This is a genomic window from Variovorax sp. P1_H2, assembly GCF_056405295.1.
Genome location: NZ_JBFUCJ010000051.1, coordinates 1 through 44,139 on the forward strand (window position 1 = coordinate 1; position 44,139 = coordinate 44,139).

Consider the following 44,139-nt stretch of genomic DNA (forward strand, 5'->3'; position numbering starts at 1 on the left):
ACGTTGTTGTTCAACGTGCCGACGGCCGTTTCTTCGGCGGGATCGTGCTTCACGTAGGCCAGCGCCGTCGGGTTCTTGCCGATCGCGACCGAGCCCTTGAGCGCGATGTCGGTCGGAACCGCCGAGCCGTTGGACGCGTAGTTGCCGAGGCTGTAGATCTGCAGGCTGCCGTCTTCGGTCGCGATCCAGGCACGCTGCGTCGAGTACAGGCTTGCCTTCACCGCGGTCGGATGCTTGCCGAGATCGACCGTCTTGATGACAGTCGGCTTCTGTTGCGGCGCCTGGTCGAAGGTGAACGGCCACTGGGTGGCGGCCTGGCCCACCGTGGTGGTCTTGGCGTAATCGGCATCGGTTCCGAAGTACATCGACTGGTAATAGTCGAACAAGGGCTTCAGGTTGACGAACGAGACCTTCTGCTCCGACTTCGACACCACCACCGCGACACCCCCGTGGGCCAGACTGCCGTAGTTGCAGCCGCCGGCCATGAAGGTGGCGCGATTGGCCGCCACGTTAAGCGGCAATTGCTCGTGCGTGACGAAGTTGCTGCCGCAGCTCCCCGGCAGGTAGACGCGCTGCAGGGTCTCGTTCTCCAGACCGGTGGTGACCGAGATCTCGGTCGGCGCGATCATGTCCGGCAGATCCACGTAGCCGATGACCTTCATGAACGCGATGTTGTTCAGGTTCGGCAGGCCCGGCACGATCGAGGTCCAATCCCCCCAGTAGCGGCCGTCGCTGCATGACTGGCAGCCGCCAGCAAGYGCGACCAAGGCGATCTGGCCCTTGAGGTTCACGGTATCCCAGACGGTGATGAGGGCGAATTCGCCGCCGTTGGTGACCGCCACTGCGGTCGGCACCTTGCCRGCGTCGAGCTGTGCGGTGGAGTGGTTGCTGGCCGTGTTGCTGCCGGTGGTRCCGATCAGGCCGCTCTGGAAGGCCATGACCGATTGCACGCACCAGGTCAGGCGGGCGTAGCAGCGGCCCATGGCCACCGGGGTCGTCTGGACACCCGCCGGGATCATCGACTTGTAGTAGGTGTTGGTGTTCCGATCCTGGCTGTCGCCGCCATACACCCAGCTGGCCTGAGGGGCCTCCGAGAAGGTGTTGCTGCGCTGCGCCAGGAACTCGAGCGTCGACACGCCCAGATACTTGCTTGGATCGTCCGGCACCCAGGCCACCTGTCCCATGGTCGTCGAGTAGTCGCCCTCGTTGGCGTTGTAGGCACCCAACTGCCATGTCATGTTGATGAAGCGCGCGTCGGCGGGGTACGCGTTGTTCGTCGCTGCCGGGTAGGTCGTCGATGCTCCGGCCGTCGCCGTCCCCTTGCCGTAGCGGTACTCGATGCCCGCGGCGCTGTTCAGCTGGCCCGCCATCGTGCGGTAGTCCGGAACCGATACCTTGCCCGAAGCGTCGACCACATCGCCAACGACCGCAGGCGCCGTCGTGGTGCTGGCGGACATGCTGCCCGAGGGCGTCGTCGCCTGGCTGACCGTGGCGCTTCCCGCGGAGGTCCCATCGGCCGCTGTGCCCAGGCCGGCCAGGCTGCTCCCTCCTCCTCCGCCGCCACCACCGCAGGCGGACAAGGCGCTCGCGGCAACAAGCAGAAGAACCGAGCATTTATATGAAACATTCAACAAAAAACACCTCCAAAATAACAAGTTGTGGGTTTTTACGTGGGAGAGCTCCTACGGGGCAACCCTTCTTGCAAATCCTTTCTTCATGTTTTTTGTCTCCCTTTGGTTGAACTTACAAAGGTATTGAATAGTGACGTTATGACCGCAAATCATCAAGCCTCTCGTCGGTTAGCTCTTTCTACTTATATAGGTGCCGACGGCATCGCCATCATTCCGACCTCGCCGGAGCGCCAGCGCAACCGCGACAGCGACTTCCTGTACCGGCACGACAGCTACTTCTATTACCTGACCGGGTTCACCGAGCCGAACGCCTGGCTGGTGCTGTCCGGGGACGGCCGTTCCACGCTCTTCTGCGCGCCCAAGGACCTGGAGCGCGAGATCTGGGACGGCTTTCGGCTGGGCCCGGAAGCAGCCCCGGCGTCGCTCGGGGTGGACGAGGCCCATTCGATCGACGAGCTCGATGCCCGGCTGCCGCGCCTGCTGGAGAACAAGCGCGTGGTCTGGTATCCGTTCGCGACCCACAAAGGGCTGGAGACGCGGATCGACGGCTGGCTGTCGGCGGTCCGGGCGCGGGTGCGCTACGGTGCCCTGTGCCCCGAGGAACAGCGCGACCTCTGCGGCCCGCTCGATGAGATGCGGCTGGTGAAGGACGCCCATGAACAGGACGTGATGCGCCGCGCGGCCCGGATCAGCGCCAAGGCCCACATACGCGCGATGCAGATGTCGGCCCGCATGCTGCGCGAGGGCCGGGAGGTGCGCGAGTACCACCTCGATGCCGAGCTGCTGCACGAGTTCCGCCTCGGCGGCTCGCAGTACCCGGCCTACGGTTCGATCGTCGCCGCGGGCGCCAACGCCTGCGTGCTGCACTATCGCGCGGACGCCGCGCCGGTGCGCGACGGCGATCTGGTGCTGATCGATGCCGGCTGCGAGCTCGACGGCTATGCCAGCGACATCACCCGCACTTTCCCGGCCAACGGCAAATTCAGCGGACCGCAGCGCGCCCTCTACGACCTCGTCCTGGCCAGCCAGGACGCCGCCGTGGCCGTCACACGCGCCGGACAGCGCTTCACCGACCCCCACGACGCCACCGTGCGGGTGTTGTCGCAAGGCATGCTCGATCTCGGCCTGTTGAACGCCGACAAGGTCGGCAGCGTCGACGACGTGATCGAGAAGCGCGCCTATTTCCCTTTCTACATGCACCGGACCGGGCACTGGCTGGGCATGGACGTGCACGACTGCGGCAGCTACATCGAACCGACGCAGGTCGGCGAAGTGAGCGAGCGCAGGGACCCGCTGTCCAACGAACTCATCCAGAACCGGCCCAGCCGCATCCTGCATCCGGGAATGGTGCTGACGATCGAGCCCGGCCTCTACGTACGGCCGGCGGAGGGCGTGCCGGAACAGTTCCACAACATCGGCATCCGGATCGAGGATGACGCGATCGTCACAGAGAGCGGATGCGAACTGATTTCGCGCGGGGTGCCGGTCGATGCGGACGAAATCGAAGCATTGATGCGCGCTTAGCGCCGGCCGCATGGGGCCCGCCGCGCGAAAGACCGGGAACCAACACTTACATTTGTTCCCTTAGGAAGTCCTATTTGGGTCCCATGCGAAAACGTTTCTGGATTCCCCTCGTCCTGGTTCTGCTGGCATGGTCCTATGTCGCGCGCCCGGTCTACGACTTCGCCTGGATCGCGGCGGGCCGACTCTGGGACATGGCCGGCACGCGCATCGGGGCACCGACCCTGCGGCCGTCGCGCGATGCCGTGGTCGGCCGGAGCCTGGGGCAGGGGGAAGAGATTGCGGGCTATCTTCGCGCCCTGCGCAGCGCGGCACCCGACGCGCTGGCGGTCGCCGCCGCACCCGAAGCCTCGCGCGCGCGCCTGCGCCAGAGCCTTCACTATCCGCCGCCAGGCTTCGAGACGCCGGGCACCGAAGCCGTGGTTGAAGCCGTCATCGGCGAAGACGCGTTCGCAAGCTACCGCGAACTGAAGATTCCGGTCCTGCCCGGCGTCTACGCGACCGGCCTGTACCTGCGGCCCAAGAGCGCGGACGCACAGCAGAAGCTGCCGCTGGTCATCTCCGCGCATGGCCGCGGCGGGATGCCCTCCGAAACCGCGGATGGCAAGTTGCCGGGCCTGGTGAAGTCGCGCCGCGATCTCGCCTGGGACGCCTTGAAGCACGGCTACGCGGTCTGGCTGCCGGTCTACGTCCACTACGACAAGAACGGCAGCGACTTCCGGGACCGGCTTACGGCCAGGGCCTGGGAGGCCGGCACTTCAGTGCCGGCCATCGAGATCGCGAAGACGGTCAAGGTCCTTGACGTGCTGCTGAAGCGTCCCGACATCGATGCCGGACGCGTTGCCATGATGGGCCATTCCTATGGCGGCTTCTACACCCTCTATACGGCCGCACTCGACCCGCGCATCCGCGTCGCGGTCGTTGCCGCCTATTTCAATGACCGCGAAGCGGTGCTGGACTCGTCCGAACCGACCGGCTTCCTCGACTGGCGATTCCCCGACTCGCTGACGCTGTGGCGCGACCCGTCGGTCGCGGCACTGGTGGCGCCGAGGCCGCTGCTGATCGAGGCCGGCAACCAGGACCAGCTGTTCCCGATCGCAGGTGCGCGCCGGGCAGCGCCGGAGGTCGGTCGCGTCTATGAGCGCCTGGGCGTCGCCGACCGCTTCGAGTTCAGGGAGTTCGTCGGCCGGCACGACTTCGATGGCGAGGCGGCGATGAACTTCATCGACCGCCATCTCAAACCGTCTTCCCCGCCAGGTGCCCGCGAGTGAAGGCCTCCTCGAAGRTCGAATAGCCGGACCAGTCGCCGTGCGCGAAGGCCAGGCGCCCGGCAGCCACCCGATCCTTCGCCCCCAGCGTCGCCAGCAGGCCGGGGGCCGGGATCGCCATCGCATGGCCGTGGCGCGTGATGTCGATCCGCGTCGCGAGTTCGCCGAGCTCGGGGTGGGCTTGCGACAACTCGGCCAGCAACTCGTCTCGCCAACCGGCCCACGACCTCTCCAGCAACTGGCGGCGGCCGTCCGGCCCGTCCCAGCCGCTGGGGCCGAGCGGTCGATACCAGGTCAGCACCGTGGCGCGCGGCGTCGGGTCCAGGGACTGGTGCCGCGCATCGACATAGCCCAGGCCGCGGCTGCCGTGGATCACGTTGTCCCACGACGGCGCCGCGCCCGGCCGGTCGGCCAGCGCGGCGCTCAGATGCACGTTGGCGACCAGCCAGGGGGCATAGCGCAGCGATGCGGCGGCCAGGCGCAGCCGTTCGGGCGGGCCCTCCACCACGCGGACGGCAATGAAGACCGGCAGCGCGACGATGCACCGCTCTGCCTGCCAGCGCAGCCGCGATCCGCTGGCGACATCGACCGCGTCGACCTCGACGCCGCTGCGCGTCTGCGCGATGCGCGTCACGGCGTGGCCGGTCCGGAGCCGATCGCCGAGCGGCTGTGCGAGCCGCCGGGTCAGCCAGGCGTTGCCTTCCGGCCAGGTCAGTACCGCCTCGCGCTCGCCGTCGTCCTCGCCGGGCGCGTGGAAGCCGTGCCGACTGGCGAAATAGTGGATGCCGGCCCAGGCGGAGACATGGGCCAGGCCGGCGCCGTAGTCGTCGCGGCAGCAGTAGTCCAGATACCAGCGCAGATGCGGATCGCTGAAGCCCTCGCGCCCAAGCCAGGCTTCGAAGGGCAGCGCATCCAGTTCCAGCAGGGCCGGCGCCGGCACGGTGCGCAGCGTCGGAATCGAGAACCGCGCCTGGCGCCGCAGATCGTCCACGCGCCGCGAAAAGCGCCGGTACTGGGCCAGCGTGCCGGCCCCCACGCCCTGCACCGGCAGCAAGCCCTCCTGCCAGCTTCCTTGAAAGAACAGGCGCTCCTGCGGGCTGTGGCAGAGATGCCGCTCGTCGTACTGCCATCGGCCGGCCACCCGACGGCGCAGGCCCAGTTCCTCGAGCAGGTCCTGCACCTCGTGCGCGGCGTCGCCAGGCAGCGGCAGGTAGTGCGCGCCGAGCGGACAGGCAATGCCCTGCACGGCGCCGCCGCGGCTGTTGCCGCCGGCCTGGTCCTCGAGTTCGAGCAGGACGAAATCGTCGACGCCGGACAGGCGCAGCGCCCGCGCCGCCGCCAGGCCGGCCACGCCGCCGCCGGCGATCACGACGCGGGTGCGCCGCGCGGCGTCGGGGGCGGCGCCGGCCGACAGCGTGCCATCGCGCCATGCATGGCCTCGTGCCACGTCGATCCCCGTGAAGCCGCCTTCGATATCGCGCCGCGCTTCGCAACCCGCCAGGGCCGCAGCGGCGGCGGCCGGCATGCCCAGGAACGCACGCCGCTTCATCGCCCCCACTCGTGCTCGTAGGTGCTCACCAGCGTCTGGTTCGACAGCCGGTTCACCTCGGCCGGCACCCGCGCCATGTCGCGCGGGAAGTCGAACAGCAGCGGCAGCGTCGGCACCGACAGGAAGCGCAATCCTTCCGGCAGTGCCTCGGGCAGGCGGAACGGCCGGCGGCTGGCGATGATGTAGCCCCACTCGCCGAAGCTCGGCACGTGCGCGTGATAGGGCATGGCCGTGAGCCCGACCGATTCGATGGTCGTCGCCACGGTCCAGAAGCTCTTGCGCGCCACCAGCGGCGAGGTGGTCTGGATGACCGCGTAGCCGCTCGCCGCCAGCCGCTGGTCGAGCAGCGCATAGAACGAACTGGTGTAGAGCTTGCCGATCGCGAAGTTGGTCGGATCGGGAAAGTCGACCACGATGACATCGAAAACCTCGCCCGGTTGCTGCAGCCACTGGAAGGCGTCGGTGTTGACGATCGTCAGCTTCGGAGAACTCAGCGAATGGTCGTTCAGGGCGGCCAGCGTCTGGTGCTCGCGGAACAGCCGGGTCATGTTCGGATCGAGTTCGACCAGCGTCACGTGCTCGACCGACGGGTACTTGAGGATCTCGCGCACCGCCATGCCGTCGCCGCCGCCCAGCACCGCCACCTTGCGCGGTGCGCCGTGGGCCGCCATCACGGGATGCACCAGCGCCTCGTGGTAGCGGTACTCGTCGCGCTCGGCGAACTGCAGGTTGCCGTTGAGGAACAGCCGGTGCCCGGCGGCGCCGCGCGTGACCACGATGCGCTGGTAGGGCGAACTGGCGCTGAAGACGATCCGGTCCTGGTAGAACTTGTCCTCGGCCAGGGTCGTGATGCGATCGGCGAGGACGAAGGCCGCCAGCAACGCGCCCAGCGCCAGCACGCAAGCCAGTGCATGCGCGCCGACACGGCGCAGTTCGTGCCGGAACAGCCACAGCGCCCAGACCGCCACCACCGCGTTCATGAAGCCGAACAGCAGACCGGTGCGGATCATCCCCAGTTGCGGCACCAGCAGCAGCGGAAAGGCGATCGACACCGCCAGGGCCCCGAGGTAGTCGAAGGTCAGCACCTGCGACACCAGGTCCTTCAGGGCGACGTTGCGCCGCAGGATCCGCATGACCAGCGGGATCTCGAGCCCGACCAGCGTGCCGACCACCAGCACCAGGCCGTAGAGCAGCAGCCGGAAGGCGCCGGGGACGTAGGCGTTGGCGATGAACAGCAACGCCGGCAGCGCGCCGCCGACCAGCGCCACCATGAGCTCGATGCGCAGGAAGTGCGCCGGCAGCTGGCGCTCGAAGTAGCGCGACAGCCAGGAACCCACGCCCATCGCGAACAGGTAGGTGCCGATGATGGTGCTGAACTGCAGCACCGAGTCGCCCAGCAGGTACGAGCTCAGGGCCGCCGCGCTGAGCTCGTACACCAGCCCGCAGGCCGCGACCACGAAGACGCTGGCGAGCAGCGCGATCTCGACCGGCTGCGGGCCGCTGCGCAGGGCGGGAAGCGCGGACAAGGCCGCCCCCTTCAATGAATGGCCGCGGCGATGATGATGCAGATGCCGAGGCTCATCGCGGCAACCACGAGCCCCAATGCCACGTTCTGCTTCTCGACGATCTCCTGCCACAGGTCATAGGGCGTGAGCTTGTCGACGATCAGGAAGGCCAGCCAGAAGACCGCCAGGCCGATCACCGCGTAGATCAGCGATCCGAGGATCACGGCCGGCTTCAACCATTCAATTCCCATGATGAGAACCTCCGAAAAAAAACGTCACTTGTGGCTGCCGCCACTCGAATAGCCGCCGTACGAACCGCCCGCGCTGCGCGAGCCGCCGGAGCCGCTCCCGCCGCTGCAGGTGCTCAGGATGATCAGCAGCACGATGATCACCACCACGATCAGCACGATGGTGCCGCAGCCGAGGCGGGAGGCCGCGCTCACCGGCAGCGCGTCGCTGCGCTTGAACATGTCCTTCCGGCGATCGAGCTTGAAGGCCGCCGCGACCGCGGCGCTGTCGATCCGGCTGCCGGACGACCAGGTCAGCTCGTTCGCCGAGCGCTCCATCGACAGCAGCGCGCTGCCGCTGGCGAAGTCCCGGTTGAAGGTCTTCTGGCCGCGCTCGACCTGCCAGTAGAACTCGCCCGCGACATAGCTGGTCTCGGCGTTGTAGGCGTACTGCTGCTGGTAGACCTTGCCGAGGTAGGTGGCCCGGGCGCCGCTCTCCGCCATCCGGGGCGCACCGGTGGTCGGCTTGACCAGGCTCCAGCCGTCCTCGGCATCGACCAGGAAGCTGAAGCCGCGCTTCTTGTTGTAGAGCAGGTATTCGCTCCAGCCGAAGTGCTCGTCGTCGCCGGTCGCCACGCCCATGCGGTGCTGGAATCCGACCAGCTGCCAGTCCGCGCCCTGCAATTGGCCGATGCTGCCGAGCGGGATCAGCGGCTGCACCGGCTCGTGCTGGGCCGCATGCCGAAGCTCGCCGCCGATGCCCTGTGACAGGTCGATGATGCTGTTGCACGACGCACAGGTGATGCTCTTGCTCTCGGCCAGGTTGACCGTCACCGGCGAGCCGCAGTTCGGACAGTTGAAGCTGCGGCCCTTTTCCTCCCTGGCCGACTCGTTGCGCAGGCCGGTGAGCTGCAGGTCCTCGAGCTGTACCGAGCGGCCCAGGTAGCTGCCCGGCGGATCGGTGTCGTACTCGAGGCTCAGCACCTGGCCCTGCTCGTTGCGCAGTTCGACCACCGCGAACGGACGGCCGAGCTCGGGCAGCCGCGGCAGTTCGCCCTGGGCCGAGACCAGCGCCACCTGCTCGTTCGAAGCCACGGTGTAGTTCTGGCCGTTGAAGGCGGTGCTGCCGCCCACGCGCAGCTCGACCGCCGGCGGTGCCGCGCGCTGCAGCTCGAGGGGCGAGGCGAAGACGAAGGCGCCGTTGTCCTCGCTCAGGATGCCGCTGCGCTCGCCGTCGAAGGCGGCGATCCATTCGGTCCAGTGGCCGCCGGCATAGCGGTACTGGAGCCTGCCGACCAGCGTGAGCGGCTGGCCCTCGACGCGGCCGGCGGCGAACAACTGCAGCGGGCTGAAGTCGTCGAACAGCTCCGCCATCTTGCCGGTGCGCGCCAGCGTCTCGCCCTGGCGCACCACGGTGCTCTGGCAGTAGGGGCAGACCGCGTGCGTCGACTGCGCCGATCGGAACTCGACCGGCGCGCCGCAACCGGGGCAGGGCGCGCGGTAGAAGCGCTGGCTGCCGCTGTCCGTCACACGAGCTTTTTGAGCAGCTCCGCCTTCTTGGCGTCGAATTCTTCCTGCGTGAGGATGCCCTTGGCCTTGAGCTCACCGAGCTTCTCGAGCGTGGTCATCACGTCGGCCGGATTGACCCCCGCGGCCGCCGGTTCGGCCTGCGCCGCCGCGGGCTGCGCCTGCAAGCCCTGCGCCAGGTTCTGCGCCAGCACCTGGCCCAGCGCAACGCCGGCCCCGAGGCCCATCGCGTCGCCGGCGATGCCGCCGCCGCCGCCCGCGCCCTCGGCGAACTTGGGGATCGCCTGCGCGGTCTGGTACTGCATGAACTTGCCCATGTCGTTGCCGACCATGCCCATGCCGATCTTCTGATCGAGGACCTTCTGCAGTTCTTCCGGCAGCGAGACGTTCTGGACCGTGATGTTCTCGAGCTGGATCCCGATCTTGGCGAACTCGGGCGTCAACTGCTTCGCCAGCGCTTCGGCGAACTGGATCTGGTTGGCCGCGAGGTCGAGGAAGGGCACGCCGCTGGCGGCAATCGCATTGCTGATGTTCTGCAGCAGCAGGCCGCGCAGCTGGCCGTCGAGGTCGGCCACCGTGTAGAGCTCGCGCGTGCCCGAGATCTGGGTATGGAACAGCCTGGCATCGCCGATGCGGAAGCTGAAGTTGCCGAAGGCGCGCAGCCGCACCGCGCCGAAGTCCTTGTCGCGCACCGTGATCGGCTGCGGCGTGCCCCATTTCTGGTCGACCTGCTGGCGGGTGCTGAAGAAGTAGACGTCGCTCTTGAAAGGCGACTCGAAGAGCTTGTCCCAGTTCTTGAGGTAGGTCAGGACCGGCAGCGTCTGCGTCGTCAGCTTGTACATGCCCGGGCCGAAGACGTCGGCCACCTGGCCCTCGTTGACGAACACCGCGACCTGCGACTCGCGCACCGTGAGCGACGCGCCGTTCTGAATTTCCATCTCCGCCATCGGGAAGCGCCAGGCCAGCGTGCCGTCGCCGGTCTCGGTCCACTGAATGATGTCGATGAACTGCTTCTTGATGAAATCCATCAGCGCCATGGTCGCTCCTCGTTCACGGGGGTTTTCCGTGGCGGTGATATTGCCACAGCGCCCGAAGGACAACCCTGGGGACAGTTCCGGCACAACACGCCACTTGTCCACAGGCAGGCGGCCTCGTCCGAAGTTGTTCGCCTCGCCGCGACAGCAGCGAAGCGCGCCTGCACACAGCCGCCGGGCTGCGGCAAACCCTTGTCGCAAAAGGAGAAATGAGCCCTGTCCACAGAACAGGACGGCCCTTACTACTACTACTAATCTAAATAAGAAGACTAAGAAGAAAAGATAGGAACAGCCACTTTCCACCCAGCCATCCGGGTCGGCGCCTCGCGCCCCACGGGCGGTCGGATCGAGGTCTACAATCGGCGCCCTTTACAAGAAGCGTCCTAGGAGGCACGGCCCCATGTCCGATTCGACTTCGCAGATCCCCACGCCCGAAGACAAGCGCGCCGAGCTGCGCCGCGCCGCGCTCGAGTACCACGAACATCCGGTGCCGGGCAAGATCTCGATCGCGGCCACCAAGCAGATGGTCAACCAGCGCGACCTCGCCCTGGCCTACTCGCCCGGCGTGGCGGCGCCCTGCGAAGAGATCGTCAAGGACCCGGTCAACGCCTTCAAGTACACGGCGCGCGGCAACCTGGTCGGCGTCATCACCAACGGCACCGCGGTGCTGGGCCTGGGCGACATCGGGCCGCTGGCTTCCAAGCCGGTGATGGAAGGCAAGGGCGTGCTGTTCAAGAAGTTCGCCGGCGTCGACGTCTTCGACATCGAGATCGACGAGAAGGACCCGGCCAGGCTGGTCGAAGTGATCGCCGCGCTGGAGCCGACCTTCGGCGCCATCAACCTCGAGGACATCAAGGCCCCCGACTGCTTCTACGTCGAACGCGAGCTGCGCAAGCGCATGAAGATCCCGGTCTTCCACGACGACCAGCACGGCACCGCGATCACCGTGGCGGCCGCGATGCTCAACGGCCTGAAGGTGGTCGGCAAGGACATCGGCCAGGTCAAGCTCGTGACCTCCGGCGCCGGCGCCGCGGCGCTGGCCTGCCTGAACCTGCTGCTCAAGGTCGGCCTGAAGCGCGAGAACGTCTACGTGACCGACCTCGCCGGCGTGGTCTACGAAGGCCGCACCGAGCTGATGGACGACGACAAGCGCCAGTACATGCAGAAGACCGACGCGCGCACCCTGAACGACATCATCGAGCGCGCCGACGTGTTCCTCGGCCTGTCGGCCGGCGGCGTGCTGAAGCCCGCGATGGTCGCCAAGATGGCGGCCAAGCCGGTGATCTTCGCGCTGGCCAACCCGAGCCCCGAGATCTCGCCGGAAGACGCGCATGCGGTGCGCGACGACGTCGTCATGGCGACCGGCCGCACCGACTACCCGAACCAGGTCAACAACGTCCTGTGCTTCCCCTACATCTTCCGCGGCGCGCTCGATTGCGGCGCGACGACCATCACCGACGAAATGGAAGTGGCGGCGGTGCACGCGATCGCCGACTTGGCGCAGGCGGAACAGAGCGAGCGCGTGGCGGCCGCCTACGTCGGGGAGAAGCTGAGCTTCGGCCCCGAGTACCTGATCCCGAAGCCCTTCGACCCCCGGCTCATGATGAAGATCGCGCCCGCGGTCGCCAAGGCCGCGGCCGAGAGCGGCGTCGCGCTGCGCCCGATCACCGATCTCGACGCCTACCGCGACAAGCTGCAGACCTTCGTCTACACCTCGGGCACGATGATGAAGCCGATCTTCGACGCCGCCAAGCGGGCGCCGAAGAAGCGCGTGGCCTACAGCGAAGGCGAGGAAGAACGCGTGCTGCGTGCGGCCCAGATCGTGGTCGACGAAGGCATCGCGCGGCCGACCCTGATCGGGCGACCGGCGATCATCGCGCAGCGGATCGAGAAGTTCGGCCTGCGCCTCAAGGAAGAACTCGACTACGACATCGTCAACGTCGAGCAGGACCACCGCTACCGCGATTTCTGGCAGACCTACCACCGCATGACCGAGCGCAAGGGCACCACGGTGCAGACCGCCAAGATCGAAATGCGGCGGCGCCTGACCCTGATCGGCGCCATGCTGTTGCACAAGGGCGACGTCGACGGCCTGATCTGCGGCACCTGGGGCACCACTGCATTGCACCTGCACTACATCGACCAGGTGATCGGGCGGCGCCCGGGCGGCTGCCCCAGCACGCCGCAGGATGTGCCGATCTACGCCTGCATGAACGGCCTGCTGCTGCCGGATCGCCAGGTGTTCCTGGTCGACACGCATGTCAACTATGACCCGACGCCCGAAGAACTGACCGAGATCACGACCATGGCGGCCGAGGAGATGATGCGCTTCGGCCTCAAGCCCAAGGCCGCGCTGCTGTCGCATTCGAACTTCGGCAGCAGCAACCAGCCGAGCGCGGTCAAGATGCGCCAGACGCTGGACCTGCTGCGGGTCCAGGCGCCCTGGCTCGAGGTCGACGGCGAGATGCACGGCGACATGGCGCTCGACAGCAAGCAGCGGGCGGCCGTGATGCCGCACAGCGCGCTGGCCGGCAATGCCAACCTGCTGGTGTTTCCCAACATCGACGCGGCCAACATCTCGTACAACCTGCTGAAGACGGCGGCCGGCGGGAACATCGCGATCGGGCCGGTGCTGCTCGGTGCAGCCAAACCTGTGCATATTCTCACGCCCAGTGCGACCGTTCGCCGCATCGTGAATATGACAGCACTGACCGTCGCGGATGCCAATGCCGAACGATAAGCGGAACATCGACAGCGAACGCTAACTTCAACAGCGTCGCTTCTCCCTTCTACCTGCTCAAAGATTGAGCAGGTGCTTGCTATTTGCGCGTCCCTGGTGCACACTTGCGGGCTTGAATTTGCGGGTTAACCCCAAGGTTGATCCCCCGGTTCGGTTCTCGCTCTTTTCCTTCTGGTGCCCCATGGCGGCTTACGCCTCGATCTCGTCCCCGGTTTCCAAGTTGGCGCTCACTGGCATGCTGCTGGTGGCCCTGACGACGGGAGTCCAGGCTCGCGAATGGTTCGGCGCCCGTGACGGCACCCCGGCACAGGAAACGGTCGCGCTGGCCGAACTGCCGGTGCAAGGCCAGCGTACCTATGAGGCCATTTTGAACGGTGGTCCTTTCCGGCACGAGAAAGACGGCACGGTGTTCGGCAACCGAGAACGACTGCTGCCGCCGGAACGGCGAGGCCACTATCGAGAATACACGGTCGATACGCCCGGTTCGCGTGACCGGGGCGCCCGGCGCATCGTCTGTGGAGGCGAGCGCACGACGCCATCGGGCTGCTGGTATACGGCAGACCACTACGCGAGCTTCCGGCGGATCGTGCCATGAGCGAGCAACTGAATTGGAGCGGCGCCGAAAGGTGTCCCGAAGAAATGACGACGACGACAACCATGGAAAGACCAGCGGAGATGACCTTATCCCTTCGTGCAGTGCGACCCAACATCGTGCAGTCGATTCGCGCCTTCCGCGTGAACGACCTGCAGGAAGCGGCGCATGCGGCCGGTCAGCATTTCCTGTACGCCAACCTGGGCAACGCCCAGACGAAGCAGGACGTGCTTGACCTGATTGCCCAGCAATTCACCTTCCCGCAGCACTTCGGCAAGAACTTCGACGCGTTGTACGACTGCATGACCGATCCCTTGCACAAATCGGGCCCGCAGCCGGGTTTCGTCATCGTGCTCGAGCAGATCCCGGCCAATGCCAAGTTCGACAAGGAAGCACGTGAGCAGCTGCTCGACATCTTCCGCGACGCCTCCGACTACTGGGGAGACCGGAAGATACCGTTCAGGTGCTTCTATTCTTTTCTGTAGCCCGTTCTGCACACACCAGCCAAGCAGAACGGGCGAACGAGGCTTCCCCGGACAATGCCGCCGCTCCGGCGACCGGCATCGATCTTCAAAATGCCGACCCAGCGGCGGAAAAGATGCCGACCGACAAACTGGTCGACGTCTCGCCACTGGCGTTGCGCATGAGCAGCCCCTTCAATGCGGGCTATTGGCTGGCAGCGGCGTAGCTGTTGCTCGCCCCCAGGTTGCCCGGCACTTCGTGTCCGGGCGCCCACCCCCTGCCGGGGGCAACACCCGCGGCCCGGCAAAGCCGGTTCCGCGGTGTTTCACCAACAAAGCCCAGCCTTCGGCGGGCTTTTTTTATGGGCGGACGGATTGGGCCAGGGCGACGTATTCGGCGACCGGTACTTCCTCGGCACGGCGCTGGACGTCGAAGGCGCCGGCGAAGGCATGTGCTTCGAGCCATTTGCCGAGCGTATGGCGCAGCAGCTTGCGGCGCTGGCTGAAGGCGACCTGGACGATCTCGCCGAGGCGGGCGGCATCGACGGCAGGCGGCTCGGCCAGGGGCACCATGCGGACCACGGCGCTGTCGACTCGTGGCGGCGGATCGAAGCTCTCCGGGGGCACGAACAGGATGTTGTCCATCGCGTAGCGCCATTGCAGCATGACGCTCAGGCGGCTGTAGTCTGAAGTCGCCGGCCGGGCGACCATGCGGTCGACGACTTCCTTCTGCAGCATGAAGTGCTGGTCGGCAACCCGATGGGCGAAGCCCAGCAGATGGAACAGGATCGGGGTCGAGATGTTGTAGGGCAGGTTGCCCACGACGCGCAGCGGCGCCGGCGAGAACTTGTCGGCCAGCGCGGCGAAATCCACCTTGAGCACGTCAGACTCGATCACGTCCAATTGGCCGTGCCCGCGAAGCCGCTGCGCCAGGTCGCGGTCCAGTTCGATCACCGTGAGCCGTCCCAGCCGCTCCACCAGCGGCTGCGTCAAGGCCGCCAGCCCCGGCCCGATCTCGACCATCGCATCCCCGGCCTTCGGCGCGATCTCGCGCACGATGGCGTCGATGATTCCCCCGTCGGTCAGAAAGTGCTGCCCAAAGCGCTTGCGCGCGATGTGCTTCACGAACGGGCCCTTCCCGGCCGCGGCCAACGGCCGCTGGCCCCTTCGTGAAACACCGCGGAACCGGCTTCGCCGGGCCGCTGGTGTTGCCCCCGGCAGGGGGTGGGCGCCCGACACGAAGTGCGGGCAACCTGGGGGCGAGTCATGTTTGCGGCGCTTCGCGGTACTCGACGTAGGCGCGGGCGCGCACTTCCTGGGCCCAGGTGTCGGTGGCCTGTTCGACCCTCTTCTGGCGCATCACGGCGCGCACGGCCTCGCGCTGCTCGGCCTGGCTCAGCTTGGCTTCGCGCCGGCCCTGGACCTGGATCAGGTGGACCCCGAAACGCGTGACCACCGGGTCGCTGGTCTCTCCGGGCGCCAGGCGGTTCACCACTTCCTCGAACTCGGGCACGAACATGCCCGGCCGCGACCAGCCCAGGTCGCCGCCTTGCTTGGCGCTGCCGTCCTGGGAATTGTCGCGTGCCAGGCCGGCGAAGTCGGCCGAGCCGGCCTGCAGCCGCTTCTTGAACTCGGCCAGCTGTGCGACCGCCTCGGCCGTGCTGCGCTTCGGATCGTTGCGCAGCAGGATGTGGCGCACCTGAGTCTGCGTGACGACCGCATCGCTGGCGCCGGGTTGCGACTTCGACAGCAGCTTGAGCACATGGAAGCCGGCGCTGGAGCGGATCGGCCCGGCAATGCCGCCGACCGGCGTCGACTGCGTGGCCTCGACGAAGATCCCCGGATAGCGGTCTGCGCTGCGCATGCCCAGGGCACCGCCGCCGGCGCGGTCAGGCGCATCGGAGTTGTCCTGCACCAGCTTGGTGAAGTCCTCGCCGGCGCGGGCGCGCTGCGCCAGGGCCTGGGCGCGCTGCTGCAGCTTGGCCACGTCGGCCTCGCTGGCGTTTTCGGGCACCAGGACGATCAGCTGGGCGATGTTGATGTTCGGCGGGAAAGCGGCATTGGCGCCGGCGCGCTGTTCCTTGATGAACTGGTCGACTTCGATATCGCTGATCTTGACCTTGGCTTCGATTTCGCGATCGCGCAGGCGCGTCAGGATCAGCTGGTCACGCAGGTCGCGGCGGAACTGGTCCTTCGAGAGGCCCTGGGCCGCCACGCGGCGGCGCAGTTCGTCCACGCTGATCTGGTTCTGCCGGGCGACGGTCTGCTCGGCCTGGTCGACCGCGAGATCGTCGACCTTGACGCCGTATTCCTTGCCCATCTGGAGCTGCGCCCGCTCGTTGATGAGCCGATCGAGCACCAGCCTCGCCAGATCGGCCCGGGGAAGGCGTTCGGCGTCGGGATTCTCTCGCAGCACTTGTTCCATGCGGGACTGCACCTCGGTGTTGGTCACCGGCTCTGAGTTGACCAGCGCGACGATGTATTCGGCCGAGCGCCGGGTGGCGAGCGCCGGCGGGCGCGGTTGGCTCGGCATCGGAGCCGGCCCGACGCGCGGGCCGCTGCGCATGATGTCGGTGATGCCCTGGGCGCCGGCTGCGGCGGTCAGCGCCGCGAGGCAGGCCAGGGTGAGGATGGATCGGATGGGTTTCATGGCGAAGCTCGATCTCAGTCGTAATTGGTGAAGCGGCTCGGGCCGAGGCTCGGTTGGCGAAGCGGGGTGTAGCGCTGGATGTTCTGCGTCAGTGTTCGTCTCGGGCTCGAGCCGACGCTGGCGAACCCGACCAGCTCGAGCTGGAACATGATTCGCGTGTTGGCTGTGACTTGGCCGGTGGTAACGCGTTCCACCACCACGCGCCCGATCCAGCAACAACCGTCGTATTCGAAGCCGAGCACGCCGTCGGTTAGTTTGCTGGACTCCAGACTGTAGTTCAAACGGCCTACCGCGTACCAGCGCCCGCCGCCTTGACCCCTTCCGGCACCCAGGTCCTGGCCCTTGTCGCCCCAGAGGTCGTTGATCGGCCACTGCCAGCTGACATCGAGCGACCGGTTGCCGTCATTCGAGGTCGGGGTGGTGTCGGCCTGATAGCGGTAGGCGGCACTCACCGTGCGGTAGGGCCCGGGGTTGTAGCGCGCGCTGAGTGCGGTGCGGGCCGAGTTTTGCGTGTCGGGGTTGTACTGGACGGTGCCGTCCACGCTCCATTTCGGCGTCCAGTTGATCTGGGCGCCCAGCAGCAGGTTGCTGACCCGGTCGGTGACCGGCAAGCCGCCCGGCATGGTGACCAGCTGGTCCGCGAAGCGCAGCTGCTGGGCGACGCCGAAGCGCGCGGCCTCGGCTCCGGTGTCGGGGTCGATCAGCCGGGTGGTCGCGCCCAGCGTCAGCAGGTTGCTGTCGGAGATGCGGTCATTGCCCGAAAAGGCGTTTTCGGTGTAAACGGTGGCGAAGTTGAAGTCGTTCTGCGCCGTGTCGTAGACCGGCAGGTAGTTCTGGTTCCGGAAGGGCGTGTAGACATAGAAGGCGCGCGGCTCCAGCGTCTGGCGGAAGGCGCGGCCGAAGTAGTTGGCGTCGCGCTCGAAGATCAGGCCACTGTCCAGGCTGAAGGTCGGCACCACGCGGTCCGCCGAGGTCGCGCCGTTGGTCAGCAGCGGCGCATCGAACTGGTAGGCGGTCGCGTTCAGCATCACCTTCGGAACCACGAAGGTCCCCGGTGTCAGGAAGGGCCGGCTCAGCGAGGCCATCGAGAAGACCCGCTCGCCGTTGGGCTGGCCCTGCACGAGCGGATTCTTGGCCTCGAAGCGCGTGTAGTCGTTGTTGAGCGAGAAGTCGAAGCCGTTCCAGTCGTACTTGTTGTAGTTCGCCGTGATCTGCGGCATCCGGTCGTAGGGCGGCACGATCGGTGCCGGCGCGTACTGCAAGGTCTGGTAGCTCAGCGCGCGCGCGGTGCCGCTCCAGTCGCCCTTCATCCAGTTGAGCGAACCGTCGTTGGCCAGCAGGCGCTGCGTCAGCGAGGGCGTCCGGGTGAAGTCGCGCCAGTAGTCGTTGTCGCTCACGCGGTTGATGTTGAGCGTGCCGACCAGCGAGTCGAGCCCGAAGTACCGGGCGTCGAAAGTCTGGGCGTGATGGGTCCAGATGCCCCAGCGGTCGCGGTCGCGCAGCTGGTCGTACGGCATGTAGTCGGCCCGGATCTCGCCGCTGTACTTCTCTTCCAGGTAGCGGAACTCGGTGCCCAGGTTGATGCCGCGCTTGCTCATCAGCGTCGGATACAGCGTGGCGTCGCGGTTGGGCGCGATGTTCCAGTAGTACGGCGTCGTGATGTCGAGGCCGTTGACATTGTCGAGGCCGATGACCGGCGGCAGCATGCCGCTCTTGCGGTCGTTGCTGAGCGGGAAGCTCAGCGACGGGAAGGGCGGTGTGCTGACACCCATGAAGGTCAGCCGCGCGTTGGTCGCGACACCGACGTTCTCCTCGGTGTCGGTGGTCAGGGTGGCGGCGCTCAGCAGCCAGGCCGGCATCCAGCCCGGGTAATCCTCGGGCCGGCAGGTGGTGTAGGTGGCCATGCGCGCCACCGAAACGTTGCTGTCGACGAAATCGATGCGCTTGGCGTCGCCCCGGCCGCCGGTGGCGAGGAATCGGTAGCGGACGTTGTTGAAGAAGCCCTCGAAAGTCTCGAGCTTGAGCTCGAGTTCGGGCCCCTCGTACACGTTGCCGGCCTGGTTGATGCGGACATTGCCGGTGGCGCGGGCGCGGTCGTCCGGCTGGTAGTACTCGAGCCGGTCGGCCCTGAGCGACAGATCACCGCGGCGCAGGGTCGCGTTGCCTTCGACCACGGTCTCGAGGTCGGGCCGGCCGGAGATCCGGTCGCCATCCACGAAGGTCGGCAGCTGGCTGCGCGAGGTCGGCGGGATGGTTTCCACGAGTTGCGGCGTGCGCTTGAGCACGAGCGGCGCGCCCAGGTCCGCGTCCTGTGCCCACGCGCCCTGCGCATGCAGCAGCGCCAGCGACAGCAGCGCCAGGGGCAAGGGCGGGCGGCACCGGCGCCAGGCGGCTCGGTTCAGGTCAGGCATCGGTACGGGACAAATTTCGGTCTGCGGGAGGGGGAAGATGGCGCCGTGGGCCATCGGGTTGCGAAGCTCCGCGCCAGGCGGATTTGTAGAATCGATTATCCATGACAGCCTCCCAGCCCCCGTCCGGCGCCGCCGCCCCCTCTCCCGAAGCACCGGCCTGGGGCGACCCGGCCCGCGCCAGGTCGTTCCAGCATTGGATGGAGCGGGTTTCCGAACGCCATCATCTGCGGCCCGAGAGCGTGCGCATGGCCTCGGCCGATGCCAGCTTCCGGCGCTATTTCCGCGTCGATGCCAGCGCCGGCGCCCCGACCCGGATCATCATGGACGCGCCGCCTGCGCAGGAGAACAGCGCGCCCTTCGTGCAGGTCGCCAAGCTGATGGCCGAAGCCGGCGTGAGCGCGCCGCAGGTGCTCGAGTGGGAGCCCTCCGAGGGCTTCCTGCTGCTCGACGACCTGGGCCGGCAGACCATGCTGGACGTCATCGACCCGGCGAAGCCGCAGGCGGCACGGCCTTTGTACGACCATGCGGTCGATGCCCTGGTCCGCTGGCAGTTGGCGTCCAGGCCCGGTGTCCTGCCGCCCTACGACCGCGCGCTGCTGGAACGCGAACTGGCCCTGTTCCCCGACTGGTACATCGCGCGGCACCGCGGCATGGCGGTCGAAGGGAGGCTCAAGGAGCGGCTCGAACGAAGTTTCAAGGCCATCGTCGAGAACAATCTCGCAGCCGCGCCGGTCTACGTGCACCGCGATTTCATGCCGCGGAACCTGATGGTCGGCGATGGCGATGCGCTCGGCGTGCTGGACTTCCAGGATGCGGTCTATGGGCCCGTCACCTACGACATCGCAAGCCTGATGCGCGACGCCTTCCTGAGCTGGGACGAGGAGTTCGTGCTCGACGTCACGGTGCGCTACTGGGAGCGGGCCCGCAAGGCCGGCCTGCCGGTCGACGATGACTTCGGCGCCTTCTATCGGGCGGTCGAATGGATGGGTCTGCAGCGCCACCTGAAGGTGGCGGGTATCTTTGCCCGGCTGACGCTGCGCGACGGCAAGCCGAAGTACCTGGCCGACACGCCGCGCTTCATCGCCTACATCCGGGCCACTGCTGCTCGCTATAGCGAACTGACGCCGCTGCTGCGGGTCGTCGACGAGGTCGAAGGCACGCAGGCATTGAGCGGCTTCGCCTACGGACGCGTGTGACAGCGCGTTTCCACTGCGCGGTTGCGCTGGCCGCCGACGGCCCCCTGGTGCTGCCGGCCGGCGCGGCGCGCCACGTGCAGGTGCTGCGGATGCAGCCCGGCGATGCGCTGACGCTGTTCGACGGCCTGGGCGGCGAGTACGCGGCCACGGTCGAGCGCATGGGCCGCAGCGAGGTCGCGGTGCAGGTCGGCGCCCACACGGCGGTCGAACGCGAGGCGCCGCGTGCCGTCCACCTGGCGGTCGGCATGCCGGCCAACGAGCGCATGGACTGGCTGGTCGAGAAGGCCACGGAGCTCGGCGTGGCCAGCATCCAGCCCCTGATGACCGCCCACGGCGTGCTGAGGCTCAACGCCGAGCGGGCAGAGAAGAAGCGGACCCACTGGGAAGCGATCGCGATCGCGGCCTGCGAGCAATGCGGACGCAACCGCGTGCCGCGGATCCATCCGGTGCTGGCCCTCGTTCCCTGGCTGGAGTCGCAGCAGGGAGATGTCGAGCGTTTCGTGCTGAGCCTGGCGCCCGGCACCCGGAGGGTGGCCGACGTCCTCGGCGCCGTGCAAGGCGCGGGCCCCGATGCCTGGGTGCTGAGCGGCCCCGAGGGCGGCCTCAGTGCAGCCGAGGAGCAGGCTGCGATCGCGCAGGGTTTTGCGCCGCTGACGCTCGGTCCGCGCGTGCTGCGGGCCGAAACGGCCGCGCTGGCGGCACTGGCCTGGCTGGCCGGCGGCTGATTCATGCGCTCTCGCCACCTGGGCCGCCGGAGCGCGGCGCCACTGCTCCTCGCCGCACTCGCCGCCGGCCTCGCCCATGCCCAGAACGCCGCGGTGGCGCCCACGCCCACCCATGTGCGACCGGCGGTCGACCAGGCCTACACGCAACTGCTCGCTGCGCCCTCGATGCGCAAATTGCTCGATGCGGTGGAGGCCGATCACGCGCGGTCGGTCGAGGACCTGCGCATGCTGACCGAGATCGAGGCGCCGCCATTCAAGGAGCAGAAGCGCGCGGAGGCCTTCCTGGCCCGCATGAAGGCGCTGGGCCTGTCCAATGCCAGGATCGACGCCGAAGGCAATGTGATCGGACTGCGCAAGGGCAGCGGCAACGGCCCGAGGCTCCTGGTCTCGGCGCATCTCGACACCGTCTTTCCGGCCGGCACCGACGTTCGCGTGAAGGAACGCGACGGCCGGCTCTACGCACCTGGCATCTCGGACGACACGCGCGGGCTGTCGGTGCTGCTGTCCTGGCTCAAGGTTCTGAACGACCAGCAGGTGCAAACCGTGGGCGACCTGCTGTTCGTCGGCAACGTCGGCGAGGAGGAACTGGGCAACCTGCGTGGCATGAAGGCCATCTTCCGCGACCACCCCGACATCGACGGCATGGTCGGGTTGGAGCCGGCGGCCGACGGCACGGTGCTGGTGCTCGGTACCGCCAGTCATCGCTACGAAGTGAACTTCAAGGGGCCCGGCGGCCACAGCTACGGCGCCTTCGGCAAGGTACCGAGCGCGATCCACGGCATGGGCCGCGCGATCGCCCGGATCGCCGACATCGAGACGCCGGCATCGCCGCGCACCACCTTCACGATCGGCACCGTCGGCGGCGGCACCTCGGTCAACACCATCGCCCCGGATGCGCGCATGACGGTCGATATCCGTTCCGACGAGATGGGCGCACTGCTGGAGACCGAGAAGAAGGTGCTGGCCGCGATCGACGAGGCCGTGGCGGCGGAGAACAAGCGCTGGAACGTCTCGACGCTGGTCGCCACCACGAAACTGATCGGCGACCGGCCCGGCGGGCGCACGGTGGCCGATTCGGTGATCGTCGAGGCGGCGGTGCGCTCCAACGCCGCCTTCGGCCACAGGACCCTGCTGACCGGCGCCAGCACCGATGCGAACGTGCCGATGTCGCTCGGCATTCCGGCCATCATCATCGGCAGCGGTGGCCAGACCGGCGGCTTTCATGCACTGTCCGAATGGATCGACGTGACAGACGCCTGGCAGGGCGCGCAGAATGCCCTGCTGACGGTGCTCGGGCTGGTTGGCGTGCAGGGCGTGAGCGAACCCCTGCTCGCCAGGCGGGCGCTGCACGCCAGATAGCGGCCATTCCTTCCCCTTCACTCATGTCAGGACCCATCATGGGATTGCTCGATTCGGTACTCGGTCAAGTGCTCGGCGGCGCGCAGCAGCAGCCTCAAGGCGGCGGCCTGGGTGAACTCGGTGCGCTTTTCGGCGGCGCGGGCGGCTCGGCGGGCGATCTCGGCGGCCTGGCCGGCGCGCTCGGCGGCCTGCTCGCCAACAACGGCGAAGTCGGTGGTCTCGGTGGGTTGGTCTCCAAGTTCGAGCAGGCCGGGATGGGCGATGTCATTGGCTCCTGGGTCGGCAAGGGCGAGAACGCGCCGATTTCCGGTGGTCAGCTGCAGGAGGTACTGGGAAGCGATGCCATCGCGGGCATCGCGCAGAAGCTCGGCATCAACAGCGCGACGCTGCTGCCGATGCTGGCCGCGCTGTTGCCGACGCTCATCGATCACCTCACGCCCAAGGGCCAGATGCCGGCCGAAGGGCTGGCCACGCAGGACGATCTGCTGTCTTCGCTGAGCGGGCTGCTGCAAAAGAGCTAGGAGCCCCACGCTCCCTGTCTGTGGGTCGCGGCCCCCAAAGGGGGCCGCAGGCAGGCCGCCTTGGGGCGGCCCGGCGCCGGCCTGGCGGCGAAGCCGTCCTTCCGCCGTGATAGAACGGGCGTCCCTTTCAGCCTCCAGCCCCATGAACCGCAATCTCTGGCTGCTCGCCATCTGCCAWGGCCTGTTCCTCACGAACAACGTCACCTTCATCGCCATCAACGGCCTGGTCGGGTTCTCGCTGGCGCCGCGCGGCTGGATGGCGACCTTGCCGGTGATGGGCTATGTGGTCGGCGGCGCGCTCGCCACCGGCCTCGTGGCGCGCACCCAGCAGCGCTTCGGCCGGCGGCGCTCGTTCCAGATCGGAATCGCCGTGGCGCTCGTCTCTGCGCTGCTGTGCGCCCAGGCCGCGCTCTGGCAGAACTTCTGGCTGCTCTGCGCGGCCACCGTGGTGGCAGGCTACTACAACGCCAACGCCAGCCTCTATCGTTTCGCCGCCGCCGAACTCGCGGCGCCCGAATGGCGCGAAAAAGCCGTCTCGCTGGTGATGGCGGGCGGACTGCTCGGCGCGGTGGCCGGCCCGAACCTCGCCGCCGCGACGCGCGACTGGTTCGCCGTGCCTTTCGCCGGTGCCTATCTGACGCTGGCGGCGGTCGCGCTGCTGTCGTTGGCGATGATGCAGTTCATCGATTTTCCGGCGCCACCGGCCCGATCGGCAGCCAAGGGCGGGCGCACCCTGGGCGAGATCGCGCGCCAGCCGATGTTCATCGTCGCTGCGGTCTCGGGCGCTCTCGGCTTCGGCGTGATGAACCTGCTGATGGCGGCGACGCCGATTGCGATGCAGGTTTGCAGCCTGCCCTTCGAGAACATCGCCCTGGTGCTCGAGTGGCACGTGATCGGCATGTTCGCACCGGGCTTCTTCACCGGTCACCTGATCCGCCGGATCGGCGTGCTGCCGGTGATGGGCATGGGCCTGGCGCTCAACCTGGGCTGCATCATGGTCGCGCTGTCGGGCGTGGACCTGCACCAGTTCCTGCTCGCGCTGTTCATGCTTGGCGTCGGCTGGAACTTCCTCTTCACCGGCAGCACCACGCTCTCGCTCGCGGCCTACACACCCGAGGAGCGGGACCGCGCCCAGGGCGCACTCAACTTCTGCGTCTTCGCGACGCTGGCGCTGAGCTCTTTCGCATCGGGCGTGCTGGTCACGACACAGGGCTGGCGGCTGCTCAACCTCGGCTCGCTGGTGCCGGTGCTGCTGACCGGCGCCGCGCTGCTGTGGCTCGTGCGACGTCAGCGCACCGCGGCCGCGGCTGCAGCGGCTTAGGGCCTGTTCACCCTATTTCCGGGATCGCGTTGCCGGGCGAAGGGGCTGGATGCAAGGCGCCTGTGCGCAGCAAGGCTTTCGCCTTGCAAGCGCGGGCAACGCCGCAGACGGCCCCTTCGCCCAGCAACCCGAAGGGAAGGCCTGCCAGGACGAGCCACTCGACGTTGCACTCCTTGCATGTGCCAACGCACATGCCGCGTCGCGCGCCTTGATTGGCCCGTCCTGGCAGGCCTTCGCGACCCCGGAAATAGGGTGAACAGGCCCTAAGCGCCGGGGAAGCGGGCGTCGAGCCAGTGGCGCAGCGTCCCGAACACCGGCTCGGCGTCGCGCTCGTTGAAGATCTCGTGGTAGAGCGTCGGGAAGCAGATGGTGCTGACGACCGAAGCCGGCGCGGCGTCGGCGAAGGCCCGGCTGCCGGCCGGCTTCACCAGCCGATCGTCACCTGCATAGATCAGCAAGGTCGGCACCTGCCAGGCCGGCGCCGCCGCCTGCACCGCGGTGCCCTCGTTGGCCAGGAAGCCTGCCAGGCGGGCGCCGATGCGGTCGTGGCACAGCGGGTCGGCGCGGTAGGCCTCGGCCACGGCCCGCTCGTGCGAGAGGAAGTCGACGTCGAGCCCGTTGCCTACGCGCAGCTTCGGTGCCAGGCGCGACAGCGTGGCGACCAGCAGCTTCTGGAAGCCGCCGAGCCCGGCATCGAGCGCCGGTGACGACAGCACCAGCGCGTCGACCTCCCGCACCCCGCGCGCCACGGCGCTGGCCGCCACCAGCCCGCCCAGGCTGTGGCCCAACAGCACCAGCGGCAATCCGGGAAAGGCCCGACGCGTGTCGTCAACCACCAGCGCCAGGTCGTCGACCAGTCGGGCCGGGGTCGGCAGGCCGCCCCGTGCGCCGCTCGATGCGCCGTGGCCATGGTGGTCGGCGGCGCGCACCGCGAAGCCCCAGCCGTTGAGACGCGCGGCGACCGTGGCATAGCGTCCGGCGTGCTCCCCCAGACCGTGCACCAGCAGCACGACGGCCCGGGCCGGGCCGGTCTCGATCGGCCAGTCGCGCAACGCCAGCGTTTCGCCGTCGGGTGTACGCAGCGTCGTCAAGCGGCGGCGGCGCGGGCGGCCGGCAGCGCGGCGATGACTTCGGCCACCGCCGCCGTCAGCTTCTTCGCGTACGGCACGTGCAGGAACTCGTTCGGTCCGTGTGCGTTGCTCTTCGGGCCCAGCACACCGCAGACCATCATTTGCGCCTTCGGGAATCCCTGGCTCAGCATGTTCATGAGCGGGATGGTGCCGCCCTGCCCGATGTAGCCGCAATCGGCGCCGAAATGGGCTTGCGAGGCGGCGTTCAGCGCGCGTTCGAACCAGGAAGCGGTGTCGGGCGCATTCCAGCCGGTGGCGCCGCCGCCGCTCTCGAAGGTCACCCTGGCCTGGTAGGGCGCGTTGTCCTCCAGCAGCTGCTTGAGCTGCTGCACCGCCTGGTCGGCATCGACCAGCGGGGGCAGCCGCAGCGAGAGCTTGAAGGCGGTGTAGGGGCGCAGCACGTTGCCGGCGTCCTTCAGGGCCGGGAAGCCTTCGGCGCCGGTGACCGACAGCGTCGGCTTCCAGGTGCGGTTGAGCAGGGCCTCGAGCGGATCGGTGGTGGTCGGCAGCGCGAAGGTGGTCGAGCCGCCGCAGTCGTAGTGGGCCCACGGAAAACGCTTGTAGACCTCCTCGCCGAGGATGGCCGCCGTGGCGCGGGCCTGCGCCAGCCGTTCGGCCGGTACTTCGCAGTGGAAGCTCTCCGGCAGCAGGCGGCCGGTCTTGCTGTCCTCGAGGCGGTCGAGCACCTGTCGCATGATGCGAAAGCTCGACGGCACCAGGCCGGAGGCGTCGCCGGAGTGGATGCCCTCGGTCAGGATCTCGACCTTCAGCGTGCCGCTGGCCATGCCGCGCAGCGAGTTCGTGAGCCACAGCTGGTCGTAGTTGCCGGCGCCCGAGTCGAGGCAGATGACCAGCGAGACCTCGCCCAGGCGCGCCCGCAGCACATCGACATACGGCAGCAGGTCGTAGGAGCCGGATTCCTCGCAGGTCTCTATCAGGCCGACGATCCGCGGATGGGCCGCGCCCTGCGCCTTGAGCGCCTGCAGCGCAGCAATGCTGGCATACACCGCGTAGCCGTCGTCGGCGCCGCCGCGGCCGTAGAGCAGGCCGTTCTCGTACTTCGGCGTCCAGGGGCCCAGGTCGTTGCGCCAGCCGGTGAATTCGGGCTGCTTGTCGAGATGGCCGTACATCAGCACGGTCTCCGTCATGCCGGTCCCGGTGGCGGGCACTTCGAAGAACAGCACCGGCGTACGGCCTTCGAGGCGCACGATCTCGAGCTTCAGGCCCTCGACCTTCTGCGCCTCGACCCAGCTGGCGGCGTTGCGCAGCACGGTGTCGAGATAGCCGTTCTGCGACCAGTCCTTGTCGAAGCCCGGCGACTTGGCGGGGATGGCGATGTAGTCGGTGAGCTGTCCGACGATGTCCTGGTCCCATTGAGCGGAGACGTCGGACAGCACGCGGCCGGCGTCGAGCAGGCCGGCGGGCATTTCACGGTGGAGGGGGGCGTTCATATCGGGGGCTCCGCGGAGTGGGGAAACGATGTTAGTGCCTCTTGGCGCTTCCTGCGCGAAACGCCGCCATCCGGCCCGGGGATGCGATAAAAAGGCGAGCTTCACGACACCGACCGAAGGGAAGCCATGACAGCGCGCACCCCAGGAGAAGCCGCTTCGACGAAACTGCGCATCCGCATCCGCGTCGGCGTGGGTGGCTGGACCTACGAGCCCTGGCGGGACAACTTCTACCCCGCCAAGCTCCCCCATGCCCAGGAGCTGAGCTATGCGAGCCGGCAACTCACGGCGATCGAGGTCAACGGCACCTACTACAGCACCATGAAGCCGGCCAGCTTCAGGAAATGGAGCGACGAGACGCCCGGCGGCTTCGTGTTCGCGCTCAAGGCCTCGCGCTTCGCCACCAACCGCAAGCTGCTCGCGACCGCCGGCGAATCGATTGGGCGCTTCATCGACAGCGGCATCGAGGAGCTCGGCCCCAAGCTGGGCCCGATCGTGTGGCAGTTCATGCCGACCAAGGCCTTCGATCCGGAGGACTTCGCAGGCTTCCTCGCGCTGTTGCCGGCGAAGGCGGGTAGCCTCGCGCTGCGCCACGTGATGGACGTGCGGCACGAGAGCTTCAAGTCGCCGGCGTACCTGGCACTCGCCCGCCAGCACAAGGTGGCGACCGTGTTCACCGATTCCGGCAAGTTCCCGTCCTTCGCCGACCTGACCGGCGACTTCGCGTATGCGCGGCTCATGAACAGCGAGGCGACGCGCGAGACCGGCTACGCGCCCGAGGCGCTCGACGCCTGGGCCGAGAACGCACGCACCTGGGCCGCGGGCAAGACGCCGGCCGCGCTGCCGCACGTCGAGCAGGACGGCCCGTCGAAGGCCGGCAAGGCGCGTGATGTCTTCGTCTTCTTCATCAACGGCGCCAAGGAAAGAGCACCCGCGGCTGCAAGTGCCTTGATCGAGCGGTTGGCCTGATCAGGCCTCCCTCGCAAGATAAAAGCCCGCCGCAAGGCAGGCTTTCGTTGGTGGAACACCGCGGAACCGGCTTCGCCGGTCCGTTGGTGTTGCCCCCGGCAGGGGGTGGGCGGCTACACGCAGTGAGCCAACCTGGGGGCGAGCGATGGTCAGGCTGCGGCTTGCAGGGCGGCCGCCGGCTTGGCGGCGCTGCTCGACGGCGCGGATGCGCCGAAGCTGATCTCGCCGGACAGCTGGCCGCCTTCCTCGACGACGATCTTGCCGTAGCGGATCTTGCCGGTGACTTTGCCGGTCGAATGAATGACGAGCTTCTCGCGCACCGTCAGGTTGCCATCGAACAGGCCGCGAATCTCGGCAATGTCGATTTCGGCCGAGCCCTTGAAGGCACCTTGTTCGGCAATCTGCATGACGCGCGAATCCATCGTCGCTTCCACCAGGCCTTCGACCACCAGCGTGTCGCAGTCTGTGATCTCGACGCCCTTGAGCTTGATGTTGGGACCGACGGTCAGCTTGCTGCCGCCTTCCTTGGCAACGCTCGCCGCGGCGTTGGCGGCCTGGGTGCTGAGCGTCGACGGGTTGACGGGCGTACCCGACAGATTGGTGCTCGAACCCATCAGCGGCGCGGGACGGGAGGTGAGATTTTCGGCTTCGCGATCACGTTTGCCGAAGAAGGGGGACTGTGTGGCCAATGGGTAGCTCCTCAAAACGTCTATCGTAAGAAGCACATTTCGCCTCGCGGCACTTCATTGCGCAAGAGGCGTAACTGAATAAATCCAGATGCGACAAGATTTGCGAACTTTTGCTCTCTTCTTGGTGCGCGTTCCGCCCCACAGGCTCAGGCTTGCAGCCAGGCGACGCGCCCTTGCGCCGCATCGCCGACGCGCGCAATGAAGTCGTCCGCCACCGGCTCGGGCAGGCTGAAGTCGAAATGCACCATGCTTTCGTGGCGCACGCCGTCGAGTGCGGCACCGACTGCGGCGATCTCGCGCCGCAGCAGTCCCTCGAGCGCATAAGGCACCGCGCAGTGCAGCACGCGCTGGCGCACCAGCGGCAGCAGCGGGGCATCGATCAGCGTCTGCGCGATGCTGTCGGTGTAGGCCCGCACGAGGCCGCCGGCCCCCAGCTTGACGCCGCCGAAATAGCGCACAACCGTCGCCAGCACGCCGTCGAGATCGTGGTGCCGCAGCACTTCGAGCATCGGCCGGCCGGCGGTGCCGCCAGGCTCGCCATCGTCGTTGGCCGCCGATTGGCCACCCGCCATCAGTGCCCAGCAGACATGCGCTGCCGCCGGGTGTTCGCGGCGCAACGCGTCGACCACCGCCTGTGCCCCGGCGCGGTCGGCGACCGGCTGGACACAGCCGATGAAGCGGCTCTTCTTGATGATGAGTTCGCTGTGGCGCGCGGCTGCGAGAGTGAATGGCATGGCCTCGGACCTGGGGCGAGCGTCAACTGCGTTCGAACTTGAAGACAGCGGTGCTGGCGCGCGCGTTCGGCAGCCAGCGCACTTCGCGTCCGTCCTGCAGGCCGAAGGCGTCGAGCACGCGGAGGCGATTCTTGTGTGCCAGCGCCTCGAAATCCTTGAAGGTTCCGACGCGGATATTGGGCGTGTCGTACCACTGGTAGGGCAGGCGGCGCGTGACCGGCATGCGGCCGCGCGCGATGCTGATGCGGTTCGGCCAATGGGCAAAGTTGGGAAAGGCGACGATGCCGATGCGGCCCACGCGCGCGGTCTCGCGCAGCATCACCTCGGCGTTGCGCAGGTGCTGCAGCGTGTCGATCTGGAGCACCACGTCGAAGGAGGCGTCGTCGAACATCGCCAGCCCCTCGTCGAGGTTGAGCTGGATCACGTCGACGCCGCGCCGCACGCACTGCAGCACGTTGCCGTCGGCGATCTCGACACCGTAGCCGCTGCAGCCCCGCTCGCGTTGCAGCAGGTCGAGCAGCGCGCCGTCGCCGCAGCCGAGGTCGAGCACGCGCGCGCCTTGGGGCACCAGGCGGGCGATCAGGTTCTGCGTGTGGCTGTCGCTCATGGGAGAACCTTCGTGCTTCGCACTGCGGTGCCTTCGAAACTGGCGGCGATGCGCTCGAAGTAGGAGCGGACCACGCTCATGTAGCGCACATCGTCGAGCAGGAAGGCGTCATGGCCGTGCGGCGCGTCGATCTCGGCGTAGCTCACGTTGCGACGGTTGTCGAGCAGGGCCTTCACGATCTCGCGGCTGCGTGAGGGCGAGAAGCGCCAGTCGGTGCTGAAGCTCACCAGCAGGAACTTGGCGCTGGCCTGGGCCAGTGCCGCGCGGAGGTCGCCGCCGAAGTCGCGGGCCGGATCGAAATAGTCGAGCGCGCGCGTGATCAACAGGTAGGTATTGGCATCGAAGTACTCGCTGAACTTGTCGCCGTTGTAGCGCAGGTAGCTTTCGATCTGGAACTCGACCTCCTGTGTCGAATAGAGGAACTCGGTGTTCGCGGCGCTGCCCTCGACGGCGCTGCGCAGGGCGCGGCCGAACTTCTCGTTCATCACGTCGTCGCTCTGGTAGGTGATGTGGCCGATCATGCGGGCGATGCGCAGGCCGCGCCGCGGGATCACGCCATGGGCGTAGAAATGGCCGCCATGGAAGTCGGGGTCGGTGACGATGGCGCGCCGCGCCACTTCGTTGAAGGCGATGTTCTGCGCCGTCAGGCTCGGCGCGCTGGCGACCACCACCGCATGCTGCACGCGGTTCGGATACTGCAGCGTCCACGACAGCGCCTGCATGCCGCCCAGGCTGCCGCCCATCACGGCCGCGAGGCGCTCGATGCCGAGCGCGTCGAGCAGCGCGGCCTGCGCCGCGACCCAATCCTCGACCGTCACGACCGGGAAGTCCGCACCGTAGGCGCGCCCGGTCTCGGGGTTGTCGTGCATCGGGCCGGTGGAGCCGAAACAGGAGCCGAGGTTGTTGATGCCGATGACGAAGAAGCGGTCGGTGTCGACCGGCTTGCCGGGACCGATCATGTTGTCCCACCAGCCTTCCGACTTCGGCTGGTCGGCATAGACGCCGGCGACGTGATGGGACGCGTTGAGCGCATGGCACACCAGCACCGCATTGCTGCGCTCGGCGTTGAGCCGGCCATAGGTTTCGTAGGCCAGGGTGTAGCGGCTGATCGACGCGCCGCTGCGCAGTGCCAGCGGACCCGCGAACTGCATCGATTGCGGAGTGACGACGAAGGACATGAATGAAAAAGACCCGGCCTCGCCAAAAACGAGCCGGGTCCGGCATCCGTCTTTAGCTGCATTTGTAAAGCGCCCGCAAGCTGGAGCAAATCGGCGCGTGGCGGAAGTATATGCCGCTCAACCCCAGCCGATCAACGCGACGACGCCCAGCACCAGGAAGATGGCGGCGGAGATGCCGTGCACGAGCTTGATCGGCACGCGCTTGACGATGCGCTCGCCCAGCCAGACCACCGGCGCGTTGGCGAGCATCATGCCCAGCGTGGTTCCCATGACGACCCACACATAGGCATCGACGTAGCGCGCCGCGAGCATCACGGTGGCGATCTGCGTCTTGTCGCCCATCTCGGCGAGGAAGAAGGCCAGCACGGTGGTCCCGAAGACGCCGAAGTGCGAGGACTTGGGAACGTCGCCGTCGTCGATCTTGTCCGGGATCAGCATCCAAAGCGCCATCGCGATGAAGGAGCCGCCGAGGATCCACCGAAGAATGTCGGGGCCGAGAACATGGGTGACCCAGTTGCCGACCGCGCCGGCCAGTGCGTGGTTCAGGATCGTCGCGGCAAGGATGCCGGCCACGATCGGCCACGGCTTGCGGAATCGCGCCGCCAGGATGAGGGCGAGAAGCTGGGTCTTGTCACCCATCTCGGCAAGCGCGACCACGCCGGTTGCGACGAAGAAAGCTTCCATGGGAAAAGGGACTCCTACGGCCGAAGGACACAATTGACCGCGCAACACCTTCGGCCGAATCCCGAAGTTGCGCGGTCAAAGGTCTCGCCAGGCTGCTGCTGTTTGCGCCATGTGCTGCACGGGTGCAGTACAAGTCTGTTGACGCAAACCCTTCTCGCGATGGAAGGCGGCTAATCCCCAATGACCGGGCGATTGTAGCGTGCCCGGGAGTCCATATGTAAGCAAGTACTGACTCCAGAATAAATTTGCCCAGCCATCGACTGGGTGCAAATTCCTACTTGCATTTCATCCGTTTCACCCATAATGCACGAGCCTCCCTCCAAAATTCGGGGGGCGAATCGGTGATCGGTCAGTTTCGCGCAACCCGGCGGATGTTTCGCCGGATTGCTGCTCTCGGGACTCCATCGCTTTTCTTGATGTGTTTATAGGAGTCCCTTGATGGGCAACAAACTGTACGTCGGTAACCTGCCTTACTCGGTGCGCGACGGTGATCTCGAGCAAGCCTTCGGCCAATTCGGCGCCGTGACGAGCGCCAAAGTCATGATGGAACGCGATACCGGTCGTTCCAAGGGCTTCGGTTTCGTCGAAATGGGCAGCGATGCGGAGGCACAAGCAGCCATCAATGGCATGAACGGCCAACCCCTCGGTGGCCGCAGCGTGGTCGTCAACGAAGCCCGTCCGATGGAAGCCCGTCCGCCGCGCAGCGGTGGTGGTGGCTACGGCGGTGGCGGCGGCGGTTATGGTGGCGGCGGTGGCGGCTATGGCGGTGGTGGTGGCGGTTATGGCGGCGGTGGCGGTGGCGGTCGCAGCGGCGGTGGCGGCTACGGCGRCGGTGGTGGTGGCCGCAGCGGCGGTGGCGGCGGCGACGGCGGCTTCCGCAGTCCCTACGGCGCCGGCCCCCGTGGCGGCGGTGGTGGCCGCGGCGGCTACGGCGGCGGCAACGGCGGCAACAGCGGCTATTGATCGCGCCGAACGCGAAACGCCACCATCAAGAAGGCTCCCGAGGGGGCCTTTTTTCATGGACGCAACGGATCCGGGTCCCGGCCGGCGCAGCCAGGCCCGTTGGTGAAACACCGCGGAACCGGCTTCGCCGGGCCGCCGGTGTTGCCCCCGGTAGGGGGTGGGCGGCTACACGCAGTGAGCCAACCTGGGGGCGAGCTATTCCTCCCGCCGCTTGCGGCCGCGGCCTTGGAAGATTCGATCGAACAGCGGATTCGGCAGCAACCGCATCAGCTTGGCGACCACCCCCATCTGCCACGGAATCACGCGGTAGCTGGTGCCGGCCCGGATCGCGCGGAAGGCGCGATCGGCGAACGCTTCCGGCTGCAGCAGGAAGGGCATGCCGTAGCGGTTGCCCTGCGTCAGCGCAGTGTCCACATAGCCGGGACACAGCGTGACGACCTTGACGCCGCTGGCCCGCATTTCGCCGCGCAGGCTTTCGCAGTAGGCCACCACGCCCGCCTTGCTGGCGCAGTAGGCGCCGTGGCCGGGCAGGCCGCGGATGGCGGCGACGCTGCCGATCCCCACCAGGCGGCCGCTGCCGCGCGCCGCCATGGCGGCGACGAAGGGATGAAAGGTCGCCGCCAGGCCGAGGTTGTTGGTCGCGAAGATGCGCGCCATCACATCGAGGTCGCCGCGTTCGGCGGTGTCCATGCCGATGCTGATGCCGGCGTTGGCGATGACCACGTCGGGCAGGCCTTGTTGTTCGATGCAGGCGTCGCCTGCCGCAACGATGCTGTCGAGCTTGGCCACGTCGGCGCCGTAGATCCGCCAGCGGGCCGGGTCCAGTTGCCGGGCGACTGTCCAGGCCTCGACCTCGGCCGTGCGCCGCGCCACCAGCGCCAGGTCGTAGCCGGCGTCGTAGAAGCGCGCCGCCAGCGCCTGTCCGATGCCGCTCGAGGCCCCGGTGACGAAGAGCAGCGGATGTCTCATGCGATCAGGGTTTCGGGCCGGGCGCCGCAGGCATCAGCAAGCCGCGCACGCGGCCCTTGAGGTTGGCGACCCCGCTGAGGTTGTCGTAATCCATGGAGTCGGCCGTGAACCGGTCGCCGTCGCGGATCAGCGTGACCGGCCGGTCCGACTTCACCCGCTCGGTATCGAGGAAGGCATGCAGGAACTCGCCGCGGAACTCGAGCCGCGGCAGCGGCGCGCCCTTGCTCGACTTGGCGGCGTCGCGGATCACGACCGCATTGCCGAACAGCTGGATCTCGCTGCCGTCGCCATTCGACACGCCGCGATCGGCGTAGCCGTGCGTGACCAGTCCCTCGACCGAGATGGAGCGCCAGCGCACCTGGTCGACCTCGAGCGTGTCGGTGTCCGGATAGTGCCGGCCCTCCTTGCCGAAGACCTCGGTGCGGAGGTCGCCGTTGGGCTGGAAGTTCTTCATCGAGAAGTCGCGCATGAAGTAGTCGGGCTCGTGCGTCGGCGCTTCCTTGGGCAAGGGCGCGAGCATTTCCGGGGCGTTGCGCACCAACCAGTAGGTGCCCAGCGCGAGCACCGCGGTCAGGATGATCGGCAGGTAGATCGTCAGCCGGTCGAAGGCATCGCGCAGGACGCGCCAGGCGGACTTCATTCGGCCAGGCCCCGCGCCTGGTCCAGCAGCCGACGGTAGTGCCCGCCGGCGGTCAGCAGCAGGTCGCAGAATTCGCGCGCCGCACCCTCGCCGCCCCGGGCGGCGGTGACGTGGTGCGCGATGGCACGCACTTCGACGTGGGCGTTGGCCGGCGCCGCCGCGAAAGCGACGCGCGACAGCACCGGCAGGTCGGGCCAGTCGTCGCCGATCGCGGCCGCCTGCGACCAGTCGAATCCCAGTTGCGCCAGCATCGCCTCGGCGGCCGGCAGCTTGTCCTCGGTGCCATAGCGCACGTGGGCGATGCCCAGCGCCTCGAGCCGCACGCGCAGGGGCTTCGAGTCGCGGCCGGTGATCACGGCCGGCGTGATGCCGGCCGTGCGCAGCAGCTTGAGGCCGTAGCCGTCGAGGATGCTGAAGCGCTTGAGCGTCTCGCCGTGCTCGGTGAAATAGACGCCGCCATCGGTCAGCACGCCGTCGATGTCGAAGAAGGCGATGCGGATGTCCTGGGCGGCCAGCAGTGTCTCGGGCTTGAATTCAATGCCCATCAGATGACCTTCGCGCGCATCAGGTCGTTGATGCTGAGCGCGCCGATGAGGAGGCCGGCCGCATCGACCACCAGCACGCTGGTGATGCGATGCTGTTCCATGAGATCGGCCGCTTCGGCGGCCAGCGCGTCGGCACGCAGCGTGCGCGGGCCGGCATGCATCACCTCGGCGGCCCGGAGGGCACGCAGGTCGGCGCCGGTCTCCACCTTGCGGCGCAGGTCACCATCCGTGAAGATGCCGATCGCGCGGCCGTCGGGGCCGACCACGGCGGTGGCACCGAGCCCCTTGGAACTCATCTCGCGCATGATCTCGCTCAGGCTGGCGTCGGGGCCGACGCGCGGCACTTCATCGCCCGAGCGCATGACATCGCTGACGTGGGTCAGCAGCTTGCGGCCCAGCGCGCCACCGGGGTGCGAACGGGCGAAATCCTCCGTGCCGAAACCGCGGGCATCGAGCAGCGCCACCGCGAGCGCGTCGCCCATCGCCATCTGTGCGGTGGTGCTGGCGGTCGGCGCGAGGTTCAACGGACAGGCCTCCTTCTCGACGCCGCTGTCGAGGACGATGTCGGCATGGCGTGCGAGCGTCGAGTCGATGCGGCCGGTCAGCGCGATCAGCGGCACGCCCTGGCGCTTGACCACCGGCAGGATGGTGGTGAGTTCCTCGACCTCGCCGCTGTTGGAGATTGCCAGCACGAGGTCGACCGCCTTGATCATGCCGAGGTCACCATGGCTGGCCTCGGCCGGGTGCACGAACATCGCGGGCGTGCCGGTCGAGGCGAGGGTGGCCGCGATCTTGCGGCCGACATGGCCGCTCTTGCCCATGCCCATCACGACCACGCGGCCGCGAACATCGAGGATCTTCTGCACTGCGGCGGGAAAGGCGGGACCCAGGCGGTCCTTGAGGCCGAGCACCGCCGCCGCCTCGATGTCGAAGGTCGTGCGGGCGCGCGCCAGCAGCGCGTCGGGATCGATCGTGGGGATCACGGGAGGGCGGGAGCTCATCGGCGGATTTTATCGGTCGGCCGGGCCATGGCCAGACAGAGGACGAATTCGCAGCCGGAGCCGGCAAGCGTGTTGCTAGCATGCGGTCATGTCCTCGCTCGATCTCACGCTGATGTACTTGCTTGCTGCGGTGATCGGCGTGGTGATATGCCGGTCGCTGCGGCTGCCGCCGATGCTCGGCTACCTGACGGCCGGCGTCCTGATCGGGCCGCACGCGCTGGCCCTGGCGCAGAACTCGGAAGGCATCCGCCACCTGGGCGAATTCGGCGTCGTCTTCCTGATGTTCGTGATCGGGCTCGAGTTCAGCCTGCCCAAGCTGCGCGCGATGCGCCGGCATGTCTTCGGCCTCGGACTGCTGCAGGTGATGCTGACCATCGCCATGGCCACCGGCGGCGCCTTGCTGATCTCGACCTGGCTGCCGGCGGCCTGGAGGCTCGACTGGCAGGCCGCGCTGGTGTTCTCGGGTGCGCTCACGATGAGCAGCACGGCGATCGTGGTCAAGCTGATGGCGGAGCGCCTCGAACTCGACAGCGAGCACGGCAAGCGCGTGATGGGCGTGCTGCTGTTCCAGGATCTGGCGGTGGTGCCGCTGCTGGTGCTGATCCCGGCGCTCGGCGCCCCGCCGGAGACCTTGCTGAAGGCCCTCGGATTCGCGCTGCTGAAGGCCGGCTTCCTGATCGCCCTGCTGCTCTACGGCGGTCCGCGCGTGATGCGCTGGTGGCTCACGCTGGTGGCGCGCCGGCGCAGCGAGGAGCTCTTCATGCTCAACCTGCTGCTGATCACGCTCGGCCTCGCCTGGCTGACCGAGCTGGCCGGCCTGAGCCTGGCGCTGGGCGCCTTCGTGGCCGGCATGCTGGTGTCCGAGACCGAATTCAAGCACCAGGTCGAGACCGACATCCGGCCCTTCCACGACGTGCTGCTCGGGCTCTTCTTCATCACCATCGGGATGTCGCTCGACTGGCACGTGATGGTCGATCACTGGGTGCTGGTCGGCGTGCTGCTGCTGCTGCCGCTGGCCTTCAAGCTGCTGCTGGTGACGCTGCTGGCGCGCGTGCTCGGCGCCACCAGCGGGGTGGCGCTGCGCACCGGCCTCTACCTGGCGCAGGCCGGCGAATTCGGCTTCGTGCTGCTGGCCCTGGCCCAGGGCCAGGACCTGCTGCCGGCCTGGCTGGCCAATCCGGTGCTGGCCTCGATGGTGCTGTCGATGCTGTCGACGCCCTTCATCATCATGTACAGCGACCGCATCGTGCGAAAGCTGGTGGCCAGCGACTGGCTGCAGCAATCGCTGCAGATGACCACGATCGCCCGCAAGACCATCAACACGGCGCGCCACGTGATCATCTGCGGCTACGGGCGCTGCGGCCAGAACCTGGCGCGGATGCTGGAGCGCGAAGGTATTCCCTACCTGGCGCTGGACCTCGACCCGGACCGCGTGCGCCAGGCCGCCGCGGCCGGCGATTCGGTGGTGTTCGGCGATGCATCGCGGCTGCAGGCGCTGATGGCGGCCGGGCTGGCGCGCGCCAGCGCCCTGGTCGTGACTTATCAGGACGTGCCCGGCGCGCTCAAGGTGCTGGCCAACGCCCGCGCGCACGCGCCGCAGGTGCCGGTGATCGTGCGCACGCAGGACGACCGCGACCTCGAGAAGCTGCAGGCGGCCGGCGCGACCGAGGTGGTGCCGGAGGCGATCGAGGGCTCGCTGATGCTGGCCAGCCATGCGCTGGCGCTGGTCGGCGTGCCGATGCGGCGCGTGATCCGGGTCGTGCAGGACCAGCGCGATGCCCGCTACAACCTGCTGCGCGGCTACTTCCACGGTGCCGACGACGACAACGCCGACGAGATCGACCACGAGCGGCTCAACAGCTTCACGCTGACGGCCGGCGCGCGCGCGATCGGCCAACCGCTGGCCGGTCTGGCGCTGGCGGGGCTGAACGTCCGGGTTGCCAGCCTGCGCCGGCGCGACGGCAAGGCGGCCGACGCCGACGACGACACCGTGCTGGCCGATGGCGACACCCTGGTGCTGTCGGGCAAGCCCGGCGCCCTGGCGATGGCCATCGACAAGCTGCAGAAGGGCTGAGGACGCGGCTCCGTCGTCAGCTTGGCAAGCGCGGGTTGCGTTTTTCTTCTTCTATCTGCTGCTGGCGATGCACCGCTTCGCATTGGGCGTGGGCGCTGAGTTCAGGCTTTGCGCACTGGGCGGCCAGGCAGCGGACACGGGCGATGAAATTGAGACCGGCGCACTGCGCCTGCGGGGTCGGCGAAGCGGCCGGGGACGGTGCCGGTGGTTCGGGCGCCGGTGCAGCCAGAACCACCGGCGCGGGTGGCGTCGCTGGTGGCGGCGCCTTGCGAGGCTTCGGCGTGCCGGGCTTTACCGCTGCGACCGATGGCAGCGTTGTCGGTGAGGATGCCCGTGACTGTGCCGGTTCCGGTATCGGCGCAGGTGCAGGTGCAGGTGCAGGCGCCGGTGCGGTCGGCAGAGGCGGGGGCTCCGCGGGCAGTGTCGCCAGGGACGAAGACAACCCGGGCTCGACCGGCCCGGTGGGCTCGGGAGGTGGCGGCAGGGGCGCTGCGGACTCGAGGGCTGCGGGTACCTGGGTCGATGCCTCGGGAACGGCCGGCGGCACCGTCGCAGAAGGTGCTGGCGATGGAAGCACCTCGCGGGGACCTGGCGAGCCGGGTGACAAGAACCAGCCCGCGGCAGCGACCAGCCCGCCGGCGACCAGCAGACCGATCACGGCCGTTCGCAAGGGGTTCGGGCTCGGCGGCGGCGGCACGGCCTTTCGCGGCGCGATCTTCGCGACGACGGGCGCGTCAACGCGGGCGGGAGCTGCCGCGGGCCTGGTGGACCGTCGCCGCGGACTCGCTGCGGCGGGCCGCGGAGGGTCCGGATCCATCGGCATCCGCTGCGTGGCGGCCCATTCTTCGCTGGCGCCGGAAGCGGCAGTCGACGGCGCCGGACTCGGCGGGACCAGCCTCCTGCCGCATCCCTTGCAGAACTTGGCGCCGTCTCGGTTGTCGGTGCGGCAATCCGCGCATGCCTGCGTCATCGTCAGGCGTCAGGTCACGGCCACCCGCTTGGGTTTGTTCACCATCCGCTTGGCGATGACCGCACCGAGACCCAGCGTGAGTTCCAGGGCCAGATTGGGTTGCCGGTTCGACATCTCGGCGAAGCGGATGGCCGTCAGTCGCCAGACGCGGGCAGCGCCGGTGGCGATCACATTGGCCGAACGCGGCGCGCGCGAGAAGAAGGAACCCTCGCCCACCACCGAGCCCGGGTTCAGGATCGCCAGCTGCATCTGGCCCTTGTCGCCGATCAGGTGCACGCTGAGCGCGCCGCTCTCGATGAAGAAGACCGTGCGGTCGCTGGTGCCCTGGTCGATCAGCACCTGCCCGGCGGAAATGTCGAAAGGCTGCAGATAACCGGCCACCGTCTCCCACTGCTGCGCAGTGAGCGCCGGGGCGAAGGCGTCGTAGCTGGTGTTCTGCGCAATGGCGCGGCAAAGATTCTGAATGCTGGATGACATCGTGCTGACCCTGCTGTGCGTGTGCAGTATCCGCGAAAGCCTAAATTTACGGTGACATATGTCACACAAAGCCACACTTCGAACTACTTGCCGATGCAAAAACGGGAAAAGATCACGCCCAGCAGATCGTCGGCTCCGAACTCGCCGGTGATCTCGTTCAGCGCGTTCTGCGCCAGCCGCAGTTCCTCGGCCAGCAAATCCAGGAATTGTGCGTGGGCCGCCAGGTGGGTGGATGCCAGCGCAATGTGTTCCTCGACCCGCGACAACGCCTGCACGTGGCGCGCCCGCGCCAGGTAGACGCCTTCGGGCACCGCCTGCCATCCGGCCACTTCCAGCAATTCGCGCCGCAGGGTCTCGATGCCGGCGCCGGTGCGGGCCGACAGGCGGACGCCGGTGTCGGGCAACGCTGCAGTCGGCGGCGCGGCATCGAGCTTGCTCCAGACATCGATCACCGGCACGCTGGCCGGCAGCCGGGTGGCCAGCAAGCCCGCGATGTCGGTATCGGCCCGGGCGTAGGCCGGCGCTGCGCTGCGCGTCAGGTCGTGCAGAAACAGCACGGCGTCGGCGCCTTCGATCTGACCCCAGGCGCGGGCGATGCCGATCTGCTCGACCTCGTCGGCGCTGTCGCGCAGGCCGGCGGTATCGACCACGTGCAGCGGCACACCCTGGATCTGGATGGTCTGCGAGACGACGTCGCGGGTGGTCCCCGCGATTGCGCTGACGATCGCCAATTCGGCCCCGGCCAGCGCATTGAGCAGCGAACTCTTGCCGGCGTTCGGCTGTCCCGCGATCACGACCTTGATGCCCTCGCGCAGCAGGGCGCCCTGGCGGGCCCGCTGCTGCACCGTGGCCAGCTGGGCCTGCAGCAAAGCCAACTGGCCCGCGGCATCCGCTTCCTGCAGGAAGTCGATTTCCTCGTCCGGGAAGTCGAGCGTCGCCTCGACCAGCATCCGCAGCCGCACCAGCGCTTCGAGCAGGGTGTGGATCTCGTCGGAGAAGGCACCCGACAGCGAACGGCTGGCGCTGCGCGCCGCGGCCTCGGTGCTGGCGTCGATCAGGTCGGCAATGGCCTCGGCCTGTGCCAGGTCGATCTTGCCGTTGAGGAAGGCGCGCTGGCTGAACTCGCCGGGCTCGGCCACCCGCAAGCCCGGGAGGCGGGGCCGGCCGGTCGCCGGATCGGCTTCGGCGGCGGCCGCGAGGCAGCGTGCCAGCAGCAGCTGCAGCACCACCGTCCCCCCGTGGGCCTGGAGCTCGAACACGTCTTCGCCGGTGAAGGAGTTCGGGGCCGGGAAAAACAGCGCCAGCCCGCGGTCGATCGGCGAGCCATCGGCGTCCTGGAAGGGCAGATAGCTCGCTTCGCGCGGCTTCAGCGCGCGTCCGCACAGGCTGCGGGCGAGCGGTGCCAGGTCGCGGCCGGAAACGCGCACGATCCCGACCGAACCGCGGCCGGAGGCCGTGGCGATGGCGACGATCGGATCGGCGGTGCGCGAGAGCATGGGGAGGATTCTTCCAGCAAGAAGGGCCGCTTTCGCGGCCCTTGGGAGTGTCCGATGCCGAGGCCTTACTTGGCCGGCTTCGCCAGCTTCGGCGCCTTGAGTGACTTGGGCGGATTGCCCAGTACGCCCAAGCGCTTGTTGATGAACCACTGCTGCGCGATCGACAGCACGTTGTTGGTGATCCAGTACAGCACCAGGCCGGCCGGGAAGAAGATGAACATCACGCTGAAGGCCAGCGGCATGATCCACATCAGCTTGGCCTGCATCGGGTCCGGCGGCGTCGGGTTGAGCCAGGTCTGGAACAGCGAGGTGGCGGTCATCACCACCGGCAGGATGAACCAGGGGTCCGGTGCCGAGAGGTCATGGATCCACAGGATCCAGGGCGCATGGCGCATCTCGACCGAGGACAGCAGCACCCAGTAGAGCGCGATGAAGACCGGGATCTGGATCACGATCGGGAAGCAGCCGCCCATCGGGTTGACCTTTTCCTCGCGGTAGATGCGCATCATCTCCTGCTGCATCTCCTGCGGCTTGTCCTTGAGCCGCTCGCGCATTTCCATGATCTTCGGGTTGATGGCCTTCATCTTGGCCATGCTGGCGTAGGCCTTGGCGTTGAGCCAGTAGAAGGCCGCCTTCAGCAGGACCACCAGCGCGACGATCGACCAGCCCCAGTTGCCGAGGATGCCGTGCAGCTTGTTCAGCAGCCAGTAGAGCGGCTTGGAGATGATGGCGAAGATGCCGTAGTCCTTGACCAGGTCGAGGCCGGGGGCGAGCGTCTCGAGCTTCTTCTCTTCCTCGGGTCCGGCGAACAGGTTGCTGTCGATGGTCTGGGCGGCGCCCGGAGCCAGCTGGGGCACCTGCAGCACCATCGCCACCGAGAACAGGTTGTTGCCGAGGTCGGCGACGCGGAATTCGCGCTTGAGGGTGTCGCTGCCCGGCACGTTCAGCAGYCAGGCCGAGACGAAATAGTGCTGCACCATCGCCACCCAGCCGTTGTCGGCGGGCGCCGGCAGTTCGACCTTGCCCTTGGTGATGGCGCTGAAGTCGATCTTCTGGAACTTCTTCTGCTCGGTGAAGATGGCCGGGCCGGTGAAGGTGTTGGTGCCGAACATGGTGCCGGCCGCCACCGTGCCATGGCGCGTGAACTGCAGGTAGAGCTGCGCATCGCGCGGCTTGTCGCTGACATTGACGATCTGGTGCTTGATGCGGATCGAGTAGTCGCCGCGCTGGAACACGTAGGTCTTGACGTACTTCAGGCCGCCCACGGGCTGCGACTCGAAGGCCACCTCGAGCGTGTTCTGGCCCTCGGCCAGTTCGCGCGGTCCGGGGCGCGCAGTCATCAGGCTCAGGTGATTCGGGAAGCGATCGCCGGTGTCGACGGTGTTCAGCAGGCCGGTCTGGGCCACGTAGCGGGTGGCGGGAGAACCGTTCTCCATCAGCAGCACGGGCCGGACTTCGTTCTGCGGCACCGGCAGGCCGACCAGGCGGCGGAACCACTCGACCAGGCCACCATGGTTGGTTTGGTCGAGGAACTGCAGCAGCTGCAGCTCGGACAGCGTGCCGCCCTCGCCGTCGATGGTGGCCTTGAAGACATCGGTGGAGACCGTGACCTTCTCGCCGATGGCCGGCGCGCTGCCCTGCACCGGCACCGCGCCTGCCGCAGGCGCGGCGGCCGCGGGGACGCCATTGGCGTTCGCGGCGGCGGGCGTCGCCGACGGATCGGCCGGAGCGCTGGTCTTGGTCGAGGGCAGGAAAGTCGGCTTGTGGCCGTTGTAGACCTGCCATTGGTCCCACAGCAACACCAGCGAGAAGCCAAAAATCACCCACAGGATGGTGCGGCGGATATCGTTCATGAAGAAGACTTCTTGTCGTCGGAAGAGAGAAAGGCGAACAGCGATCCTTGCCTTGGCATCGGTCGCTGTGTCTTCGGGGGAACCGGATCGTGGCCGCCCTCGCACCAGGGCTGGCAGCGGGCGATGCGGCGCAGCGCGAGGTAGCTGCCCTTGGCCGCGCCGTGCTGCTCGAGCGCACCGATGGCGTAGACGGAGCAGGTCGGCTCGAAGCGGCAGGATTGGCCGAGCCACGGGCTCAGCAGCAGCCGATAGCCCTTGACGAGACCGATCAGGATGCGCCGCATCATGCGCGCGCCGTCGCGGCCCGCTCCAGCAATTGCTGGAGTTCGGCACGGACGGCGGCCTTGAGCTTGTCGGATGCCGCGCTGACGAATTGCTTGCGATCGAATGCCGCGCGCAGGCGCACCACATGCGCCGCGCGCGGCAGCGAGGCTTCAGTCGCGGCAGCGCTCACGGTGTAGATCTGGCGTTTGATCGCGTTGCGGGTGACCGCGCGGCGGGCCCAGCGCTTCGGAACCATCGCGCCGAGCCATACGTCTTCGATGGCGAACAGCGGCGCAGCCCCGGTCGGCGCGTCGAGCGCGCAGCGGTGCAGTGCGAAGTGGGCTGTGCGCGCCACGGTGGCACCTGCGAGGACGGCCTGGAACTGCGCGCGGGTCTTGAGCCGCTGCATGGAAGCCAACCGCGGGACGCCGTCGGACGGTGAAGGCGGCAGCGGGTCGACTGGCAACGGTGCCGGCGAGTCTTAGACGGCCAGGCGCTTGCGGCCCTTGGCGCGGCGTGCGTTGATCACGGCGCGGCCACCGCGGGTCTTCATGCGGACCAGGAAGCCGTGGGTACGGGCGCGGCGGACTTTGGATGCTTGATACGTGCGTTTCATGATGATTTCCTGATTCACCGGCAAGGCCGGCGTGTGAGCCTCCGGGCCCCGAAGGCCGTCGGCAGTTTTTTTACCGGGCTGGGAGACCCCCACAGATACGAATTCCCCGGATACCCCGAAACACACAAAGAAGGTTTTCAGGGAAACCCGCGATTATCGCAAAGTTTCAGCTGGCCGACAATCTCGGTCGCATCCGCAGGTGATTCGGCGACCGTGGAAACCATGTGGATAAGGTTTTGACAAGTTAGAATCCAGGGCGCATCGCGGGTGCGACTATCCACAATACCAAGACGAGAGAATGGCTGAGGGACAAACCACTTTTCAGAGCGCCCATGCCGGGTGAAGGCATCGGTGACAGCCTCTGGCAGGCCTGTGTCGACCAGCTCGCACAGGAACTGTCTGAACAGCAGTTCAACACCTGGATCAAGCCGCTGACCGCCAAGGTCACGGACGATCTTTCACGCGTCACGGTCTTCGTCGCCAACCGCTTCAAGCTCGACTGGATCCGGGCCCAGTATGCCGGCAAGATCGCCGCGATGGCCGAGAAGCTCTACGGTCAGCCGGTCATCATTGAGTTAGCGCTCGCTCCTCGGG

The 44,139-nt window shown here is 67.7% G+C and carries 40 protein-coding genes and 1 riboswitch; of the genes, 14 read left to right on the plus strand and 26 right to left on the minus strand.

Annotation, left to right across the window (positions count from 1 at the left end):
* Window positions 1-1,457: hypothetical protein (locus AC1D2E_RS18245; RefSeq protein WP_478198695.1), on the minus strand; the 1,457-nt coding region annotated here is incomplete at its 3' end.
* A gap of 312 nt (window positions 1,458-1,769) precedes the next feature.
* Here AC1D2E_RS18245 and AC1D2E_RS18250 point away from each other — a divergent pair.
* Window positions 1,770-3,155: an aminopeptidase P N-terminal domain-containing protein gene (locus AC1D2E_RS18250; RefSeq protein ID WP_478198696.1), complete on the plus strand. Its 1,386-nt coding sequence runs from the start codon at window positions 1,770-1,772 to the stop codon at window positions 3,153-3,155.
* 83 nt (window positions 3,156-3,238) lie between these two features.
* The gene (locus AC1D2E_RS18255) at window positions 3,239-4,423 is read left to right on the plus strand and encodes an alpha/beta hydrolase family protein (RefSeq protein WP_478198697.1); all 1,185 of its coding nucleotides are present in this window, start codon (window positions 3,239-3,241) and stop codon (window positions 4,421-4,423) included.
* Here the strand turns inward: AC1D2E_RS18255 and AC1D2E_RS18260 are convergent.
* From AC1D2E_RS18260 to AC1D2E_RS18280, 5 genes are read right to left on the minus strand one after another with little or no spacing between them, the layout of a single operon-like run.
* The gene (locus tag AC1D2E_RS18260; RefSeq protein WP_478198698.1) at window positions 4,389-5,969 is read right to left on the minus strand and encodes an FAD-dependent oxidoreductase; all 1,581 of its coding nucleotides are present in this window, start codon (window positions 5,967-5,969) and stop codon (window positions 4,389-4,391) included. The two genes, AC1D2E_RS18255 and AC1D2E_RS18260, sit on opposite strands and share 35 nt — an antisense overlap.
* On the minus strand, window positions 5,966-7,495 hold the full coding sequence (locus AC1D2E_RS18265; RefSeq protein WP_478198699.1) for a polyamine aminopropyltransferase: 1,530 nt from the start codon (window positions 7,493-7,495) through the stop codon (window positions 5,966-5,968). The genes AC1D2E_RS18260 and AC1D2E_RS18265 overlap by 4 nt, the downstream gene beginning before the upstream one ends.
* A gap of 11 nt (window positions 7,496-7,506) precedes the next feature.
* The gene (locus AC1D2E_RS18270; RefSeq protein ID WP_478171331.1) at window positions 7,507-7,725 is read right to left on the minus strand and encodes a DUF350 domain-containing protein; all 219 of its coding nucleotides are present in this window, start codon (window positions 7,723-7,725) and stop codon (window positions 7,507-7,509) included.
* A 24-nt stretch (window positions 7,726-7,749) separates the two neighbouring features.
* Window positions 7,750-9,231: a DUF4178 domain-containing protein gene (locus AC1D2E_RS18275; RefSeq protein ID WP_478198700.1), complete on the minus strand. Its 1,482-nt coding sequence runs from the start codon at window positions 9,229-9,231 to the stop codon at window positions 7,750-7,752.
* Window positions 9,228-10,265: an SPFH domain-containing protein gene (locus AC1D2E_RS18280; protein ID WP_478198701.1), complete on the minus strand. Its 1,038-nt coding sequence runs from the start codon at window positions 10,263-10,265 to the stop codon at window positions 9,228-9,230. The genes AC1D2E_RS18275 and AC1D2E_RS18280 overlap by 4 nt, the downstream gene beginning before the upstream one ends.
* 397 nt (window positions 10,266-10,662) lie before the next feature.
* On the opposite strand from AC1D2E_RS18280, the gene AC1D2E_RS18285 reads away from it, so the two are divergent.
* The 3 genes from AC1D2E_RS18285 (at window position 10,663) to AC1D2E_RS18295 (ending at window position 14,079) form a co-directional block, all read left to right on the plus strand.
* Window positions 10,663-13,002, plus strand: a complete 2,340-nt coding sequence (locus AC1D2E_RS18285) for an NADP-dependent malic enzyme (protein WP_478198702.1) — start codon at window positions 10,663-10,665, stop codon at window positions 13,000-13,002.
* Window positions 13,003-13,183: 181 nt separating this feature from the next.
* Window positions 13,184-13,597 (plus strand): guanyl-specific ribonuclease, encoded by a 414-nt coding sequence (locus AC1D2E_RS18290; protein WP_478198703.1) that lies wholly within the window; start codon window positions 13,184-13,186, stop codon window positions 13,595-13,597.
* Window positions 13,598-13,659: 62 nt separating this feature from the next.
* Window positions 13,660-14,079, plus strand: a complete 420-nt coding sequence (locus AC1D2E_RS18295; protein WP_444813229.1) for a barstar family protein — start codon at window positions 13,660-13,662, stop codon at window positions 14,077-14,079.
* Between the two features lie 336 nt (window positions 14,080-14,415).
* Here AC1D2E_RS18295 and rsmA read toward each other — a convergent pair whose 3' ends face one another.
* From rsmA to AC1D2E_RS18310, 3 genes are all read right to left on the minus strand, one after another.
* Window positions 14,416-15,180 carry a 16S rRNA (adenine(1518)-N(6)/adenine(1519)-N(6))-dimethyltransferase RsmA gene (rsmA, locus tag AC1D2E_RS18300; protein WP_478198704.1) on the minus strand — a complete coding sequence of 255 codons (765 nt, stop codon included), beginning with the start codon at window positions 15,178-15,180 and terminating at the stop codon, window positions 14,416-14,418.
* Between the two features lie 139 nt (window positions 15,181-15,319).
* On the minus strand, window positions 15,320-16,705 hold the full coding sequence (locus tag AC1D2E_RS18305; protein WP_478198705.1) for a peptidylprolyl isomerase: 1,386 nt from the start codon (window positions 16,703-16,705) through the stop codon (window positions 15,320-15,322).
* 14 nt (window positions 16,706-16,719) lie between these two features.
* A complete protein-coding gene (locus AC1D2E_RS18310) occupies window positions 16,720-19,116 on the minus strand; it encodes an LPS-assembly protein LptD (protein ID WP_478198706.1) in 2,397 nt (798 codons plus the stop codon).
* 101 nt (window positions 19,117-19,217) lie between these two features.
* Here AC1D2E_RS18310 and AC1D2E_RS18315 point away from each other — a divergent pair, with 101 nt between their 5' ends.
* The 5 genes from AC1D2E_RS18315 to AC1D2E_RS18335 all read left to right on the plus strand — a co-directional run bounded on the left by AC1D2E_RS18315 (window position 19,218) and on the right by AC1D2E_RS18335 (window position 24,238).
* Window positions 19,218-20,312 (plus strand): aminoglycoside phosphotransferase family protein, encoded by a 1,095-nt coding sequence (locus AC1D2E_RS18315; protein ID WP_478171322.1) that lies wholly within the window; start codon window positions 19,218-19,220, stop codon window positions 20,310-20,312.
* Complete coding sequence (locus AC1D2E_RS18320; protein WP_478198707.1) at window positions 20,309-21,037, plus strand: 16S rRNA (uracil(1498)-N(3))-methyltransferase; 729 nt, start codon at window positions 20,309-20,311, stop codon at window positions 21,035-21,037. The genes AC1D2E_RS18315 and AC1D2E_RS18320 overlap by 4 nt, the downstream gene beginning before the upstream one ends.
* A gap of 3 nt (window positions 21,038-21,040) precedes the next feature.
* Complete coding sequence (locus tag AC1D2E_RS18325) at window positions 21,041-22,396, plus strand: M20/M25/M40 family metallo-hydrolase (protein WP_478198708.1); 1,356 nt, start codon at window positions 21,041-21,043, stop codon at window positions 22,394-22,396.
* A gap of 23 nt (window positions 22,397-22,419) precedes the next feature.
* Window positions 22,420-22,917, plus strand: a complete 498-nt coding sequence (locus tag AC1D2E_RS18330) for a YidB family protein (protein WP_478198709.1) — start codon at window positions 22,420-22,422, stop codon at window positions 22,915-22,917.
* Window positions 22,918-23,059: 142 nt separating this feature from the next.
* Complete coding sequence (locus tag AC1D2E_RS18335; protein ID WP_478198710.1) at window positions 23,060-24,238, plus strand: MFS transporter; 1,179 nt, start codon at window positions 23,060-23,062, stop codon at window positions 24,236-24,238.
* 263 nt (window positions 24,239-24,501) lie between these two features.
* On the opposite strand, the gene AC1D2E_RS18340 is transcribed toward AC1D2E_RS18335, so the two are convergent.
* Window positions 24,502-25,329: a lysophospholipase gene (locus tag AC1D2E_RS18340; RefSeq protein WP_478198711.1), complete on the minus strand. Its 828-nt coding sequence runs from the start codon at window positions 25,327-25,329 to the stop codon at window positions 24,502-24,504.
* Window positions 25,326-26,819 carry a M20 family metallopeptidase gene (locus tag AC1D2E_RS18345; RefSeq protein WP_478198712.1) on the minus strand — a complete coding sequence of 498 codons (1,494 nt, stop codon included), beginning with the start codon at window positions 26,817-26,819 and terminating at the stop codon, window positions 25,326-25,328. Before AC1D2E_RS18345 ends, AC1D2E_RS18340 begins: the two co-directional genes overlap by 4 nt.
* 126 nt (window positions 26,820-26,945) lie before the next feature.
* Between AC1D2E_RS18345 and AC1D2E_RS18350 the strand changes: the two genes are divergently transcribed.
* Window positions 26,946-27,785, plus strand: coding sequence for a DUF72 domain-containing protein (locus AC1D2E_RS18350; RefSeq protein ID WP_478198713.1), 840 nt, complete (start codon window positions 26,946-26,948; stop codon window positions 27,783-27,785).
* A 149-nt stretch (window positions 27,786-27,934) separates the two neighbouring features.
* On the opposite strand, the gene AC1D2E_RS18355 is transcribed toward AC1D2E_RS18350, so the two are convergent.
* The 5 genes from AC1D2E_RS18355 to AC1D2E_RS18375 all read right to left on the minus strand — a co-directional run bounded on the left by AC1D2E_RS18355 (window position 27,935) and on the right by AC1D2E_RS18375 (window position 31,677).
* On the minus strand, window positions 27,935-28,474 hold the full coding sequence (locus tag AC1D2E_RS18355) for a bactofilin family protein (protein ID WP_478198714.1): 540 nt from the start codon (window positions 28,472-28,474) through the stop codon (window positions 27,935-27,937).
* Window positions 28,475-28,620: 146 nt separating this feature from the next.
* Entirely contained in the window at window positions 28,621-29,208 is a 588-nt protein-coding gene (locus tag AC1D2E_RS18360) for an IMPACT family protein (protein WP_478171313.1), read from the minus strand.
* A 22-nt stretch (window positions 29,209-29,230) separates the two neighbouring features.
* Entirely contained in the window at window positions 29,231-29,815 is a 585-nt protein-coding gene (metW, locus tag AC1D2E_RS18365; RefSeq protein ID WP_478171312.1) for a methionine biosynthesis protein MetW, read from the minus strand.
* On the minus strand, window positions 29,812-30,993 hold the full coding sequence (gene metX, locus AC1D2E_RS18370; protein ID WP_478198715.1) for a homoserine O-succinyltransferase MetX: 1,182 nt from the start codon (window positions 30,991-30,993) through the stop codon (window positions 29,812-29,814). Before metX ends, metW begins: the two co-directional genes overlap by 4 nt.
* 117 nt (window positions 30,994-31,110) lie before the next feature.
* A complete protein-coding gene (locus AC1D2E_RS18375; protein ID WP_478198716.1) occupies window positions 31,111-31,677 on the minus strand; it encodes a TMEM165/GDT1 family protein in 567 nt (188 codons plus the stop codon).
* 16 nt (window positions 31,678-31,693) lie between these two features.
* Window positions 31,694-31,868: riboswitch (yybP-ykoY riboswitch) on the minus strand.
* 247 nt (window positions 31,869-32,115) lie between these two features.
* Between AC1D2E_RS18375 and AC1D2E_RS18380 the strand changes: the two genes are divergently transcribed.
* Window positions 32,116-32,640 carry an RNA recognition motif domain-containing protein gene (locus AC1D2E_RS18380; protein ID WP_478198717.1) on the plus strand — a complete coding sequence of 175 codons (525 nt, stop codon included), beginning with the start codon at window positions 32,116-32,118 and terminating at the stop codon, window positions 32,638-32,640.
* 195 nt (window positions 32,641-32,835) lie between these two features.
* Here the strand turns inward: AC1D2E_RS18380 and AC1D2E_RS18385 are convergent, their stop codons facing one another.
* Genes AC1D2E_RS18385 through AC1D2E_RS18400 form a run of 4 tightly spaced genes read right to left on the minus strand, consistent with a single transcriptional unit; the run spans window position 32,836 to window position 35,795 of the window.
* Complete coding sequence (locus tag AC1D2E_RS18385; protein ID WP_478198718.1) at window positions 32,836-33,609, minus strand: SDR family oxidoreductase; 774 nt, start codon at window positions 33,607-33,609, stop codon at window positions 32,836-32,838.
* 4 nt (window positions 33,610-33,613) lie between these two features.
* Window positions 33,614-34,249, minus strand: coding sequence for an LPS export ABC transporter periplasmic protein LptC (lptC, locus tag AC1D2E_RS18390; protein ID WP_478198719.1), 636 nt, complete (start codon window positions 34,247-34,249; stop codon window positions 33,614-33,616).
* A complete protein-coding gene (locus AC1D2E_RS18395) occupies window positions 34,246-34,794 on the minus strand; it encodes a KdsC family phosphatase (protein WP_478198720.1) in 549 nt (182 codons plus the stop codon). The genes lptC and AC1D2E_RS18395 overlap by 4 nt, the downstream gene beginning before the upstream one ends.
* Entirely contained in the window at window positions 34,794-35,795 is a 1,002-nt protein-coding gene (locus AC1D2E_RS18400; protein WP_478198721.1) for a KpsF/GutQ family sugar-phosphate isomerase, read from the minus strand. The genes AC1D2E_RS18395 and AC1D2E_RS18400 overlap by 1 nt, the downstream gene beginning before the upstream one ends.
* An 88-nt stretch (window positions 35,796-35,883) precedes the next feature.
* Between AC1D2E_RS18400 and AC1D2E_RS18405 the strand changes: the two genes are divergently transcribed.
* Window positions 35,884-37,869, plus strand: coding sequence for a cation:proton antiporter (locus tag AC1D2E_RS18405; protein ID WP_478198722.1), 1,986 nt, complete (start codon window positions 35,884-35,886; stop codon window positions 37,867-37,869).
* Between the two features lie 979 nt (window positions 37,870-38,848).
* Here AC1D2E_RS18405 and AC1D2E_RS18410 read toward each other — a convergent pair.
* From AC1D2E_RS18410 to rpmH, 6 genes are all read right to left on the minus strand, one after another.
* Window positions 38,849-39,316, minus strand: a complete 468-nt coding sequence (locus AC1D2E_RS18410; protein ID WP_478198723.1) for a cyclic nucleotide-binding domain-containing protein — start codon at window positions 39,314-39,316, stop codon at window positions 38,849-38,851.
* A gap of 83 nt (window positions 39,317-39,399) precedes the next feature.
* Entirely contained in the window at window positions 39,400-40,812 is a 1,413-nt protein-coding gene (mnmE, locus tag AC1D2E_RS18415) for a tRNA uridine-5-carboxymethylaminomethyl(34) synthesis GTPase MnmE (RefSeq protein ID WP_478198724.1), read from the minus strand.
* Between the two features lie 65 nt (window positions 40,813-40,877).
* Entirely contained in the window at window positions 40,878-42,665 is a 1,788-nt protein-coding gene (yidC, locus tag AC1D2E_RS18420; RefSeq protein ID WP_478198725.1) for a membrane protein insertase YidC, read from the minus strand.
* Window positions 42,662-42,949 (minus strand): membrane protein insertion efficiency factor YidD, encoded by a 288-nt coding sequence (yidD, locus tag AC1D2E_RS18425; RefSeq protein ID WP_478198728.1) that lies wholly within the window; start codon window positions 42,947-42,949, stop codon window positions 42,662-42,664. The genes yidC and yidD overlap by 4 nt, the downstream gene beginning before the upstream one ends.
* Window positions 42,949-43,338, minus strand: coding sequence for a ribonuclease P protein component (locus AC1D2E_RS18430; protein ID WP_478198726.1), 390 nt, complete (start codon window positions 43,336-43,338; stop codon window positions 42,949-42,951). Before AC1D2E_RS18430 ends, yidD begins: the two co-directional genes overlap by 1 nt.
* 72 nt (window positions 43,339-43,410) lie before the next feature.
* Window positions 43,411-43,545 carry a 50S ribosomal protein L34 gene (gene rpmH / locus AC1D2E_RS18435; RefSeq protein ID WP_007834827.1) on the minus strand — a complete coding sequence of 45 codons (135 nt, stop codon included), beginning with the start codon at window positions 43,543-43,545 and terminating at the stop codon, window positions 43,411-43,413.
* Window positions 43,546-43,877: 332 nt separating this feature from the next.
* Between rpmH and AC1D2E_RS18440 the strand changes: the two genes are divergently transcribed.
* Window positions 43,878-44,139: DnaA N-terminal domain-containing protein (locus tag AC1D2E_RS18440; protein ID WP_478198727.1), on the plus strand; the 262-nt coding region annotated here is incomplete at its 3' end.

Bases quoted from the DNA above. Each gene is read 5' to 3' on its own strand.
- AC1D2E_RS18250 (WP_478198696.1), top strand. From the start codon at position 1,770: ATGACCGCAAATCATCAAGCCTCTCGTCGGTTAGCTCTTTCTACTTAT.
- AC1D2E_RS18255 (WP_478198697.1), top strand. From the start codon at position 3,239: ATGCGAAAACGTTTCTGGATTCCCCTCGTCCTGGTTCTGCTGGCATGG.
- AC1D2E_RS18270 (WP_478171331.1), bottom strand. From the start codon at position 7,725: ATGGGAATTGAATGGTTGAAGCCGGCCGTGATCCTCGGATCGCTGATC.
- AC1D2E_RS18280 (WP_478198701.1), bottom strand. From the start codon at position 10,265: ATGGCGCTGATGGATTTCATCAAGAAGCAGTTCATCGACATCATTCAG.
- AC1D2E_RS18285 (WP_478198702.1), top strand. From the start codon at position 10,663: ATGTCCGATTCGACTTCGCAGATCCCCACGCCCGAAGACAAGCGCGCC.
- AC1D2E_RS18290 (WP_478198703.1), top strand. From the start codon at position 13,184: ATGGCGGCTTACGCCTCGATCTCGTCCCCGGTTTCCAAGTTGGCGCTC.
- AC1D2E_RS18295 (WP_444813229.1), top strand. From the start codon at position 13,660: ATGGAAAGACCAGCGGAGATGACCTTATCCCTTCGTGCAGTGCGACCC.
- AC1D2E_RS18305 (WP_478198705.1), bottom strand. From the start codon at position 16,705: ATGAAACCCATCCGATCCATCCTCACCCTGGCCTGCCTCGCGGCGCTG.
- AC1D2E_RS18310 (WP_478198706.1), bottom strand. From the start codon at position 19,116: ATGCCTGACCTGAACCGAGCCGCCTGGCGCCGGTGCCGCCCGCCCTTG.
- AC1D2E_RS18315 (WP_478171322.1), top strand. From the start codon at position 19,218: ATGACAGCCTCCCAGCCCCCGTCCGGCGCCGCCGCCCCCTCTCCCGAA.
- AC1D2E_RS18325 (WP_478198708.1), top strand. From the start codon at position 21,041: ATGCGCTCTCGCCACCTGGGCCGCCGGAGCGCGGCGCCACTGCTCCTC.
- AC1D2E_RS18330 (WP_478198709.1), top strand. From the start codon at position 22,420: ATGTCAGGACCCATCATGGGATTGCTCGATTCGGTACTCGGTCAAGTG.
- AC1D2E_RS18345 (WP_478198712.1), bottom strand. From the start codon at position 26,819: ATGAACGCCCCCCTCCACCGTGAAATGCCCGCCGGCCTGCTCGACGCC.
- AC1D2E_RS18350 (WP_478198713.1), top strand. From the start codon at position 26,946: ATGACAGCGCGCACCCCAGGAGAAGCCGCTTCGACGAAACTGCGCATC.
- AC1D2E_RS18360 (WP_478171313.1), bottom strand. From the start codon at position 29,208: ATGCCATTCACTCTCGCAGCCGCGCGCCACAGCGAACTCATCATCAAG.
- metW (WP_478171312.1), bottom strand. From the start codon at position 29,815: ATGAGCGACAGCCACACGCAGAACCTGATCGCCCGCCTGGTGCCCCAA.
- metX (WP_478198715.1), bottom strand. From the start codon at position 30,993: ATGTCCTTCGTCGTCACTCCGCAATCGATGCAGTTCGCGGGTCCGCTG.
- AC1D2E_RS18375 (WP_478198716.1), bottom strand. From the start codon at position 31,677: ATGGAAGCTTTCTTCGTCGCAACCGGCGTGGTCGCGCTTGCCGAGATG.
- AC1D2E_RS18385 (WP_478198718.1), bottom strand. From the start codon at position 33,609: ATGAGACATCCGCTGCTCTTCGTCACCGGGGCCTCGAGCGGCATCGGA.
- lptC (WP_478198719.1), bottom strand. From the start codon at position 34,249: ATGAAGTCCGCCTGGCGCGTCCTGCGCGATGCCTTCGACCGGCTGACG.
- AC1D2E_RS18395 (WP_478198720.1), bottom strand. From the start codon at position 34,794: ATGGGCATTGAATTCAAGCCCGAGACACTGCTGGCCGCCCAGGACATC.
- AC1D2E_RS18400 (WP_478198721.1), bottom strand. From the start codon at position 35,795: ATGAGCTCCCGCCCTCCCGTGATCCCCACGATCGATCCCGACGCGCTG.
- AC1D2E_RS18405 (WP_478198722.1), top strand. From the start codon at position 35,884: ATGTCCTCGCTCGATCTCACGCTGATGTACTTGCTTGCTGCGGTGATC.
- AC1D2E_RS18410 (WP_478198723.1), bottom strand. From the start codon at position 39,316: ATGTCATCCAGCATTCAGAATCTTTGCCGCGCCATTGCGCAGAACACC.
- mnmE (WP_478198724.1), bottom strand. From the start codon at position 40,812: ATGCTCTCGCGCACCGCCGATCCGATCGTCGCCATCGCCACGGCCTCC.
- yidD (WP_478198728.1), bottom strand. From the start codon at position 42,949: ATGCGGCGCATCCTGATCGGTCTCGTCAAGGGCTATCGGCTGCTGCTG.
- AC1D2E_RS18430 (WP_478198726.1), bottom strand. From the start codon at position 43,338: ATGCAGCGGCTCAAGACCCGCGCGCAGTTCCAGGCCGTCCTCGCAGGT.
- rpmH (WP_007834827.1), bottom strand. From the start codon at position 43,545: ATGAAACGCACGTATCAAGCATCCAAAGTCCGCCGCGCCCGTACCCAC.